The sequence below is a fragment of the Dysosmobacter sp. genome (genome assembly GCF_052306735.1).
Classification (GTDB): domain Bacteria; phylum Bacillota; class Clostridia; order Oscillospirales; family Oscillospiraceae; genus Oscillibacter.
The window spans coordinates 1-53775 of record NZ_DAWBAJ010000003.1; the positions used below are offsets into that span (position 1 = coordinate 1).

The window sequence follows — 53775 nt, forward strand, 5'->3', positions numbered from 1 at the left end:
GTCCACGCCGTGGACCATGCAGGCCTCCTCCACGGTCTCGCCCCGGGAAGAGGGGCAGCCCAGGCAGTGCATGCCGATGGACAAAAAGATGGGAGCGGTGTGGGGGGCGATATCCAGAATATCACCGATGATGGTGTCCTTGGTAATGGTAATCATAGGGGTCTTCTCCTTTGATTTGAAATTCAGCAGGGGTATTATACTCTATTCTTATCCCAAATTCAATAGAAAACTCACGATCCCAGGCGTAATTTCCCGGAAATTCCCGTGTTTTTTACCCCCTGCCCCCGGCTGCGGCAGAACGCAAAGCGGGAACGGCCCGGAAGAGGCCGCCCCCGCTTACGCTTGGGCGTTATTTCAAGGGGATGTCCACGGGCTGGGGCAGGGTGCTCTCATGGGAGTAGTTGGCCGTCAGCCACACCTCCCCGGCCTGATAGTCCGGCAGGGGCAGCATCACAGAGCCCGCCTGCTCATCGTCGGAGAAGGTCATGCCCATCTGGCGGGCGTCCCACGGGTTTCCTTCCGCGTCATAGAAGGTCATGGAGAAGGGGCTGCCTTTCAGGGCCCCGTCCAGCCGGAAAGTCAGCACCCAGCCGTCCTCTCGCCGCTGGGCGGAGGTGAGGCTCACCCCATCCGGAAGCCAGGGGGCGGTGCCGTGCTCCAGATCCACATACACCCGCTGATGCTCCTTGGCAAGCCACTTTGCGCCTGTGATGTGCACCGTCAGATGGTCGCTGTTGCTGAACCAGGGGCTCTCCAGCCGGTAGGACACCATGGCGGGAGAATCGGTGTCTCCGCTGGCGGTGACGCCCCCGGAGACGGCGTCAAAGCGCTCGCCGTCCTCGTTTTCCAGATAGAACTCCAGCCCCTTGAGCCAGGCGGTGTTGTCCTCCGCCCCCTCCACGTTGATGCGCAGGTGGGTGGGATAGACCTCCGCCTCCGTCAAGGTGAAGGTCTGGCCGTCCAGGATGAAGGTCTCATTCACCGCCAGTACCTCCCCCTGGGCGGTGAACTGGGGGTCGAAGGTGAGGTCGAAGGTGAACTCCGCCAGGATCTCCGCCTCCGGCTCCGTGGAAGGGGCAAGCATCTCATCCTCAATGGCCCGGTCCGGGGCTGCGGTAGTCTCCTGCTGTTCTCCCTCCCGCTGCCCGGTGACGGCAAAGGTCATGGTGAAGCCCTCCGGCACGTCCCGGTCCACGTAGTCCAGGGTGAAGTCCAGCAGCGTCCCGGGCTTTTGCTGGAAATCAGAGCCCAGAATGCTGCACTGCTGGGCCGGGGAGAACCTCGGCATTTCGGCGGAGAGGCTCTCGTACCCCTCCCCCTCCAAGGTGAAGAAGATATGCACCTGCTTCTGGTCCACGATGATGGATTCCACCGTGGCGGTGATGCCGTTTTTCGTCTGGCTCTGGCCCACGGGCTGGACATAGTCGTGCTCCACCGCGGCGGAGAGAGAGGGCGAAAAGCGCACCGCCTCCGCCAGGGCCCCCAAGACGGGCACGTCCTCGCAGGCGGCGGCAAAGGTGGGAAAGGCGTTCACCAGCCCCACGAAGAGCAAAAAGCAGGCGGCAAGGCTCCCCACGGGGATGCCCCACAGCCGCCGCTTCCGGGCGGCGCGGCGGCGCTCCATAGCCCGCTCCACGGCGGTGTCCAAAGCCGGGGGCGTCGTCTCCAGCTCCTGGAGCAAAGCCCGGTATTCCTCGTTTCGGTTCATGGGTTCCCCTCCTCTCCCAGTTCCAGCCGCAGTAGCTCCAGCGCCCGCCGCTGGCGGGTGGCCACGGTGCCCTGGGGGATGGCCAGGGCGGCGGCGGTCTCCGATTGGGTATAGCCGGTGAAGTAGCGCAAGATCACCACCGCCCGCAGCGTCTCCGGCAGGCGGGCCACGGCGTCTTTCAAGGGCAGGTGGTCGTAAGCGTCGGGGCCGGCGGTCTCCGGCAGGGCCTCCTCCCCGGCAAGACGCTTCCGGCGGCGCAGCTCCCGGTGGCACTCGTTGAGGAGGATCCGGGTGAGCCACGTCTCAAAGTATGCCTCCTGGCGCAGCTGCCCCAGGCTCCGCAGGGCCTGGTACACCGCCTCGTCCACCGCCTCCAGGGCGTCGGCCTCCCGGCCCAGGTACAGATACGCCGTGCGGTAGAGCCGCTGGCGCAGGGCCTGTGTCCGGGCGGCAAATTCCTGTCGGTCCATGCCATCCCTCCTTTCTTTTCGTCTATTAGAGTTCCCGGCGGGCCGGTTTGTTTGGGGAAAGCGGGGAAAATTTTTTCCCCCCGATGAAAAAAGCGCCCCGGCTGTGCCGGGGCGCGGAGAAAACGCAGGGGTTCAGGCCCGGGGATGGGCCTTCTGGTACACATCCTTGAGCTGCTGCTTGATGACGTGGGCGTAGATCTGGGTGGAGGAGATATCGGCGTGGCCCAGCATCTCCTGGATGGCCCGCAGGTCCGCGCCGTTTTCCAGCAGGTGCACGGCGAAGGAGTGGCGCAGGGTGTGGGGGGTGATGTCCTTTTCGATGCCCGCCGTCTCCTGGTAGTGCTTGATGATCTTCCAGAAGCCCTGACGGCTCATGCGCTCGCCGTTCATGTTGACGAAGAGGGCGGTTTCATCGCTGTTGGCAATGAGCCGGGGACGGACGTTCTTCACGTAGTCCTGGAGGGCCTTGACGGCAGTCTTGTAAAGGGGTATGATACGCTCCTTGCCCCGGCTGGCGCACCGGAGGATCCCCGCCGGGAGGTTCAGGTCCTGAAGATCCAGGGAGATGAGCTCGCTGACCCGGATGCCGGTGGCGTAGAGCAGCTCCAGCATGGCGTGGTCCCGGTAGCCCTTGTCGTCCACACACTGGGGCTGTTCCAAAAACAGCTCCACTTCCTTGTTGGTGAGGATCTCCGGGTACTTGCGCTCCGCCCGGCCCGCGGTGATGCCCCGCACGGGGCTCTCTCCGATGGCGCCGGTGGAGACCAGATAGTTATAAAAGCACTTGGACGACGCCAGAAACCGGGTGACGGAGGCGGCGGACTTTCCCTGGGCAAGCATGTGGTCCATGTAGCCCCGGATCATCTCCGGCTTCGCCTGGGCAAGCTCCGTCTCATAGCGCTCCGTGAGATACGAGGCAAACTGGCTCACGTCCCGCAGATAGGAGCTGATGGTGTTTTCGGAGGAACGGCGCTCCTCCGATAAATAGCGGCGAAAGCCGTCCAGATGTTCCGTTGCCAGGAAAATCCCCCCCTCTCTCTTTCTATGGTCAGGTCAGCACCCGCTCCAGCACGCTCTCCAGCAGCGCCGGAGAGAGAAACAATTCCACACACACACCCGCCAGCAGCACGCCGCACACCACGGCCAGCCGCTTCCAGCATCCCCGGCCGTACACCACCGGGGCCGCCCGCCTGCCGCTCCCAAACGACAAGCTGGCCAGTGCCGCCGACGTCCCCAGGGAGGGGACCGCCAGCAAGAAGTAGCACGGCAGGGTCAAAAGGCACCGCACCCCCAGCACCGCCAGGGCGATGAGGATGCCGGGCCGCCCGAAGGCCGCCGTGAAGCAGCACACGGACAGCGACAAAAAAAACCCATAGGCGGTGGTCACCGCCGGGATGGCCGCCACCCCCAGGGACGCAAATCCCAGGAAGAACGCCAGCAGCGGATAGCGAAAATAGATCACCAGCGCCGTCAGCAGCGTCCGCTTTCCCGGCACCGCCTCCCCGCTGAGGGTGACATAGTCCGTCAGGTACCGGGAGAGCTCCTCCCCCGCGGAGGCGGGGAACCGCTTTGCCAAGACCTGTCCCAAAAAGATGCCTGCCGCGAAACACAGGGCTAAAAATACCAGGCGCGGCAGCGCCGACGCCCTGTCCCCGGATGGCCGTTTCCTACCGCTCCAGTTCAATCCGCCTCACCTCCCTATGACCCTATGCGGGGTTGCCGGGAAATATGAGGCGGTTAACGTAACCCTTTTACTTCTCTCTAATATAGTGCAATTTTCCAGATTTCGCAAGGAATTTACGGGAAGTTCTCATTTTTTGTCAGTTATGTCAAATTTTTATGTAAACTGTATTATGTAAACTCCATAAACCAGAGGGCCGGGAAGCCCATCAAATCTGTACATCTTGTGGCAAAATACCGGACGGCGACCCCAAATCTGGCGCCGGACGGGGCGGCCTCCCCTGCCCCGCGCCGGACGGGACGGCGCGGGGCAAACCGGGGCGGCGGCGGCATTTTTGGTGAATTTCACAGTCCCATTCTCAGTGATGCCGCTTGCGCTTGGCCCGGCGGGCAGCCAGAAATCCCGCCAGCAGCCCCCCTCCCAGGGCGCAGAGCACCAGGGCTCCCCCCTGCCCTGCCCAGTCCGGGGGCTCCGGGGCGGAGAGCCCGCCCAGTACCAAAATCACCGCCATGACGGCGCCCACGCTGAAGCCGGCGGGCATGGGACGCCACGTGCTCCTCCCGGCGCTGACGGCGCCCCCCGCCAGAGCCGACAGGGCGCAGCAGACCATCACCGCACCCGTCAGGCTCCCCTCCGGCACCGTGCCCCGGGCCAGCAGGGCCGCCAGCAGTGCCAGCAGCGCCACATATCCTCCCAGGGCCGTGCCGCTGCCCAGGGCTGCCGCCGCCGGGCCGGAGAGGCGCTTGCGCTTCTTCCCGGCGATCCGCTTCCCCGCCTGCTTTCCTCCCAGGTTCAGCCCCCTCCGGGCCTGCGCGGTCTTTTCCATAGAAAAACCCTCCCTCATCTTCTGCTCCCCAAGAGCATATGACGAGAGAGGGTATTTTTATGATGGAGAAACGGTGATTACTCCTTGGGCTCCTCAGCAGCCTCGGCAGTCTCGGCAGCGGGCTCCTCAGCGGGGGCTTCCGCCTTGGGCTCCTTGGCTTCCTCAGCGGGAGCCTCCTCAGCCTTCTTTTCCTTCTTCTTGGTCTCAGGCTGCTCGCCGGTCTGGACGCCCACAGTGGACACGGCCCACTTGGTCAGCTCCATGCGGACCCGGTCCTCGCTGGTCTCGATGATGATGGTGCCGTCGTTCACCTGCACCACCTTGCCCACGATGCCGCCGATGGAGGTGATGGTGTCGCCCTTCTTCAGGCTGTTGCGCATGTCCTGGGCCTGCTTCTTCCGCTTGTTCTCGGGCCGGATCAGCAGGAAGTAGAACACGGCGATGAGGACCACCATCATAATAATGGATTCCATATTGTTGTGTCTCCTTTTTTTGTAAGATCAGAATGGTAACATTATACCAAATACAAACGCTTTTGCAAGTCCTTTCTTTCCGGGTCCCTCAGTCCTGGACCCGCTGCTCCAGCTTGCCGCTGTACCGGGCGCGGAATTCCTCGAAGGTCCCGGCGTCCAGGGCGGCGCGGATCTTCACCATCAGGTCGTTATAAAAATACAGGTTGTGGAGCACCGCCAGCCGCAGCGCCAGCACCTCGTCGGCCTTGAAGAGGTGGCGCAGGTACGCCCGGGAGTAGTAGCGGCACACGGGGCAGTTGCAGCTTTCGCTGATGGGACGGGGGTCCGTCTGGTACTTCTCGTTGAGGATGTTGACGGTGCCCTCCCAGGTGAAGAGCTTGCCGTGGCGGCCGTTGCGGGAGGGCATCACGCAGTCGAAGAAGTCCACCCCCAGGTGCACCGCCTCGATGATGTTGGTGGGGGTGCCCACGCCCATGAGGTAGCGGGGCTTGTCCTTGGGCATGTGGGGCTCCACGGCGTCGATGATCTCGTACATCACCTCCGCCGGCTCTCCCACTGCCAATCCGCCGATGGCGTAGCCGTCGCAGTCCAGCTTTGCGATCTCATCCATGTGCCAGACCCGGAGGTCTGCAAAGGTGGCGCCCTGGTTGATGCCGAAGAGCATCTGCCCGGGGTTCACCGTCTCCGGCAGGCTGTTCAAGCGGTCGTGCTCGATCTTGCAGCGCTCCAGCCACCGGGCCGTCCGCTCACAGCTGGCCTTGGCGTACTCGTAGGTGGCGGGGTTCTCCACGCACTCGTCAAAGGCCATGGCGATGTCGCTGCCCAGGTTGGACTGGATGCGCATGGACTCCTCGGGGCCCATGAAGATCTTGCGGCCGTCGATGTGGGAGGCGAAGGTGACGCCCTCCTCCTTGATCTTGCGCAAAGAGGCCAGGGAGAACACCTGGAACCCGCCGGAGTCCGTGAGGATGGGGCCGTCCCAGTGCATGAACTTGTGGAGCCCGCCCATCTGCCGGACGATGTGGTCGCCGGGCCGCAGGTGCAGGTGGTAGGTGTTGGAGAGCTCGATCTGGCAGCCCACCTCTTTTAAGTCCTGGGCGCTGACGCCGCCCTTGATGGCCGCCTGGGTGCCCACGTTCATGAATACCGGCGTCTGGACCACGCCGCCGTGAGCGCAGGAAAACTGACCGCGCCGGGCGCGGCCCTCTTGCTTGAGAACCTGAAACATACCGCTCCTCCTGTGGATGTCTTGGGTGGGCCCTCCCCCGCCCTGCCGGGCCGGGGCCCGTGGGCCCATAGCCTTTCTATTATAGTCCATCCCGTCCCGGTACGCAAGAGACAAAAAGCGCCGGAGCCTTTGGCTCCGGCGCGCTCAGCCGCGATTCAGCTCTCCACCCGGGCGGGGTTCACATGGACCATGCAGTGCTTGACCTGGGGGAAGCCCGCCTCCAGGGCGTCGTGGACGGCCTGGGCGGTGGCGTGGGTCTCGTTGAGGGTCAGCTCCCCGTTGGCCCGGATCTCCACGTCCACGTAGATCCGGTCCCCGAAGAGGCGGGTGTTCAGGGCGTCCACCCCCAGCACGCCGGGCTGGGACAGGACGGAGGATTCCATCTCCTCCGCCAGTTTCGGATCGCAGGCGTGATCCGTCATGCGCTCCAGGGCGTCGGTGAGGATATCCCAGGCGGCCTTGAGGATAAAGAGGCAGATCACCACCGAGGCGATGGGATCCAGCACCGGCCAGCCCAGCCGGGCCCCCAGGATGCCCGCAAAGCTGCCCACGGAGGACAGCGCGTCGGAGCGGTGGTGCCAGGCCTCCGCCATCAGGGCGCTGGAGTCGATGCGCCGGGCCGCCGCCCGGGTGTACCAGAACATGGCCTCCTTCACCACCATGGACACCACTGCCGCCGCCAGGGCCAGGGCGCCGGGAGAGACCAGGTCCTCCCCGCCCACGATCTTGCGGATGCCGGTGATGCCGATGCCCACGCCGGTGGCTCCCAGGATGAGGCCCAGGATCAGCGCCGCCACGCACTCCAGCCGCTCGTGGCCGTAGGGGTGGTCGTCGTCGGCGGCCCGGCCCGCCAGCTTCACCCCCAAAATCACGATGAGGGTGGCCAGCACGTCGGAGGCCGAATGTACCGCGTCGGACACCATGGCCCCGGACCGGGCCAGAATGCCCGCGGCAAATTTGAATAAGGACAGTGCGATATTGATGACGATGGTGACAGTGGACACGCCCACAGCCACCTGTTCATGCTCCCGTGGATTCATGCGTCGGTTCCTCCCTGCTCCGGCCCTCCGCCGTCCCGTCCGGTGTCCCGGACTGCCGCGTCCCGCGGCCCGACCCTCTCCGCCTCCAGGCGGCGGGTCTGCCTGGCTGCCCCCGCTGCGAATCGCAGCATCGGCCCGCCGGGAGATTTTCACTAAGATACCATATGCAAACCACACTGTCAAGGTGATTTGCAAACGTTTGTGTTAACAAACCTTCTATTTTTCCATACTTTTTTCAAAAAAACGCCCCTGGCGGAGAGCCAGGGGCGGAAACGGGGTTTTCAGTGGATGAACATGGCGTCGCCGAAGGAGAAGAAGCGGTAGCGCTCCTTCACCGCCTCGGCATAGGCATTCAGGATGTGCTCCCGCCCGGCGAAGGCGGAGACCAGCATCACCAGCGTGGACTCCGGCAGGTGGAAGTTGGTCACCAAGGCGTCCATCACCTTGAACTTGTAGCCGGGGTAGATGAAGATGTCCGTCCAGCCGGCGGAGGGCTCCATATGCCCGTCCTCAGCAGCGAAGCTCTCCAGGGTCCGGCAGGAGGTGGTGCCCACGCACACGCACCGGCCGCCGGAGGCCCGGGTGCGGTTGATGAGCTCCGCCGTCTCCGGCGGCACCACGCAGTATTCGCTGTGCATGGGGTGCTCTTCGATGTTGTCCTCCTTCACGGGCCGGAAGGTGCCAAGGCCCACGTGGAGGGTCACATAGCCGATGTTCACCCCCATATCGGCGATTTTCTTCAGCAGCTCCGGCGTGAAGTGGAGCCCCGCCGTGGGGGCCGCCGCGCTGCCCAGCACCTTGGAATAGACGGTCTGGTAGCGCTCGGAGTCCTGGAGCTCCTCCTTGATATAGGGGGGCAGGGGCATCTTCCCCAGCCGCTCCAGCACCTCCAGGAAGATGCCGTCGTAGTTGAAGTGCACCAGGCGGTTGCCGCCGGGGAGCTCCTCCGTCACTTCGGCGGTGAGTTCCCCGTTGCCGAAGGAGAGGCGGGCGCCGGGCTTCATCTTCCGGCCCGGGCGCACCAAGCACTCCCAGGTGCCCTCCCCCTTGTCGATGAGCAGCAGCACCTCGCAGGCGCCGCCGCCGGGGAGCCGCTGGCCCAGCAGACGGGCGGGCAGCACCCGGGAGTCGTTCAAAATCAGGCAGTCCCCGGGGTTCAGATACTCCGGCAGGTCGTAAAAGTGCCGGTGCTCCCACTCCCCCGTCACCTTGTCCAGCGTCAGCAGGCGGGATCCGTCCCGCCGCTCCAGAGGCGTCTGGGCGATGAGTTCCTGGGGAAGGTCGTAGTAAAAATCGCTGGTTTTCATGGTCTCAAATAGCTCCTCACTCAATGGTAACGTCGGTATAGTAGAATTCCAGAATGTCCAGATAGTCGTAACCCTGCTCCGCCATGGCCTTGGCGCCGTACTGGCTCATGCCCACATGATGCCCATATCCGGTGCCGGTGATGGTGATGCCGCTGCCGGAGGGGACGGAACCGGAGTTGGAGGCAGTGCCGGAGGAGGGCGCCAGAGTCTCCGTGCCGGAGGACGTGATGGCGCTGTACGTGCCGCCCTTCAGGGTCCCCAAGGTGCCGGAGCCGGAGATCACCGCCGCGCCGGAGAGGTCCGAGAGCACCGTGGTGCCGTTGACCACGTAGCCGCCGGCGGTGCCGCTCCCCTCCCCGGACCCGCCGGAGATGGTAAAGCGCAGGCTGCGGACGTTCTTGCCCAGGGTGGTGGAGTAGAAGGCGTTGGAGCAGGCCTGGCCCGTCACCGTCAGGCGCTTGCCGGAGGTGTCCGTAAAGACCACCTTGGTGACATTGCCCAGGGCGGAGCGCTCCGCCACGTAGACGTCGCACACGGTGCCGATGGAGTACCCGCTGTTTTGCAGCACCCACGTCAGCTGGTCATAGGTGTAGGTGACGGTATAGTTGTAGTTGGGGATGGAGGTCTGCGCCTCGTAGGGATCCTTCTTCCCCTGGAGGTAGGGCACGTCCCCGCCCCAGACGTTTTTGGCGTCCTCGGTAGCGCCGCCGTCGGAGGAGTGGTACACCGCCTCGATGAGGGCGCCGTCATAGTAGACGCACTCCCCCGCCGTCTCGGCCACCGCCCGGTCCGTGGCGGCGGTGGGGCTGTTTGTGCTGTTGCCCATGCCGGAGTACACCTGGCAGTCCACCGTGGCGCACACGTCGAAGCCGTAGCTTGCAAGGTGCTTGGTCTCCCGGCACACGAAGGTCCGGGCGCACACCGCCTGGGCCTTCAGGGCTTCCTCCGGCCAGGTGCCGGGCATCTCGTAGGGCACCACACCCCGGACATACTGCTCCAGGTCCAGCACGTTCACCACGCTGAGATTGCCGCCGGTGGTGCGGGGATACTCGAACCCCCCCAGGTACCGGCAGCCCTTGAACCAGGTGACGGACTCCTCCCCCTGGCCGTCGGGCAGAACGCCCAGGTTCCAGATGCCGGAGCCGTCAAACTCGAAGAGCACCTGCGTGGTGCCCGTCACCGTCACCAACACGCCGGAGGAGGAAGAGCGCACGGCGGAGCCCCGGGCCCCGGCGTCATCCAGAAGCTCCTCCGCCTCCTCCCGGGAGTCCACGCAGCCGATGCGCACCACAAATTCCCCGTTGACCCAGGCGGGATAGCCGTCGTAGTCCCGGGCGGCGTCGGCGGCCTCGTCAAAGTCCCGGAAGCCCGTCACTTCCCCGTGCCAGGCGCCCATGGTCCGGTAGGAACCGGAGGGCACGGAGGCGGAATAGGTGCCGGAGGAATTCATATAGATGGTACCGGCGGCGGTCATGGAGATGGTGGTCTCGTCCAGATACCCCAGGGACTGGAACTCCCGGCCCTCGTCGTAATAGCCCACCTCGTATCCGTAGCCCACGGCGTTTTCCAGGTTGGCGGAAAACAGGGCGCTGGATCCGTACCGGAGCCCCACTTTCACCATGTCGTTGCTTACCGCCCCCGCTGAAACGGCGGTGCAGGCGAAAAACAGCACAACTACCGACAGGCTCATCAACAGCTTTTTCATGCATCCTCCCCAAATTCCCGGCCTTGACCCCGGAGGAAAAGTGTGCTAACATAAACACAAATGTCCGTCCCGCATGTACACAGGCTGATTTTCCTTAATGGACATCATTATAGTACAAACCGGCGGCACATTCAACCAAAAATCGACGGCCCTCCCCGGGGGGCGGCCGTGACAAACGCAGCAGGAGGTAACGCGACAATGAGAACTTACAAAGTGGGCATCATCGGCGCCACCGGCATGGTGGGCCAGCGCTTCGTCACCCTGATGGAGAACCATCCCTGGTTCCGCCTGACGGCCCTGGCCGCCAGCGCTCGCAGCGCCGGAAAGACCTATGAAGAGGCTGTGGCAAACCGCTGGGCCCTGGACATCCCCATGCCGGAGGAGGCCAAGAAGATCGTGGTGCTGGACGCCGAGGCCGATGCCGAGAAGCTGGCGGGCATGGTGGATTTCTGCTTCTGCGCCGTGGATATGAAGAAGGAGGACATCCGGGCCCTGGAGGAGAAGTACGCCAAGCTGGAGTGCCCCATCGTCTCCAACAACTCCGCCCACCGCTGGACAGACGACGTGCCCATGGTGGTGCCGGAGATCAACGCCGACCACATCGCCGTCATTGACGCCCAGCGCAAGCGCCTGGGCACCAAGCGGGGCTTCATCGCCGTCAAGTCCAACTGCTCCCTCCAGAGCTATGTCCCCGCCCTGCACCCCCTGAAGAAGTACGGCCTGGACAAGGTGCTGGTGTGCACCTATCAGGCCATCTCCGGCGCCGGCAAGACCTTTGCGCGCTGGCCTGAGATGGTAGACAACTGCATCCCCTACATCGGCGGCGAGGAGGAGAAGAGCGAGCAGGAGCCCCTGAAGCTCTGGGGCCACATCGAGGACGGCAAGATCGTCAAAGCGGAGGGCCCCTCCATTACCGCCCAGTGCTTCCGGGTGGCCTGCCAGGACGGCCACATGGCCGCCGTGTTCATGAAATTCGCCGACGGCAAGGCCCCCTCCATGGACCAGATCAAAGCCGACTGGGCCGCCTTCCGGGGCCCCGCCCAGGAGCTGGACCTCCCCTCCGCTCCCAAGCAGTTCCTTCACTACTTTGAGGAGCCCGACCGTCCCCAGACCCGGCTGGACCGGAACCTGGAGCACGGCATGGCCGTCTCCATCGGCCGCCTGCGGCCCGACACCCAGTACGACTATAAGTTCGTCTGCCTCTCCCACAACACCCTCCGGGGTGCTGCCGGCGGCGCCGTGCTCCTGGCGGAGCTTCTGTGCGCCAAGGGCTACATGGACTAAGGCTATCCTGCACCCAAAAGACCGGACGCCCCAGGGGCGTCCGGTCTTTTTCGCCGGGTGGACAGGTTTTGCAAGGTTTTTCGCACATTTTCCGATTATCCTGCATAAAGTTATCCTGTACAATGGCGTCACAAGCAAACAAAGCGCCGCAAGGTATAGGAGGTACGACTTATGCGCTCTCCCCTTTTCACTGGCTCCGGTGTGGCCATCGTCACGCCCTTCACCGCCGACACCGTGGATCTGACGGCCCTGGGGCGGCTGCTGGACTTCCAGCTCTCTCACGGCACCGACGCCGTCATCGTCTGCGGCACCACCGGCGAGGCCGCCACCATGTCCTACCGGGAGCGGATGCGGACCATCGAATTCTGCGTGGAGCATGTGGACGGCCGGGTGCCGGTGATCGCGGGCAGCGGCTCCAACTCCACGGAGACCGCCCTGACCCTCTCCCGGGATGCCGAGCGGGCCGGGGCCGACGGACTGCTGGTGGTGACCCCGTACTACAACAAGGCTAGCCAGACGGGCCTCATCCGCCACTTCACCGCCGTGGCCGACGGCGTGGGCGTTCCCGTCATCCTCTACAACGTCCCCTCCCGCACCGGGGTATCTATCGCCCCGGAGACCTACGCGGCCCTTGCCAAGCACCCCAACATCAACGGCGTCAAAGAGGCCTCCGGCAACCTGGGGGCCATCCAGAAGACGGTGAAATTGTGCCCGGAGGACTTTTTCGTCTGGTCCGGCAACGACGACGAGACGGCTCCCATCTGCCTGCTGGGAGGCAAGGGCGTCATCTCCGTGGTGGCCAACATCCTCCCCGGCGAGATGCACCGCCTGACGCAGCTCTGCTTCCAAAACGACTTCGCCGCCGCCGGAAAGCTGCAGCTCCGGCTCAAGGACTTTTGCGACGCCATGTTCTGCGAGGTCAATCCCATCCCGGTGAAGACCGCGCTGAATCTTCTGGGGTGGAACGCGGGCCCCCTGCGGCTGCCGTTGTGCGAGCCCGGGGAGGAGAACCTCGCACGCATCCGCCGGACGCTGGTGCAGTATGGGCTTTTGGAAACCGACGAAGGATAAGCGGCAATGCAAAGGAACGCCGCCCGGGTGACCGGGCGGCGTTTCCATGCTGTGTTACGTTTTCACGCCCTCCCGGTACTGCTCCGAGGACAGGCGCACCTGAACTTCCTCTGCACCCACGGAGGTGATCTCCACCGCCAGCTTGTTGCGAAGATCCGCCCCCTGTCCGTCCTCGATGCGGAAGGCCCGGGTCAGGGTCTTGCCGGCGGGAACACGAACCTGGGAGAAGTTCTGGTCGTTGTCCCCCACGGTGTAGGGCCGCGCCACCCGCACCAGGATGTCCTCTTTCCCGGTGTTCTCGATGACCAGGGCGGCGTAGCGCAGCTGCGGAATGAAGGAGAAGGTATAGTCCACCTCATGGCCCTGGAAGGAAGCGCCGTCCACAAACCGGCCCAGATAGGAGGCCTTGTCCATCTCCGCCGGATCCACCTCCGTGAAGATGCCCTGGCTCACGCCGTACTCCGGCGCGGTGGGGGTCTCCATCAGCCGCTCCTTCCGGGCCTGGACCTCCTCATCCGTCAGCTCCGCGCCGGTGGTGATGGTGACGCTGCCCGTCTGGATCTCACTCTTCTGGTCCCCGATGGCGATGATCCGCTCCGTGCCGTCCTCACCCCGCATGGTGCGCTTCTCAAAGAATTCCTCCGCCGACCAGTAGACGGGGCTGCCATCCTCATCCGTCAGCACGGTCCCCGTTTCGTCCGCCGCCGCCATGGTGCCGAAGTCCACGCAGTTGAGATCCTCCCGGTACACCGCGCCGTAGGCGATATCCAGCACCTCCGCCGCCGTCTCCGCCTCCACATAGTAGTGCTTCTCGCCTTTTTCGTCGGTGTAGGTGAGCACGGTGGGCACCTGGGCCCCCTCCGCCGTGGTGCGGGTGGTGCCGGCAGGCAGCTGTTCCTTGCCCAAGAGGGCGATCCCCGCCTGGCCGTATGATACTTCCCCGCTGAGTGTCCCGCTCTGGGGCGGGTTGGTCTTGCCGGTCTCCCCCGCCAGGGAGGCTCCCACCAGGCCGATGAGCAGCAGCATCGTGGCCATACCGGCGGCAAAGGGAATGTAATTTCGTTTCATCATGTCCCGTTCCTTTCTTACCATGTGATCTCTTGGGCGATTGCAAGCACTTCCTTCTGGGAGAGGCCCGTGGTATGGAGGGTCAGAATATAGGGGCCGTCCGTCCACAGCAGCTCCATGATGGAACCGTCCGCGGACTGCGCCAGCATCCCCAGCCGGTCCCCTACCTCCGCCTCCCGGGCGGTGCAGGCGCCGGTGAACACGCCGTTATACTCCTGGTCGCACACCTGGCGCAGGGAAATGCTGCGGCCGTCCTCCGCCCGGTAGACGGTCTGCGCCGTCTCCCCCTCCTGAACCTGCCGGACCTGGGCAAAGCCATCCGGCACCGCCTCCAGCTCCGCCAGGGCAAAGGGCCGGGTACTCTCCTGCTCCATCCGCACGGCGTATTGCAGCACCCCGTCGGATTCCGACCAGTAGATCTGGCAGTCCGGCTGACTGCCGGCTCCCACGCTCAGCCCCACCGTCAGGGCCCCCAGCACTGCCGCCGCCAGCAGCAGTCCCCGCCAGGGCCTGCGCCGCCGCCTGTGCAGCAGACGGTCCATCTCCCCTTCAAAGGCCGCCGAGAAGGACACTTGGCACCCCTCCCGGTCCGGCAGAGTGTCCAGGAACCGCTCCGCCGCCTCCGGCGCCGCCGCGTAGAGCATCTCCTCCGTGATGATCATGGGCATCCGCCTCCTTTCTCCAGCATCTCCGCCAGCCGCGCCCTGGCCCGGTGGAGCACCTGGGCCACTGCCTCCGGCGTGGCGGAGAGGAACGCGGCGATCTCCCCATTGGAATAGCCGTTGTAGTATTTCAGCAGCAGCACCTCCCGGTACCGGGGCGGAAGGTTTGCCATGGCGTCCGCCAGGGTGCCGTCAGAGGGCAGGGGTTGGCTGTAGGAGAGCGGGACCTCGTCCAGATCCACCTGGGGATGGCGCTGACGGCGCCGCCACAGGTCAATGGCCTTGCGCTCCGCCACCGTCACCGCCAGGTTCCGCATCCGCTGGCCGGGGCCGTCGGGAAGGCGCTCCACCTGCTCCGCCAGCTTCACAAAGGACTGGTGCACCGCGTCCTCCGCGTCCTGGCGGTTTTTCAAAATGGCATAGGCCACATGATACATCAGCCCCCGGTAGGCAAGATGCATCTCCTGGAACCTGGCCCGGTCTCCGGGTTCCTCCATGGCCTGTAAATAGATCAGCACGCCCGCTTCCCTCCTGTCCCTCTGTTCTCATAGACGCTCCGGTACCGCCGGGTCTGACACCGGAAGCGAAATTTTTTCTTTTCCCGGCCCCGTCGAACAAGAGCGCCGCCTCCCCCGGATCTGCCCCGGTATGGAGGCGGCGCCGCCGCTGTCTTTGGAAACCCCCCGGCCGCCCTCAGCCCTGCCCCAGAGCCGCCTGGGCCGCCTGCACCCGCTCCAGCCAGGTGCCCGGCGTATCGTAGAGAGTGCCGGAGAAGTCGTCCCTCCGGAAGTCCGCCCCGGAGCCGCCGGAGGCGTATTCGCCTCCCTCCGTGGAGAGAAGGAGCGTACTTGCATCCAGATAGCCGTGGACCTCCTCCAAAAAGGCGGCGATGGCCTCCGGGTCAAAATCCAGAATTCCCGCGTCGATGTCGAACTCCACGCTGCCCTGCCGGAGGAGGGTCAGGACGCCGTTCTCCAGGGAAAGCAGCTCATAGGCATACGCGGCACTGCCCTGGTACACGGCGGGATCGTAGGTCAGCAGGCAATCCGCCCCGTCCACGGTGCAGGCAAAGAAGCTCCGCCAGCCCGCGTGGGGCAGGCCCGCCGTGGCCGACCACAGCGGGGTACCGTCCCCGTCATGGACCCACAGCTCGTACCAGGCGGAAGCCCCCACCGTCTCCGGATCCAGTACCGTCACTGCCTCCACCGTCTCCGGCGCGCCGTCGCGGTCGAAGTCGTAGCTGCCCGGCAGGATCTCCGTGGTCTGCTCCAGGACGGAGCCGGTGAGGGTGCCGTCCTCATCCGGCCGGAGAGAACAGCGGTAGGTATGCTGCGCTCCGGCGTCGCCGCCCTGCCCCACTGTCACCAGCAGCGTATCCATGTCCAGCCACCGGCCCCAGTCCTCCGGCAAAAAGGTGTACTCCGGGATGGGCGAGCCGTCCGGCAGCGTGAACTCCCAAGTGGTCCAATAGGCGGTGTTCACCACGCGGACCGTCCCCCACGTCCTTGCCCCGCAGGCGATGGCCACCAGGTTGTTCCCCGGGGACCACAGGGCGGACTGGCTGACGTACCCGGTGTCCTCCCAAACTACTTCCCCGGTTTCGGTATCCACAATCTGCAGCGCCTCCGGAATCCGGACACCGCTGATCCAGAGATCACTCTCTCCCACGGTCCGCACCTCAAACCGCCCGTTGGGAGATACGGTCTCCCCCTCCACCTGCGCCACGGGGGCAGTATCCAGTAAGGCCTCATATGCCGCCGCCTGCCGGGCCGCTTCCGCCGCCGCCTGCCGCGCGGAAATGCCGATGGCTCCCGCCGTCACCGCCAGCAGCATGATGGCCCCAATGATGCGCCCCTTGTCCATAAAAACACCGCCCCTGTACTGATATACGCTCAGTATAGGGACGGTTGATTTTTATGTCAACTACAATTCAGTTACAGGGTCATCCGTTCAGCCGGGCGAGCATCTCCTCCCGGATGCCGCCGATATATTCGTCGTAGGTGCCCATCTTGTCGATGAGCTTACCGTCCACGAACTCCATGATGCGGTTGGCCACCGTCTGAACGAACTCGTGGTCGTGGGAGGCGAAGAGCACCACGCCCTTGAAGTCGATGAGGCCGTTGTTGACGGCGGTGATGGACTCCAGGTCCAGGTGGTTGGTGGGCTGGTCCAGAATCAGCACGTTGGAGCCGAAGAGCATCATGCGGGAGAGCATGCACCGGACCTTCTCGCCGCCGGAGAGGACCTTCACAGGCTTGAACACGTCGTCCCCGGAGAAGAGCATCCGGCCCAGGAAGGAGCGCTTGAAGGACTCGGTATTTTCGTCGGCGGAGTCCCCGGTGTACTGGCCCAGCCAGTCCACCAGGTTCAAATCGCAGTCGTTGAAGAAGGCGGAGTTATCCAGGGGGAAATAGCTGGTGGTGATGGTAGTGCCCCACTTGAAGGTGCCCTCGTCGGGCTCCAGCTCCTCCATGAGGATCTTGAAGAGGGTGGTCTTGGCGATCTCGTCCTCCCCCACGAAGGCGATCTTGTCCCCCTTGTTCACCCGGAAGGAGACATTGTCCAGCACCTTGCGGCCGTCCACGGTCTTGGAGAGGCCCTCCACCGTGAGGATCTCCTTGCCGGGCTCCCGGTCCATGGTGAAGCCCACGAAGGGATAGCGCCGGGAGGAGGCGGGCATCTCCTCCACCGTCAGCTTATCCAGGAGTTTTCTCCGGGCGGTGGCCTGCTTGGACTTGGACTTGTTGGCGGAGAAGCGGGAGATGAAGTCCTGGAGCTCTTTGATCTTCTCCTCCTTCTTCTTGTTCTGGTCCTTGATCATCCGCTGCATCAGCTGGCTGGACTGGTACCAGAACTCGTAGTTGCCCACGTACATCTTGATCTGGCCGTAGTCCACGTCCACGATGCTGGTGCAGACGGTGTTGAGGAAGTGCCGGTCGTGGCTGACCACGATGATGAGGCTCTCGCAGTCCATGATGAAGTCCTCCAGCCACTCGATGGCCTGGATGTCCAGGTGGTTGGTGGGCTCGTCCAGGAGGATGATGTCCGGCTTTCCGAAGAGGGCCTGGGCCAGCAGCACCTTCACCTTCTCCTTGGCGGTGAGGGTGCTCATCTCGCTGTACAAAATGTCATTGGAGAGGCCAAGGCCCTGGATCAAGCGGGAGACGTCGCTCTCAGCCTCCCAGCCGCCCATCTCGGCGAATTCCGCCTCCAGCTCGCTGGCCCGGACGCCGTCGGCGTCGGAGAAGTCCTCCTTCTCGTACAGGGCGTCCTTCTCCTTCATGACGTCGTAGAGGTGCTGGTTGCCCAGGATGACGGTATCCAGCACGGTGTAGGCGTCGTACTGGAAGTGATCCTGCTTCAAAACGCTCATGCGGTCGTCCTTGGAAATCACCACCTCGCCGGTGGTGGGCTCCAGATCCCCGGAGAGGATGCGCAGAAAGGTGGTCTTGCCGGCGCCGTTGGCGCCGATGATGCCGTAGCAGTTGCCGGGGACGAACTTCAAATCCACGTGCTTGAAAAGCGTCTGGCCGGAGAAATTCAGGGAGACGTCGTTGACTGTGATCATAGCGGTTCCTTTCTTAAAAGCTTCGTTTTCACAAAACGCCAAGGCAGGCGCGGAGCGCATGCCCCGCGTCTGCCGTTTGTGTTATTCCTGCAGGAGGGCCTTGTGATAGACCTTCTTGCCCTTTTTGATGATGGCGCCCTCGCCGCAGCAGTCCTTGCAGGAGAACTTGGCCTCGATGTCCGCCACCTTCTGCCCGCAGACGGTGACGCCGCCCTGCTGCACCAGACGCCGGGCCTCGCCCCGGGAGGCACACAGTCCGCACTTGACGAGAAGGGTCAGGATGTCGATCTCGCCATCTTCGGTGAAGTCCGCCCGGCAGAGCATGGTGCAGGGCATGTGCTCGGAGTCGCCGCTGCCGCCGAAGAGGGCACGGGCGGCCTCCTGGGCCTTTTCGGCCTCCTCCTCGCCGTGGACCAGCTTGGTGAGCTCGTAGGCCAGGATCTCCTTGGCGGTGTTCAGCTGGCTGCCCTCCCAGCCGTCCATTTCATCGATCTGCTCCAGGGGCAGGAAGGTCAGCATCCGGATGCACTTCAAGACATCGGCGTCGCCCACGTTGCGCCAGTACTGGTAGAACTCAAAGGGAGAGGTCTTGTTGGGATCCAGCCACACGGCGCCGGAGGCGGTCTTGCCCATCTTCTTGCCCTCGGAGTTGAGCAGCAGCGTGATGGTCATGGCGTAGGCGTCCTTGCCCAGCTTCTTGCGGATGAGCTCCGTGCCGCCCAGCATGTTGGACCACTGGTCGTCACCGCCGAACTGCATGTTGCAGCCCACGGTCTGGAACATGTGGTAGAAGTCGTAGGACTGCATGATCATGTAGTTGAACTCCAGGAAGCTCAGGCCCCGCTCCATGCGCTGCTTGTAGCACTCCGCCCGCAGCATGTTGTTGACGGAGAAACAGGCGCCCACCTCCCGCAAAAGGTCCACGTAGTTAAGCTTTAAGAGCCAGTCGGCGTTGTTGAGCATCATGGCCTTGCCCTCGCCGAAGTCGATGAACTTCTCCATCTGCTTTTTGAAGCAGTCGCAGTTGTGCTGGATGGTCTCCGGGGTCATCATGGAGCGCATGTCCGTGCGGCCGGAGGGGTCGCCGATATAGCCGGTGCCGCCGCCGATGAGGGCGATGGGCCGGTTGCCGGCCATCTGCAGCCGCTTCATCAGGCACAGCGCCATGAAGTGGCCCACGTGCAGGGAATCGGCGGTGGGGTCAAAGCCGATGTAGAACACGGCCTTGCCGTTGTTCACCAGGTTGCGGATCTCCTCCTCGTCCGTCACCTGGGCAATGAGGCCCCGGGCCTTGAGTTCTTCGTAACAGGTCATGATCGTTTCCTCCGTATCTCAAATGGTTTTTGCATGTTCTAGTTTGGACGCTGCCTGGATTTTCAAAACATTGTAGGCGGCCACTGCTCCGATGACCACCGCCGCTCCCACCAGGGCCAGGGGTCCCACGCGCTCTCCGTAGAACACCGCCACCAGGATGGGGTTGAGCACCGGCTCGATGCCGGAGATGAGGCTGGCGGTGACCGGCGGCGTGGTCTTGAGGCCGATGCAGAGGGCCACGTAGGCAAGGCCCACCTGGAAGGCACCCAAAATCACCAGGGAGGTGATGGCCGTGGGAGTAAAGACCGTCTCCTGCAGCAAAAAGGGCAGCCCCGTCACCGCCGATAAAAGGTCTCCCCAGAACACCGAGGAAATGGGGTCCGTATCCGGCAGGTCATTCAGGAGAAACACCCCCGCGTAGCTGACGCCGGAGAGCAGAGCCAGCACATTTCCGGCTCCCCCTCCCATCTGGATGCTGTCCAGGAAGAAGAACGCCACCCCGCCGAAGACCGCCGCGCAGGCCATGAGGTCCAGCCGCTGGGGCTTCCTGCGGAAAAACAGGGCGGAGAAGAGCATCACGAAGATGGGGGCCGTGTACTGCAGGACAATGACGTTGGCGGCGGTGGTGAGCTTGTTGGCCACGGCGTAGAGGGCGTTGGTGCCGAACACCGCCAGGGCCCCCAGGGCGATCCAGCGGTTGAAGCGCAGGGGGTGATGGGAGAGCAGCAGATAGATCCCGATGACCACCATGGCAATGGCGGTGCGGCCGCCGTTGATGGCCATGCCGTTCCAGGGGATCACCTTGATGCAAAGGCCGCCGATGCTGTAAAGCACCGCCGCCGCAAATACCAGGGCCGTGCCCCGTCTTGTTTCCCGCAACGCACTCTCCTCCTCCGGACGAAACCCGCCGCATTTTTTACAGCAAAAACGCCCCCGTCCCATCCGGGACAGAGGGCGAACGAACTTCGCGGTACCACCTCTGGTTCGCCGGTTTCTCGCGAAACCCGGCCTCATGCCGTGCCATCACACGGCGGCGCGGTAACGGGCGCTCCCGGAGCACGCCTACTGGGCCCGTGGGCTGTTGGGGTGCCAGCTCCAAGGTGTATTCGCCGCCGTCCGCTCTCCCCTTTTCACCGTCCAGGGGTTCTCTTTGCAGCCTCGTGGCGGGTACTGCTCCTCTTCCTCGCTGTATACGGGTGGGATTATAGCCGATAAACGGTCGATTGTCAAGAGGGCTGCCAAAAGGTCCCTGTTCAAGCGAAGGGCTGATGAACAAAGGTCTGTCCTGCCACAGGGGCAAAAACAGAACCTGTGAGAAAATTTTCCGTCTATGTCAGTAAAGGCACATGGGAAAAGGAGGCTGAACGAGATGAACAAACTGATGGCGCTGATCGCCGCCCTGACCTGTATCTTAGGGCTGACAGGCTGTCAAAAGACGGTGGACGCTTCCACTGTGTACGAATTTCCAGAACCAACCATCCAGATCAGCGGCTCTTTCTGCTCCCAGGGGATCCAGCGGACCTTTGTCATCGGACCGGAAGAATATGATCCTGACTGCGTATGTACCGCCCCTGTGATGGAATGGTTCCATGGGTTGGAAGTGCGGGCATGCCAGGAACCCGAGGCTGTGGAGGGGGACGCGTGTTACGAGTTCTCCCCGGACGGACGGCCGGGATTTACTTACGTGGACAGAGGGAGCGAGGCCTTTCTGATCGTAGATGACACGTGGTACCAGGTGACAAATCCATCTGCTCCTCCGCTGGAGTGGAAAGAAGATGGCAAAACCGAAGAAACCGCAAGCCAGGTGCGGTTCGGAGACAACTGGATCAACGAGGCAAATCTCTCCCAAGAGACCTTGGAATGGCTGGACTGGTACAACAGCTTACCCGAAGAAGAACAGTTGGCCGTGAGCGCAATTCCGGCGGATCTGTTGGAGGAAAGCGGAATTTCCGGTACGGAAGATGCGGCAGCAGCAACGGATTAACGGCTTATCATCAAAAGACACAGCCTCATTTTCGTTTGGCGGCGCCCGAAAAAAGCGCTTCGACAAAACCTAGCCTCCGCACCTGTCAGTGCGGCAGGCTGGGGATTTTTCCGCAGGAATGCATTCTGCCGCGCCTAGCGAAGCGGAAGGCGCGGAGGCGGTGCGAATGCCCTGCGTCCACGTCCCCCTTTTCGGACGTACTTTCAGATGCGGGGGCTGGCTTCCCATTCTCCTGCGGCCACTGGCGCACTTGGCATTGACTTCCGGCATTGGACAGGCCGGTTCCGAGGGAAACCAACAGCCGGACGGTGAAAACCGTCCGGCTGCCCAATGTTTTCTCTTTTGGACCGGCCGCGGCCCGTGTTCTCTTTTCAAAAAGAGAACATGGGGGGCGGAATTGTTCACGCCCCCGCCCGGGCTCCCAGAGCCCGGCCCAGCCAGACCCCCATAAGGCACAGCCCCAGGCTCAAGGCAATGTAGGCACACCCGGCAGCGGTGCGGCCCTCCTCCAGCAGGCCCAGGGCCTCCAGGGAAAAGGTGGAGAAGGTGGTAAATCCCCCGCACACGCCGGTTTTCCAGAAAAGGGTGGCATTACGGCTCCTGCCCACCCCCACGATGAAGCCGATGAGCAGCGCCCCGGCAAAGTTGGTCAGGAGCGTCAGCACCGGGAAAGACCCGGTATAGGGCAGCAAACTCACGGCGTACCGTCCGGCGGCGCCCAGGGCGCCCCCTGCCGCCACAAAGAAAAATCCACTCATGCCTGGGCCTCCAGGTTCCTGCGGTAGCGCTCCGCCGCGTCCAGCAGCTCCCCGGCGCTCTGGAGCAGGGCCTGCGTCACATTGGCGCCGCCGGTGATCCGGGCCAGTTCCGCCTTCCGGGCCTCCCGGTCCAGCAGCACCACGCGGGTATAGGTACGGCCGTCCCGCTCCCCCTTCTCCACGGAGAAGTGGGTGTCCGCCATGGCCGCCAGCTGTGGAAGGTGGGTCACACACAGCACCTGCTTATGGCGGCTCACCTGGGCCAGCTTTTCCGCCACCTTCTGGGCCGCCCGGCCGGAGACGCCGGTGTCCACCTCGTCAAAGACCAGCGTGCCCACGGATTCCTGCTCTGCCAGAACGTTCTTGAGGGCCAGCATGATCCGGGCCAGCTCGCCGCCCGAGGCGATGCGGGCGATGGGGCGCAGGTCCTCCCCGGCGTTGGCGGACATCAGAAAGCGGATGGCGTCGCACCCGTCGGGGGACGGGTCTTTTGCGGCAAAGTCGATGGCAAAGCGCACCCGGGCCATGTCCAGCTCCCGCAGCTCCCGCTGGATGCGCTCCTCCAGCACCCGGGCTGCCGCCTGCCGCACCTTCGTCAGCTCTGCCCCCGCCGCGTCCACGGCGGCGCGGGCGGCTTTCATCTGCCCTTCCAGGCGGATGAGGGTGTCGTCCGCCGTCTCCATGGCGTCCAGCTCCGCGCGGCACTTGTCCAGGTAGGCAAGCATATCCTCCACCGTGGCGCCGTACTTCTTTTTCAGCCGGTACAGCTGGTCAGCCCGGGCCTCCACGTCATCCAGCTCCCCGGGAGAGAAGTCAAATTCCTCCCGCTTGTCCCGGACACTTTCGGCAAGGTCATATACTTCACAGCGGGCCGCTTTCAATCGCTCATAAAGATTCCCCAGATCCTCGCTCAGGGTACGCACGCCGTAGAGGGCCTCCTCGGCGTCCCGCAGGGCGGATACCGCGCCGCCTCCCTCGTCGCCGCCGCTTAAGGCACAGTCGGCCCCCGCCAGGGCGGCAAGGTACTTCTCCCCGTTGCGCAGGAGGCTCCGCCGCTCCAGGAGGGTCTCCTCCTCCCCGGGTACCAGCTGCGCCCGCTCCAGCTCGTCGATCTGGAAGCGCAGGGAGTCCATACGCCTGGCCTTCTCCGCCTCGTCCATCCGCAACGCTTCCATCTGCCGGCGCAGGGCCTCCATGGCGTCGTAGGCGGCGCGGTAGGCGGAAAGGGGCCCCTCCGTCCGGCCGAAGCGGTCCAGGTACTCCCCGTGACGCTCCTCGTCCAGCAGCTGCGTGCCGTCGTGCTGGCCGTGGATGTTCAAAAGCTCCGACCCGATGGCGCGCAGCTGGGCCACGCTCACCGGGCGGCCGTTGATGCGGCAGACGTTGCGCCCGTCGGCACTGATGTCCCGCTGCAAAAGGAGGCTCCCCTCCTCGTCCGGGGCGATGCCGTTTTCCTGAAGACCCGGCAGGTCCGCCGGAACGCCGGAAAACTGCGCGCTGACAAAGGCCCGGGCGGCCCCGGTGCGGATCAGGTCCCGGGAGGTGCGCCCTCCCAGCACGGCCCCCATGGCGTCGATGACGATGGACTTGCCCGCGCCGGTCTCGCCGGTGAGGGCGTTGAAGCCGGGGGCGAACTGAATGTCCGCCTCCTGGATCACCGCGATATTCTCAATGTGCAGCAGCTCCAGCATGGGCTCCCTCCCCGGGGCAGCGGCCCCTTGCGCGATTGTACATCCGATCTTCCCCGCCGGCCTTTACATCATCTCATGGATCTCCCGGCAAAAGCTCAGGGCGGACTCCGTGTCCTTCATCACCAAAAAGGCCGTATCATCTCCCGCCAGGGAGCCCACCATATAGCTCACGCCCATCTCGTCCAGGGCGGCGCAGGCGGCGCTGGCCAGGCCCGGCATGGTCTTGACCACCACGATGTTCTGGGCGCTTTCGATGCTGGTAACGCTCTCCCGGAAGATGGTGCGCAGCCGCTCGGCAAAGTTCAGCTTGGCCCGGTTGCCGGAGACGGCGTACTTGTACACCCCCTGGCCCACCGGCTCCTTGATGAGGTGCATCTGCTTGATGTCCCGGGAGATGGTGGCCTGGGTGGAGGTGATGCCCCGCTCCTGCAGGCGCTGGAGCAGCTGCTCCTGGGTCTCGATATTTTCCTGGGAAATGATCTCCAGGATCATGTTTTGGCGGTCATTTTTCATCGTCAAATCCTCCCGGCAGCATTTTTTGGGCAAAAATTTCGCAGAAACTCCGTTCCGTCAGCCGCACCAGGCGCACCGTGTGCTTGGAACGGCGGACCTGGATCCGGTCGTCGGCTTTCAGGGAAAAGGCGCGGCTCTCGTCCACGCACAGGTACACCGGCTTGCGGCCGTTGCGCTCCAGCTCGATGGTCAGAACGTGCTCCGGCGAGAGCACGTAGGACGAAAAGCGCATGTTGTGGGTGCAGATGGGACACACCACCATGGTCTGGGCCACCGGCTCCACCACCGGCCCTCCGGCAGAGAGGGAGTAGGCGGTGGATCCCGTGGGGGTGGCGATGATGACGCCGTCCCCGGCGATGTCCGCCAGGTGCCGCCCGTCGGAGGAGACCTTCAGGTGGATCACGTGGGAGATGGGACCCTCCCGGATCACCGCGTCGTTGAGGCCCAGATTCTGATAGATCTGGCGGCCTTCCCGCTGGACGGTGACGTCCAGCATCATCCGCTCCTCCGTCTCAAAGTCCCAGTCCCGGAGCTTTTTCAGAAGATCCAGCTCCCCGGCCTCCAGCTCCGCGATGAATCCCAGGCCCCCCATGTTGATGCCCAGCACCGGGGTCTTGTTGAGGGCCGCCAGTTTGGCAAGGTGCAAAATGGTGCCGTCCCCGCCGAAGGTGATGAGCAGATCCGCGCTGCGCAGCTCCGCCGTCAGGGGCCGCACGTCGTAGTCGGCGAAGGCCCCCTCCTTCTGGTCCTTGAAGGGGGAGCACACCACCGTCCGAAAGCCCATGGACCGCAGCAGTCCCTCGGCCCGGTGGGTGGCCTCCATGCCCCGGTCCCGGTTGGGATTGGGACAGAGAATGATTTTCCTGGGATTCATTGGCCGTGCTCCTCTCCGTGTTCCTTGAGCTCCTGGTGGGACGCTGCCACCAGCTCCTTGAGATCCGGGATGCTCTCCTGGGCTTCGCCCGCCTGGAGGTATCCCAGATACTCGATGTTGCCCTCAGGTCCCCGGATGGGAGAGAACGTCAGGCCAAGAACTGTAAAGTCAGATTCCTTTGCATGTTCCAGGAAGTGCTCCAGCACCTCCAGATGGACGGCGGGATCCCGGACCACGCCCTTTTTGCCCACCTTCTCTTTGCCCGCCTCGAACTGGGGCTTCACCAGGCACACCACGTGTCCCTCCGGCTTCAAAAGCCCCCGGAGGGCCGGCAGGATCAGCTTCAACGAGATGAAGCTCACGTCCACCGAGGCGAAGTCCAGCTCATCGGGCACCTGCTCATGGGTGAGGTAGCGGGCATTGGTGCGCTCCAGGCACACCACCCGTGGGTCGGAACGGAGCTTCCAGGCAAGCTGCCCGTAGCCCACGTCCACGGCGTAGACCTTCTGGGCCCCGTTTTGCAGCATGCAGTCGGTAAAGCCTCCGGTGGAGGCGCCGATGTCGCCGCAGACAGCGCCGGTGAGGGTGATGGGAAACTGGCGCATGGCCTTTTCCAGCTTCAGCCCTCCCCGGCTCACATAGGGCAGCACATTGCCCCGGATCTCGATCTGGGCGTCCTCCGCCACCGGGGATCCGGGCTTGTCCACCCGCTGGCCCCCTACGAACACCAGTCCGCTCATAATGGTGGCCTGGGCCTTTTGGCGGCTCTCCTGGAGCCCCCGCTCCACCAGCACCACATCCAGTCGTTTTTTTGCGCTCATGGTTCCCTCCGCGCGCCCTGGGGCGCTCTCTCTTCTCATTTGCGCTCCTCCCGGCCAAGGCCGCGAAGCACCGCCTTTGCGATGCCCGCCCCGTCCAGTCCGAAGCGCTGCTCCAGCTGTGCCACGCTCCCCTCCGGGGCGTAGGTCTTGCCGAGATTCTGCAAAATCAGTTTCTCCGGGGCCCTGCCGGCCTCCGCCAAAATGGCGGCCACCCGCTGGCCCACGCACCCGGCGCCGAAGGAATCCTCCGCCACCGCCAGGACTTTCGTCTCGTCCAGAAGGCCGCCCAGGGCCTCCATATCCAGGGGGGAGATGCAGTTCAATTTCACCACACCCGCGTGTACCCCCTGCTTTTCCAGAAGCTCCGCGGCCTCCAGGGCGTTGTTCACCAGCACGCCGTAGGCCAAAATGGTGACGTCCGCCCCGGTCCGCAGGGCCACGGCCGCCTGATCCGCGTGGTCAGCCCGGTAGGCCCCCTCCCCGCCCCGGGGATAGCGGACGGCCACAGGGCCCTCGATCTCGAAAAGCGCCTGGCGGAGCATATGCCGCAGCTCCGCGAAGCTGGCGGGACAGAGCACCGTGAAGCCCGGGATCTCCGAGAGGAACAGCGCGTCGAAGCAGCCGTGATGGGTCTCGCCGTCGGCGCCCACCAATCCCGCCCGGTCCACCCCCAGCACTACATGGAGGTGCATCAGCGACACGTCGTGGATCAGCTGGTCGTACCCCCGCTGCAAGAAGGTGGAGTACACGGCGAACACCGGGATCATCCCCTGGGCCGCCAGGCCCGCCGCCATGGACACCCCGTGTCCCTCGGCGATGGCCACGTCGAAAAACCGCTCCGGATGGGCCTTGGCAAAGGTATTGAGCCCCGTGCCGTCCGCCATGGCGGCGGTGATGGCGCACACCCGGGAATCCTCCCCGGCGCAGTCCGTCAGGGTCTTGCCGAAGACGGAGGAGAAGCTCTCTCCCCCGGGTTTTTTCAAAAGGCCCGTCTCGGGGTCGAAGGGGGCCACGCCGTGGAACTTGCCGGGATTGCGCTCGGCGTAGGCGTAGCCCTTGCCCTTGACGCTCTTCACATGGACCACCACGGGCCCCCGCAGCTCCCGGGCCCACTGGAGCACATTCACCAGGCGGTCCAGGTCGTGGCCGTCGATAGGTCCCAGGTAGGTAAAGCCCATGTCCTCGAAGAGGGTGCTGCCGGGGAAGATGGTCTTTTTCAGGGTGGATTTCACCCGGTGGTTGAAGCGGTAGATGGGATGCTCCGTGGGCTGGGCCCCGAAGAGCCCCCGGTACCACTTTTTAAAGTGGTAATAGGCGGGCTTGGAGCGGAGCCTCGCCAGATGGGTGGGCATGGCCCCCACATTGGGGTTGATGGACATGCCGTTGTCGTTGAGGATGACGATGAGAGGCTCCCCCGAGGCCCCGGCGTTGTTGAGGCCCTCGTAGGCAAGGCCGCCCGTCAGGGCACCGTCCCCGATGAGGGCCAGGACGCTGTAATCCGCGTGCTGTAAGGTTCTTGCCCTTGCCATGCCCAGCGCCACAGATACGGAGTTGGAGGCGTGTCCGGCGATGAAGGCGTCGTGGACGCTCTCATGGGGCTTGGGGAAGCCGGAGAGGCCGTCCAGCTGGCGCAGGGTATCGAAGAGGGCCTGCCGCCCGGTGAGGGCCTTGTGGACATAGCACTGGTGGCCCACGTCGAACACCAGCCGGTCCCGGGAGGTGTCGAACACCCGGTGGATGGCCACCGTCAGCTCCACGGCTCCCAGGTTGGAGGCCAGGTGCCCGCCGGTCTGGGAGACATGGTCCACCAAAAACTGCCGCAGCTCCGCGCACAGGGCCGGAAGCTCCTTCCGGTCCAGGCGCCGGACATCCTCCGGCGTGTGAATGTTCTCAAGTATCATGAAGCACTCCTCTCAGCGGTGAAACAGATGGAGGAACCGGCCCACCCAGTACACCACCTGGGTGGAGCTGCGGATGGCCACGGTCTTGCCCAGGGCCTTGCCGCCGATGGTGAGGCCGGAAATGAGGGCGGTGACGCCCACGCTCATCAGCACGGACTCCACGCCGAAGGCCGCCTGGAGCCGCACCACGATGACGGCGGCGGTGGTGCCGCTGACGATGCCGCAGATATCCCCCACCACGTCGTTGCAGACGCTGGAGACCCGTCCGGCGTTGCGCAGGAGCATCAGCGCCTCCGCCGCCCCCTTCTCCTTGTGGGAGGCCATGGAGTGGAAAGGCTTGGGGTCTGCGGCGGTGACCGCCACGCCGATGATGTCGAACAAAATGCCAAGGCCGATGAACACCGCCAGCACGGAAAGCGCCGCGGCGATGCCCGCCCCGGAGAGGGTGGTCTCAGACGCCATGGACAGCGCGGCGGAGAGGACAATGGCCAGCACGAACACCTCAGCCGCCCAGCGGTACTGGGAGCTGCGGCCCGGCTGTTTCCGGCCGCCGGCGCGCCCTTTGGAAGACAATGAAAAAACCTCCTGTCAGGAAGGATCACATACAAACTCGCTAAGCAGGCGGCGGCGGAAAAGGTAAATCTTACGGCTTAGGTACGGGTTGGCTTTCCCAGCGGCGCACCTCCCGTTGCCGGTGGAGGCGGTTCCCCTTTCAGAGCCGCTGCACAGCGTTGCCGGTCCATGCTACCCGATTGCCACTTAGTCCGCACTGCAATCCCTTTTCCGTCCCGTCAGGACAGCCTAGGTGTTTTCCACCCCAGTCCATCCGTCCCTTTAGCCTCTTTTGCAGAACGGGTTTCAGCAGGCGATCACGGCGGCATCCTGGCCGGGATGCCCGCCGCGTGGTTCCTCCATCCACCCGCCCCACGCAAGGCAGGCTACATCTGCACACAGCGTTACGGCCCCGCAGGGCCGATGCACCGCATTACAGGTTCATAGTCTGCTTCGTACACAGGCCGGAAATACCACGATGGGAGTACGTCTGTGCACAAGAGCAGGTCTCCACGGAAACAGGGTCGGGATAACCATGCCATTGGAAAGCGCCCTGAGTCCGCAAGCGCGAAGAAAAAAACACGCTTCCCCCCAGCACCCACCCGAAACTGGGCGTATCAAGCAGGCACCAGAGGTTTCACCGGTATGCCCTTCAGAGGATTTTTAGGCCCTCCTTAGGGGACGGCGGATCTGACTAGAATACTGCGCCGCCGCTTAGCGGTCTCTAGTATAGCATCTTTTTAATAAATATACAACATATTCCGTATATGCAAAAATGAATTTTTTATGTCCCGTAGCAAATTGTCCCGAAAACAGCGGAAAACAGCGCCGGGAGCCTGTCCCAGCGCCGTTTTTTATGCGTTTTTTATTTGTTCCGCTCCGCCAGGGAATCCGCCAGGGCGGTGAGGAAGCCCGCTTTGTCAAAGGGGGCCACCGCCTCCTTGGCCTGGCGGGTGTAGTCCAGCACCGCCTGCTGGCAGCCATCGATGCCCAGCAGGTTCACAAAGGTCACCTTTCCCTCCTGGGCGTCGGAGCCGATGGGCTTGCCGAACTCCCCGGCGTTGCCCACCACGTCCAGCATGTCGTCCCGGATCTGGAAGGCCATGCCCAGGCCCGCGGCGTACCGGGCGGCGGCGTCCATCAGGGCGCCGGATCCGCCGGCGGCGGCCACGCCCATGCGGCAGGCACCGTCGATCATGGCCCCGGTCTTCAGCCGGTGCACCAGCGTCAGCTCCTCCCGGCTCCCGGGGGCGTGGAGGGTGTCCAGCACCTGCCCGGCCACCATGCCCTGGGCACCGGCGGATTCCGCCAGGATCAGGGCGCACGCCGCACGGCGCTCCGCCGGGAGATTGGTGGCCGTGAGGATCAGCCGGAAGGCCTCCGGCTGCAGGGCGTCTCCCGCCAGCACCGCCAACGTCTCCCCGTAGACCTTGTGGTTGGTGGGCTTGCCCCGGCGCAGGTCGTCGTCGTCCATGCAGGGCAGGTCGTCGTGGATCAGGGAGTAGGTGTGCACCAGCTCCAGGGCGCAGGCGGGGCTCAGGGCGTTCCGCCAGTTCTCCATCCCGGAAAGGCGGGCAAATTCCAGCGTCAGCACCGGCCGGATGCGCTTGCCCCCCGCCAGCAAGCTGTAGCGCATGGACTCGTACAGGTCTTCCCAGGGGGTCTTGTCCGTGAAGAGGCCCTGCAGATACCCCTCTACCGCCTGGCGGTAGGTGTCGTAACGGCTCTTGAAAGACTCCATCCCTCAGCCCTCCTGATCCGCGAAGGGCTGCTCCACGGGAGCGCCGTCGGCGCCCTTCATCAGCTTTACCACCGTCTGCTCCGCCGTCTCCAGCTGACCGGCGCAGTCGGCGATGAGCTTGGTACCCTCCTCAAAGAGGGCCAGGGAGTCCGCCAGAGGGGCGTCTCCCTTCTCCAGTGCCGCCACGATCTCCTCCAGGCGGGCGATCTTCTCCTCAAACGTTGCCTTCTTGGCGCTCATTTCCCGTACCTCTCTTTCGTATCATATGCGTCCTCCACACGGCACTCCAGGGCGCCTTCTCCCAGCGTCACGGTGACGGCGTCTCCCGCCGACACGTCCCGCCAGCTCTTGAGGATCTGTCCCTGGGTATTCTGGGCCATGGCGTAGCCCCGGCCCAGGACTTTCAGGGGGCTCATGGCGTCCAACGACGCCGCCAGGGCGGCAAAGCGCTCCTTCTTCCGGGAGAGCAAGGTCCCGGACACGTCGCCCAGCCGCTGCTGGACGTGGGTGAGCTCCATGCGCTTATCCTGCAGATAGGCCATGGGGTCCGTCATCACCCGCTTGGCCTTCAGGGTATCCAGCCGGGCGCGCAGATCCTCCAGCCGGGCGGTCTCCTTCCGGGCCATCTGGCCCTCCGCCCCCCGGAGCCAGCGCAGCAGCTCCGCGGAGTCCGGCACCGCGATCTCTGCGGCGTTGGAGGGCGTGGAGGCCCGGGCGTCCGCCACAAAGTCCGCGATGGTGACGTCCGGCTCGTGGCCCACGGCGGAGATCACCGGCAGCTCCGAGTCATAGATGGCCCGGGCCACCCGCTCGTCGTTGAAGGCCCACAGATCCTCCATGGATCCGCCGCCCCGTCCGGTGATGATGACGTCCCCTACCCGCCACTTGTTGGCGTACCGGATGGCTCCGGCGATCTCCGGCGGCGCCTCCGCCCCCTGGACCCGGACACCCAGCAGCACCACCTTGGCGATGGGAAAACGGCGGCGGAGAATGCGGATCATGTCGTGGACGGCGGCCCCCGCCGGGGAGGTGACGATGGCGATGGTCTGGGGATACCGGGGCAGGGGCTTTTTGTGAGCGGGGTCAAAGAGGCCCTCGGCGTAGAGCCGGGCCTTGAGCTGCTCGAAGGCCACCGCCAGGTCTCCCACGCCCTCCGGCGTCAGGGAGTCGCAGTAGAGCTGGTAGGCCCCGTCCCGGGGAAAGACGGTGATGCGGCCGGAGGCGATGACCTTCATGCCGTTTTCCGGCCGGAACCGCAGCCGGGAGGCCTGCCCCCGGAACATGACGCACCGCAGCGCCCCGTCGGCGTCCTTGAGGGTAAAGTAGTGGTGGCCGGAGGGATAGATCTTGTAGTTGGAGAGCTCCCCCCGCACCAGGATCCCCTGGAGCATGGGCTCCCCGTCCAGCATGTGCTTGATGAGCTGGTTGACCTCCGCCACGCCGAAAATATGCTGTTCCATATAGTCTCCTTTTCTCCGGGACGAGCCCGGGGGACAGAAAAAACGGCAGACCGGCCGGCGGCACTCACCCGCCGCGTCCGCTCTGCCGTGCGTGTTACTGGGATACCTCCTGGCGCAGGAAGCTGCCCAGGATGCCGTTGATGAACTTCACCGTCTCCGGCGTCTCGTACTTCTTGGCGATCTCCACCGCCTCGTTGATGGACGCGGCGGCGGGGATGTCCGGCATATAGAGAATCTCGTACATGGCCACCCGCATGATGGCGGAGGCCACCAGAGGGATCCGCGCGAAGTTCCAGCCCTTGGCGTACCGGGCAATGTAGCCGTCCAGCTCGGCGCCGTGCTCGGCCACGCCCTTCACCAGGCGGCGGATATACTCCGCCTGTTTGGCGTTGGGGGGCTCCTGATACAGGGGCTCCTCCTCCGCCAGGGCGGCGAAGGCTTCCGGCGTCAGCCGGCGGCTGAGCAGCTCCTCCACAGGCAGGTCGCTGAAGCTCAGCTCATAGGAAAGGTGGATGGCGATCTCCCGCGCGGTATTCCGAATCATAAATCTTTACGTCCTCTTCTCTTTCTCTCTTGAATCTTACTCCAGCGTCACGCCGCCCACATGGACGTTCACCGCGCCCACGGAGCAGCCGGTCATGGCCTCCACGGCGGAGATGACAGCCTTCTGGGCGTTCTCGGCCACCTCGGGGATGGGGGTGCCGAACTTCACCGTCAGGTACACGTCCAGCACCAGGGCGGTGCCGGTCATATCGATCTTGACACCCTTGGTGCCCTTCTGCGCGTTCTTCTTGGTGACCAGGTCCGTGACGCTGCCGCCCAGATTGGTCATCATGCCGGAGACGCCCTCCACATCCCGGACGGCCCCCACCGCGATGGCGGCGATGACCTCCTCAGAGATGTTGATGCTGCCGTTCTCCTCCGGCAGCGTCATATATTCCTTGCTCTCGCCCATGGCTCGACACTCCTTATCCGATATCCTTGGTATGAGGATTTCTTACATAAAGTCGCGGCGCGCCTGCGGCGTGATCCGGGCGCATGGCCGCTTTGCGCTATTTTACCATGCTCCGGTGAAAAATACAACAGCTAATTTGCCGGGACGATCTTGATGCCGGAGGCGTCGTAGCCCGTCTCCGTGATGGCGATGTCCGTGATCTTGGCCACGTCCTCCGCCGTCAGGTCCGACCCGTCATCCTTGGACACCACGATGCTGATGCTCTCCTCCCCCATGAAGGCCACGCAGTCGGCGTAGCCCTTGGCGGTGACCAGGTTTTCGATCTGTGCCTCCGCCAGGGTGTAGGAGGCCAGGGTCTGGATGCCCAGGGACGCCTCATCCGCCACGCTCTGATCCGCTCCCTCCTGGGCCGCCGCCTCCTGCAGCAGGGAGATGGCGCTGTCCCGGGCCTGCTGGCGGGTGAGCCGCGCGGAGGCAAAGTAGTCGTCCCCGCCGTACACGTCCGCCTCCTCCAGGGTCTCCTGGGCCTCGTCCGTCTCCTGGCCGGACACCAGCGTGGCCTCCCCCAGGATCTTGGTTCCGGTCTCCTCCACCGCCTGCTCCCCGGAATACTTCCAGTTGAGGGCCACCGCCGCGCACACCAGCACCGCCATGGTGGCCACCACTGCATTGCGTCTCCATCTTGTCGCCATACCCGTTTTCCTCCTCCAGATAATCACTGCCATTTTGCCACGGACACGCGGTCTGCGGGAAGTCCCGTCAGCGCCGTCACCGCCTCCGTCACCGCCAGGCGCACCGACGCCTGATCGCCCCCCTGGCACACCACCAGGGCCCCCCGGTACGTGGGATACCGGGTGGTGGTCACCACCGGCGTCTGCCCGCCGTCCTGGGCCATCACCGCCTCCCAGCTGCGTGAGAAATCCTCCGGCGCGGAGGCAGAGCCGCTGTATGAGGTTTCCGTGTTCCCCGCCAGCTGCCGCTCCCCGTCCGTCTCCACCGTCAGCAGAAGCCGAACCTCCCCCACGCCGCTGATGTGGGAGAGGATCTCCTCCATCTCCTCCTGCAGCGCCTCCGGGTCCCCCAGGGCCGCCACCGCCGTACTCTGCGCCGTGGAGGTCTCCTTCGTCCCACCACTCGGCCATAGCAGCGCCACGACGCCCGCCAAGATCACCAAAACCGCCCATTTGTACCGTTCCCATATCCTTTGCACTCCTTCAGTTTTCCTGTTCATTCCAAACCTGCCTCTCCGGGGGGATGTTCAGCTCATGGGTGATGTAGTCCGCCAGCTCTTTGGAATAGGGCCCCTCCAGCTCTACGCGCTCGGGCACCGGAAGCCCCGCCTCCCCCGTCCGGGTCTCCACGTTGGCCTTGACCTCCAGCCCCAGGGCGGCCCCTTTGTCCCATATATATGACGCTGTCCGCTCCGCTATGAGTGCTGCCAGGGCGTCTTCTCCCTGCCGGGAGAGGGATGCCTGCTGATCTTCAATGGCCGCCGTCCACTTCTCCGTCTCCAGCGTCAGATCCGGCAATCCTCCCGCCAGCACCGGCCGCACCAGCGCCAGCAGCAGCACCAGCCCTCCCGTAAATCCTGCCACCCGCCGCATGGTCCCCTCCGGCACCAAGGACTCCGCCATGGCAATGAGCAGCGTCACCGCCACGATGGAAGAAAGCCATGTCCGCAGCGATTCCATCATGGCACCACCGCCCCCACGGAGGAGAGCACCGCCACCAGCAGCAGCAGCGCGCAGGCACCGGTCATCCCCAGCACCAGCCCGAAGGCGCCTCCCAATCCGCCGATGAGGCGGCACAGCTCCGGCGGCCCCATGGTGCAGGAGAGGAACGCCGTGAGCTTGTAGAGGAGGTACTGCACCCCCAACTGCAAGAAGGGATAGGCGCAGGCCGCCAGAATGGCCAGCGTCCCGGCAAGGCCGATGGTGTTTTTCAGTACCCCCGCCCCGGCCAGCACCGTCTCCGCCGCCTCGGAGATGATGCCTCCCACCACCGGCACCACGCCGGAGATGGCGGCCTTGGTCATCTTCACCGTCACGGCGTCGGCGGCGCCGGAAATCACCTTGGCCACTGAGAGGTAGGAGGTGAAGGCCAGAAGCGCCGTGGTGAGGATCCAGGTGACGGCCTTTTTGATGCCGTCCGCCAGAGGGGCCAGCCGCCCCTGGGGCAGCATGGCGGAGGCCGTCAGCACCCCCACGTAGAGATACGTCAGGGGCAGCAGCAGCTCCTGGATGAGACGCAGCAGGGCGTCCACCAGCACCACCGCCCCCACCTGCTGGGCCGTGGCGGTGGTGAGAGCCCCCGCCGCCGCCGTGGCCGCCGCCAGCACCGGCATCAGCACGTGGGAGAAGTCCGCCAGGGAGTCGATGGTCTCCGCCCCCAATCCCATGAGGCTTGTGAGGCTCCCGGCGGTGAGGAGGGTGATGGTCACCGCCCCCGCCATAGCGGTGAGATTCAGCTTTCCGCCGCCCCCGGGGAGGGCCCCCTCCACCGCGCCGCACAGCACCACCGCCAGCAGCACCGCCGCCGCCCCCCGCACTCTGGAGCGCACCACGTCCCCCACCTGCTGCCCCAGCTCTTCCAGGATGTTCCCCACCCCCTGGGCAAGGCCCCCGGAGGCGGTGAGGTCGGTCTGCGCAATGATCTCCTCCGTGCCCTTCGGCAGGGCGTCCGTCAGCTCCCCCGGCAGCTCCGCCGCCCGGGAGAAGACCGTCAGGGCCGCCAGGGCCGCCGCCAAACAGATGATCCACCGTTTCATTCCATCAGCTCCCACAGTAAAGACGATGCCGTCTGGATCAATGGCAGCGCCGCCAGCAGGGCGCACACCGCCCCCGCCGTCTCCACCACCGCCCCCAGGGCGGACTCCCCGGCGTCCCGGCAGAGGCTCCCCCCCACCCGCACCACCAGGGCGATGGCCACGGTCTTGTAGAGGGGGGCAAGCAGCTCTTCCGAGATACCGCTGCGCCGTCCCAGCTCCTCCGCAAAGGCCAGCACCTGGGCCAGAGGGTCCGCCAGGGCCGCCAGCACCACCGCCGCCGCGCCCAGGGCCAGCAGCAGCGCCGTCTCCGGGCTGCCCCGGCGCACCACCATGGCCAAAAGCGACGCCGTGACGCACAGCGCCGCCGCCTGCAGCACCTGCTCCATACCTAAAATCCGAACAGCACGCGGATCAGCTCAAAGAGATCGCTGATCTCCCGCACCATCATCATCATCACCACCACCAGTCCCGCCAGGGTGGTCATCATGGCCTGCTCCTCCCGCCCGGAACGCACCAGCAGCTGGTTGAGCACCGCCACCAGGATCCCGATGGCCGCGATCCGAAAGATCAAATCCACATCCATGGTCTCTCTCCTCAAATCAGTAAAATCACCAGCAGCGCCGCGCCGGAAAAGCTCAGGGCCGTGGCCTGCCGCTCCCGCTCCCGCTCCCGCCGCCGGGCGTCCTCCAAGCTCCGCTCCAGCTGGGACGATGCCGCCTCCAGGCTCCGGCACACCTGCTCCTCGCTTCCCCGCAAGCCCTCTCCGGCCCCGGCCAGGGACCGGCGGTCCTCCGGGGAGAGGGGCAGCGCCAGGGCCGCCTGCCGCCACGCTCCGGGAAGGGGCTCCTCCCGCCGCAGCCCAGTCAGCACCGCCCGGAAAAAATCACCGGCGGCTCCGGGCCCCGCCGCTTCGGACAAAAGCCGGGGCAATGGCAGCGCCGTGGCCCGCACCTCCTCCGCAAGGCGTTCCAGGGCTCCCGTCAGGGAGGCCAGGGCCTCCTGCTCCTGCCGCCAGGCCCGCACACACCGCTGCCGCACCAGCACCCCGCCGGCAAGGATCAGAAAACTCCCCATGAGCTTCAGCATGGCAGGGCCTCCATCCGGTAGCGGCGGCCCGCCGGGCCCTTCTCGATGCGCACGCACCGGCAGAACACCCCCTGGGCCAGAAGCTCCCGGTACAAGGGTTTTTCCGTCAGCTCCTGGGCGGTGGCGGCGTGGATGGTAGCCAGCAGCCCCACCCCGCACCCGGCGGCGTGGGCGGCGGCGGTGAGGTCTTCCCGGACGGTGATCTCGTCCACGGCGATGACCTGGGGGTTCATGGCCCGCAGCACCATGGGAATGCCCGCTGCCTTGGGACAACCGTCCAGCACGTCCGTCCGGGGGCCCACGTCCATTTGGGGCACCCCCCGCCAGGTGACCGCCACCTCCCCCCGCTCGTCCACCAGCGCCACCCGCCGGGGCGGACAGCCCTCTCCGGCGGAGAGGCAGCGCACCAGGTCCCGCAAAAGCGTGGTCTTGCCGCCCCCCGGGGGCGAGAGCAGCAGCGTGCTCTGGAAGGTGTCCCGTTCAAAGAGACTGGACACCAAGGCCGCCGCGATGCCCCGGCACTCCCGGCCGATGCGCACCGACACGGCGCTCAGGTCCCGCAGGCCCGTTACCACGCCCTCCCGCATGATGGCGGTGCCGCACAGGCCCACCCGAAACCCGCCCCGCACCGATAAGTACCCCGCCCGGGCGGCCTCCGCCGCCGCGTAGCGGGAGTGGTCCGTGGCCAGATCCCACAGCGTCTCCAGCATCTCCTGCTCCACCCGGATCCCCAGGGAATACTCCCCTGTGGGCAGCAGCACCGTCATCACCTGTCCCGCCCGGAGCCGGAACTCCTCTGCCTGGGATTGCTCCCGGGGCGGCAGGGTCATGGCCGCCTGCCGCAAAACCGGCGGCAGCACCGCCGCCGCCGCGCTGTAACGCGCTCTCGCCTCGTCCAAGGCGCTCCCCCCTTCCGGTTTTGTACACTCTATGACGGCTCGTCCCCGGTTATGCCTGCCTGTCCCTCATTTTCCCGGCAGGAAAAATGGAAAGCGTACTTGACATTTTGCCAACACCGTGCTATGTTGCAGGTATGGAAAGCAAACTTTCCATTTTGGAGGGAGGTGCCGGATTGAAAAACCGGTTGGAAGAGCTGCGTAAGGCCCGGGGCATCCGGCAGGAGGAGCTGGCCGCGGCGCTGGAGGTTTCCCGGCAGACCATCGGGTCGCTGGAGAACGGGCGCTACAATCCCTCCATTCTGCTGGCCTTCAAGATTGCCCGGTACTTTGGGCTCACCATTGAGGATATTTTCATCTATGAGGAGGATGGGATATGAAAAAGTCGGTTCTCTACGGGATCTTCCTGCTCTGCGGCATTGCCCTGATGGCCCTCTCCCTGGTACTGGAGGGGCGCGTCAGCGACTCCGTGGGCGGAACGATGATGGGCATTGGCGCCGGTGCCCTGGGCTATTGCGGCTCTAATCTGATGGTACTCCGCCGGGCCCAGAAAGATCCCGCCGCCATGCGCCGGGCGGAGATCGAGGCCAAGGACGAGCGCAACGTGGCCATCCGCCGCCGGGCCCAGGCGGTATCCGGCGAGGTGCTCCAGTGGGCCGTCATGGGGGCGGCGTTTGTGTCCATTGGACTGGATGCTCCCCTGTGGGTGACGCTGACGACGGTGGGCGTGTTCCTGGCCAAATGCGTTCTGGAGCTGTGGCTCATGGTCCGCTACCAGCGGGAGATGTAACAAAAAAGAGGCCGCCCGGCGGGCGGCCTCTCAGCGTGTCGAAAACGTTTTTTCGACACGCTGAGCAAGTTTTTTAAACCTTTAAAAGGTTCAAAAAACTTATGATTGAAAACGAAAGACACCCCTCCTGGGTTTCTTTCGTAACTATCTTCCCTCCCGTCGCGCAAGTCCCCCCCTTTTTTTAGACAGCCTAAGAGGCCACCCATCCGGGCGGCCTCTTTTTGTAGTCTGACGCGGTGTGCTTACTTGCAGCAGCAGCACTTGGCGTCCTCGTAATTTTCCGGGGTCTTGACGGTGTTGGGCGGGAAGAACTCGCCCACAGGGAAGGCGATGTTGCGGAAGACGCAGCAGGGATCCTCGTTGCCGCCGCCGCAGGAGCACTCCTTGTCGGGCATGCAGTAGTCGTACACCGGCACCAGCAGCTGGGAGTCCCGCTCCAGGCGCACGATGGAGAACTGGCCCAAGGTGACATAGATCCGGCGGCTGTCGTCCCCACCGGAGAGGTCGCCCTCGAAGCAGTCGTTGATGAAGGAGGGCACTTCGCACAGGTCGCAGTCGCACTCCCGCTTGCCGCAGCAATCCATGATCCGGGCGTCCAGCACGATGGGATCCACGGCCTCCACCACGGCGATGGGGAGGTTGGTGCGCTTGAGCTGCTGGATGTCCGGCTCTCCGGTGCGCATCTGAGAGGAGAAGATCTTGGCGTTGCCCTCACTGCCGAAGAGAATGACCCGCTTGTCAAAGACGCACAGGCCCTCCACGGTGACGGGGGCGGGGCAGCTGAGATAGGCCTGGAGAGTCACATGATAGAAAAAGCGCATATCCACGGTGAAGAAGCCCCGGTTGAAGCTGACGGGCTCCACATCCACATAGACATACAGCAGCCGGGCGGTGCCTCCCTTGACGGACAGGGCGCGGTTGATGATGTCCACGCACTGGAGCTTGGGATAGAACCGCAGATCCTCAATGCAGTCCTTGTCACGGCAGGAATCGTAGATCTTGCGGGTATGGATACAGACTGCCTCCCGGATGCCGCGCAGATCCTCCACAGGACCGGGCATGATTTTGTCGGGCATGGTAATACCTCCTAATGATGTAACTGGGTGAAAGATGCTCTCTTTCAATCCAGTCTATGCGTCCGGGGCGGGAGGGTGAAAAAATCGCCTCCGGGACAGCAAGAGGCCGCGCACGCTACGTGCGCGGCCTCGCCGTTTCCCTATTCATAGCTGAGGGTGCTGGAGCGCGGGGAGATGATGCACACATACCGCTTCCCCTGTCCCAGCACCAGGGGCGTCCCGTCCTGGAGGGTATAGACAAAGGGGCTGCTGCGGTCCGCCTTGCTCCACCGGATGGGCACCGCCCGGCCGCCGCAGAAGTAGGTCCCATCCCCGCTGCCGGTGAGCTTCACGCTCAGCCGCCCCGCCGTGTCCCCGGAGATCACGGAGATGGATGTCTCCAGCACCAGCACGTCCGTCACCGCCACCTGCTCCCCGGTCTCCCCGTCGGTGTAATCTCCCCCGTACTGGCCCGCAAGATAGGTGCCCGTCTGGGGATCATAGTCAAAGGTACCGGTCTTGTAGTTGGAGAATTTCACCGTCACGTGCTCCGCGGGCGCTCCCCCTGCCGGGGTGCCGTCGGCGGTAAAGGTCTGGCTGTCGGTGTACCCGGCGGCGTGGGTGGTTTCAAAGTGACCCTGGGCCAGATAGTCCAGGATGGATTCCCCGGAGGTCACCAGGCAGTGCTCATAGCTCATGGTCTTGCGCCGCTCCGGGTCCCGCCAGAAGATCTTGGCGTCGGACCCGCCGTTGACGCCGTCCATATTGTCCACGCCCCAGGCGCTGATCTTGCTGTATGCGTCGGGACTGCCTCCCGCGTGGACCAGCAGGGCATCGTGGCCCAGGGCCAGTTCCAGATAGTAGGTGCGGGCGGAGCGGATGCTGCCCAGGGTCCCCACGCCCTCCAGCGTCTGGAACACCCCCAGCATCCGGGTGATGCCCCCCTCTGCCGGGACCTCGTAGATGATGTCCGCCCGGGAGATGCCCAGCTGGGGCTGAGCGGCCTTGAGATTGTTGAACATCACCGCCACCGGGCGGTCATCCTCAAACTCCGGCTCCATGGGCTCCCCCGTCAGGGGATTGGTTCCCGCCGGGACATAGGGCTCCGGCTCCGGCTCCTCCACCACAGGCGGTGCGGGCTCCTCCTCCGGCTCCGGGGGCGGCGTCTCGCCGCCGCAGCCGCAAAGGGACAGTGCCAAACCCAGTGTCAGACCCAACGCCAAGAGCCGCTTTTTCATAGTCCCGCCGCCTTTTCTTTGCAATTTTCTCCATGATACCAAAGGGCCGCTCCCCCCGTCAAGACAGCCTTCGACGCTTTCCGCCATCCCGCCGGAAAGAAACTTTTCCGTTCAGGCTGTACAAATTGACCGGATGTGCGTTATAATACAAGTGAAAAGAAATCGTTTTTCCAAGGAGGTGACCGCTGTGCCGGGATTCATCCACAGCAAGCTGGAGATCAAATTTCTCATTCTCTATATCGCCGCCCGGGTCATCGAACCCATCCCCTTTGACGTGATGCTGGATCTGACACTGTGCGACGACGCCATCGACTACTTCGACTTCTCCGAGTGCCTGGCGGATCTGGTGCGCACGGAGCATCTGACCCTCTCCGAGGACGGGCTCTACGCCATCACGGAAAAGGGCATGCGCAACAGCCAGATCTGTGAGTCCAGCCTCCCCTACTCCGTGCGGCTGCGGTGTGACAAGAACATCGCCTCCTGCAACCGCTCTCTCCGGCGCAAGAGCCAGGTGCGCTCCGGTGTGGAGAAACGGGACAACGGCACCTACACCCTGCGGCTCTCCCTCTCCGACGATATGGGCAGCGTCATGGATTTGCAGCTGGCTATTCCCCGGGAGGATATGGCCAAGGCCCTGGGCCAGCGGTTTGAAAAGAGCCCGGAGCGGATCTACAGCGAGATCATGCGGGTGCTGATGTCCTCGGATCCCGAGGAGGAGGAAAAGGCGGAATAATCCCCCTTTCCCATCTGCGAAAAACCATACGGCACCCGGAAACCGACAAAGAAAGCCAGCGGATCAGCTGGAAGCAGAAGGAGGGCGCACCATGTTCTTCACCGTTGTGATTTTGCTGTTGGGTGTCCTGGCGGGGGCCTGGTTCCGGTACCTGGCCCGGGATGCCCGCCTGCCCTGGCTGGTGACGGCACTGCTGGCGGCAGCGGCCCTGATCCTCTTTGCCCTGATGCCCCCGGGACAGGAGCTCTTCGCCACCTGGGGCACCGTCCTCACCGCCGCCGCGGTGGGCGCCGCCATCTGCGCCGTTGCCGTCCGCTTCCGGAAATAACATACGCAATACGCAAACCACCCCGTGTCCATTGGACACGGGGTGGTTTTATGTTCCATCCAGGGAACCGGAAAGAAATGGACGCCCCACTCAACAGGCATTGCCCACATAGGGGGCGTCAGACGCCAGGGAAAATGCCATCTCCACAGATTTGCTCCAGCCCATCTCCAAACTCCAGGCACCCGTCCACTCCGTCCGGCTCAGGCACCGGGCGTTCTCCTCCAACGCGGAATTCTTTGTGGCGGCGCTGAGCATGATAAAATGGGACAGTTCCTCTTCTCCCGCCTCCTTCCAGGTCAGGGACGGCAGCTCCTGTTCCAAAAGATTGGACTGCTGCGCAAAAAAGAGGGTGTTCTCATCCGCCTCCGCCCGCAGGAGAGAGGTCTCCAGCGTGGCCCTGTCCGGCTCCGCAGGCTGCCCGCAGCAGCGTCTGCTTTCGGATGGTTCTCATGGGGCGCTCCTCTCCGGCAGTCACTTCACCGCCACGTTCTCCTCCCCCAGGGTCTCCTGGGCCTCCCGGATCAGGGCCTGGTGGAGCAGGCAGCTGGTGCCGAAGAGCTTGCGGGTGTCCGCCATCACCATTTTCACCGGGGTGGTGCCGGGGAACATCTCAAAGACCAGCTGCATATGCCGCACGGAGGGGTGGTCCGCCGAGGGGAATTTCAGGTACAGGACACTTCCCTCCACCGCATTAGGGCCGCTGGGCCGCCGGGGAGCCGGCGCCGCTGCGCCGGCCTCCGACAGGGGCCGGACGCTGTCCGCCAGGATCTGGGGGGCCTTCTCATCCCGGACGGAGAGCTTTCCCTGCACCACCACCGCCTGATTCTCCTTCAGGTAGGCGCCGCAGGTGTCCAGCACCCGGGAAAAGCAAAGAAGCTCCATGGCGGCGGTGTCGTCCTCCACAGTGACATAGGCCATCAGGGAGTTATTCTTGGTGGTCTTGGTCTTGCTGGCCGTCACCACGCCGCAGATGGTGATGCGCTGGTTATCCGCAAAGCGCTGGGGGCCTCCCTCCTGGGAAAAGTCCTCCAGAATGGAAGCGATGGTGGGAGCCCGCAGGGCCCGCACGGCGTCCCGGTACTGGTCCATGGGGTGGCCGGAGAGATAGAGCCCCGTGGTCTCCTTCTCCATGTTCATGAGCTCCTGGGGGGTAAACTCCGGAATATCCGGCAAGGGGACTTCCTTCACAGCAACTGCTTCACTTTGTGTTCCCGCCGCCATGGAGAAGAAGTCCATCTGCCCCTCCAGGTTCTCCCGGTGGCTCTCCGCCACAGCGTCCATCACCGTCTCATAGACCTTCAGCAGCTGGGAACGCCGGGCTCCCAGAGAGTCGAAGGCGCCGGAGCGGATCAGGTTCTCCACTGCCCGCTTGTTGATGTCCGTCCCCACCATGCGCTCGCAGAAGTCCCGCAGGGACGTGAAGGGCCCGTTTTTCTCCCGCTGATCCATCATCGAGAGGATGAACCCCCGGCCGATGTTCTTGATGGCCACCAGGCCGAAGCGGATCCCCCCCTCCTCCACGGTGAAGCGGTCGGCGGAGCGGTTGATATCCGGCGGCAGCAGGGCGATGCCGCAGTCCCGGCACTCACTGATATAGCCCGCCACCTTGTCGGAGTTATCCAGCACGCTGGTCAGCAGGGCCGCCATATACTCCCGGGTGTAGTGGTACTTGAACCAGGCGGTCTGATAGGCCACCACTGCGTAGGACACGGCGTGGGCCTTGTTGAAGGCGTAGTTGGCAAAGTCGTAGATCTCATTGTAGATCTCCTCTGCCGTTTCCGCCGGAATCCCATTGGCCACACAGCCTGTAATGTTTCTTTCCTTGTCACCATGAATGAAGGCGTCCCGCTCCCGTTCAATGTCCTTGGCCTTCTTTTTGCTCATGGCGCGGCGCACCATATCCGCCTGGCCCAGAGAGTATCCCGCCAGCTGCTGGAAAATCTGCATCACCTGCTCCTGGTAGACGATGCACCCGTACGTGATGGAGAGGATGGGCTCCAGGGCCGGGTGCTTGTAGGTGACCAGCTTGGGGTTGTGCTTGCAGGCGATGAACCGGGGGATGGACTCCATGGGGCCGGGGCGGTAGAGGGCCACAATGGCGGTGAGATCCTCGATGGACTGGGGCTTGAGGCCCACGCACACGCCGGTCATACCCGCCGACTCCATCTGGAACACGCCGCTGGTCTTGCCCTGGGTCAGCATATCGAAAACCGCCTGGTCGTTCCCCGGGATGTCCTCCAGCCGGAAGTCCGGGCGGTCCTTTTGCACCATCTTCACCGCGTCGTCCAGCACCGTCAGGTTCCGCAATCCCAGGAAATCCATTTTCAGGAGGCCCAGCTCCTCCAACGTGGTCATGACATACTGGCAGACCACGGCGTCGTCGTTTTTGGCCAGGGGCACATACTCATACACCGGCCGCTTGGTGATGACCACGCCGGCGGCGTGGGTGGAGGCGTGGCGGGGCATGCCCTCCAGGGCCTTGGCGGTGTCGATGAGGCGCTTGACCTGCTGGTCCCGGTCGTAGAGCTCGCTGAGGGGCTTACTCAGGCGCAGGGCGTCGTCCAGGGTGATGTGGGGGCCATTGGGCACCTGCTTTGCGATCTGGTCCACCTCGGCGTAGGGGATGTTCATCACCCGGCCCACGTCCCGGATGACGCCCCGGGCGGCCAGGGTACCGAAGGTGACGATCTGGGCCACGCGGTCGTCGCCGTACTTGCCTCGGACGTAGTCCACCACCTCCCCCCGTCGGGTGTCGCCGAAGTCCATATCGATATCCGGCATGCTCACCCGCTCCGGGTTCAAAAACCGCTCGAAGTACAGGCTGTACTTCACCGGGTCGATGTCCGTGATGTGGAGGCAGTAGCTGACCATGCTGCCCGCCGCGCTGCCGCGGCCGGGGCCCACGGGGATCCCCACGCTCTTGGCGTAGCGGACGAAGTCCGAGACGATGAGGAAGTAGTCGGTAAAGCCCATCTTCTCGATCATGTTCTGCTCGTACTGCAGCTGGTCGCGGTGGCTCTCGTCCTCCCCGTAGCGCTCCCGGTAGCCCTCATCACAGAGCTTTTTCAGGTAGGAGAAGCTGTCATACCCCTCCGGCAGCTGGAATTCCGGCAGGTGGTACTTGCCGAAGGTGAACTCCAGATTGCACATGTCGGCGATCTTCTCTGTGTTGGACACGGCCCCCTCGTAGGCGGAAAAGAGGGTCTCCATCTCCTCCGTGCTGCGCAGGTAGAAGTTCTGGGGCTCATAGCGCATACGGTTTTCGTCGTCCAGGGTCTTTCCCGTCTGGATGCAAAGAAGCACATCGTGGGCAGCGGCGTCCTCTTTGCGCAGGTAGTGGGCGTCGTTGGTGCACACCATGGGGATGCCCGTCTCCTGGTGGATGCGCAGAATCCCCCGGTTCACCTCCCGCTGGGCAGGGATGCCGTGATCCTGAAGTTCCAGATAGAAGTGATCCGGGCCGAAGAGCTCCGCCATCTCCAGGGCGTAGGCCTTGGCGTTTTCATATTCACCGTTGCGCAGCCTCCGGGGGATCTCCCCCGCCAGACACGCGGAGAGAGCCACAAGGCCCCCGTGGTACTGCCGCAGCAGCCCCTGGTCGATGCGGGGCTTGATGTAAAAGCCCTCCGTCCAGGCGGCGGAGACCAGGTAGGAGAGGTTCCGGTACCCCTCCTCGTTCTCACACAGCAGCACCAGGTGGCGGCTCTCGGCGTCGAACTCATGAACTTTATCAAAGCGGGTGCGGCCCTGGGGCGTCACGTAAACCTCGCAGCCGATGATGGGTTTGACGCCCTCGGCCTTGCAGGCCCGGTAAAAATCGATGACGCCGTACATGACGCCGTGGTCCGTAATGGCGCAGGCGGTCTGCCCCATGGACTTCACCACACCAGGCAGATCCTTGATGCGGCAGGCACCGTCCAAGAGGCTGAATTCCGTATGGACATGGAGATGAGCGAAGGGCATAGGTGTTTCCTTTCTGAAGTAATGGGATCAGAGTTTTTCCCCGCAGTGGGGACAGTGACTGGGGATGGCGGAGGGCAGCCGTGGAAACTCATAGAGGGGTTTGCCGCAGTGGGGACAAATCAGGCACTGCATCCCCAGTACCCAGCCCGCTGCCAGCACGATGAAGCCGGCCATCACCAGGATATCCGCCATCGCCTCGGGAAACCCCAGGCAGCCCAGGCCGCAGCCGGTGAATCCGCAGGTCAGTCCTCCGAAAAACAGCTGATTGCTCACGCGCACGATACGAAAACAGTCCATCTCCTTGAAAACATGCTTCATGGGGTTTCCTCCTTTTCGGATCACAACACCATTGAACACCAATTTCCTATCCAAGTTATGAGATGCCAGTCCTGTCCGCCTGAATATATGTTTTGAATGGATTTTTAGGGTTTCGCCTGCTGCTCCCCAATGATCTGCTCCAGGATCTCCACGGCAGTGACGATGAGGATATCGCAGTGCTTGGACGCCCCCACCCGCACGGCAGCGGGGGTCATCTCCTCCGTAGGCTGGATCCGGGAACGCAGCAGATCCCCGCAGCGGGTCAGGCCCCCGAAGCGGGACTGGAAGCGGGTGTAGAACTCCTTGGTGAGGCCGTAGACCCTTCGCCTGGCCTCGCCGTCCGACCCTTCCGTAAAGGGATACAGCAGACCCAGCACCAGGGCGGCGCCGTTGGCCGCGCCGCACAGCTCGCAGTGGCTGCCGCCCACGCCGCCGCCCAACCCTCCGGCAATGGAGGTAGCCATTTGGGGTGTCAGCCCCGTCAGGTCGGAAAAGGCCAGCATCACGCATTGGGCGCAGTTGTAGCCGGTTTGATGATATTGAAATGCCAGTTCGCAGCGGTCCATGTTATTGTCCTCTCTATCCGCCCGGGCCTAAGCTAAAATTCTTCTGTGCCGCAGGCTTTGTAATGTCTTTATGCTTTACAGTTCACTTGCCAGCTGCACCAGTTTGCGCAGCCGGTGGTTCAGGCCGGATTTGGTCACCGGCGGGTCAAATTCCGCCGCCAGCTCCGAAAGGGTCAGTTCCGGATGGGCGGAGCGCAGGGCCGCCGTCTGGCGGAGCTTTTCCGGCAGCAGCTCCATCTGCCCCGCCTCCTCCAGCCGCCGGATGGCCTCCAGCTGCTCCTGGGCAGCCTCCACGGCCTTGTCCAGGTTGGCGCTGTCGCAGTTGAGGCGGCGGTTGACGCTGTTGCGCAGGTCCTTTTCCAGCTTGGCCGACATGACGTTCATGGCCGCCACCGGGGCGCCGATGAGGGTGAGAAAATCCTCGATCTGGTGGCTCTGCTTGAAATAGGTGACGTATCCTCCGCTGCGGGCCACGCTCTTGGGCGGGTACCCGCACTCCCGCAGCAGCACCTCCAGCTCCCGGCTCACCTGCATGTGGGAGGTGGCCAGCTCCAGATGGTAGCGCTTGAGGGGATCGGTGATGCTGCCGCCGGCGAAGAACACGCCCCGCAGGAAGGACGCCCGGCAGCACTCCTCCTCCAGGATGCCGAAGTTGATGTGGAGCACCGGGTTCTGGGCCGGGTCGTAGCCCAGCTGGTTGATGATGTGGGCAATCTTCTCCCGGTCCGTGATCTGAAAGACCAGCTTGCCGGGCTGCTGCTCCTCCGGCGTGCGGTCAAAGCCCACCCGGAAGGCCCGGTGGAACAGCCGGGGCAGCCGGGCGGCCAGATTGGGGTTGCCGGTGATGATGCGCACCTGGGAGGAGGTGAAGGTGTTGCAGTAGAGCAGCACCCCGTAGGCCTCCGCCCGGGCACAGCAAAGCTTCTGCACCGGCAGGCGGCACAGCTCGTTTTTCGTCTCAAAGGAAAAGGACATGGTGCTCTCCTTGTCTCGTTGGTCTCATCGGGCGCCTCAGCGCTTTTCCTCCACCTGGTAGGTATCCTCCCGGAAATTGAAGCGGTTCCCGGCGATGCGGACACTGCGCTCAGCGTGAAGCAAAATCAGCTCCCGGGCCAGGTGGCCGGGATTGTGGCGGACGTAGCCGTTTTCCACCGTGGACACCGGGCGCCGGAGGATCTCCACCCCCTGGATGGAGCGGCACTCCGCCGGGCACAACAGAGGCTCGGCCCCCTCCTGGGCATACCGGGCGGCCACCGCCTTGGGAATGGGGGAGGAATTGGTCAGGCAGATGTCAAAGAGGCCCGGGGCACCGTGCTGGAACAGGGCGGAGATGTGGTCTCCCACGCTGTACCCCTCCGTCTCCCCCTCCTGGGTCATGACATTGCATACGTACACCTTCAGGGCATCGGAGTCCACAATGGCCTCCACGATCCCCTCCACCAGCAGATTGGGGATGATGCTGGTATAGAGGCTGCCGGGGCCCAGGACGATCATATCCGCCTCCCGCAGGGCCGTCATGGCCTCCGGCAGGGCCCGGGGATGCTCCGGGATCAATTGCACCTGGCGGATGCGGCAGTCCTCCTTCTTCTTGCAGTAGAAGATCTTGGACTCCCCCACCACGCTGGCGCCGTTTTCAAACTCCGCCTCCAGCTGCACGTCCGCCGTGGTCACCGGCAGCACCCGGCCGGTGATGGCCAGCACCTCACTCATGCGGCTCACCGCCTGGTCGAAGGAGTCGGAGATGCCGTTCATGGCAGCCAGGAACAGGTTGCCGAAGCTCTGCCCCGCCAGGGAGCCCTCCGTAAAGCGGTAGTGCAGCAGCTCCCGCATCACCGGCTCCGTGTTGGCCAGGGCCTCCATGCAGTTGCGGATGTCCCCCGGCGGGAGCATCCCCAGATCCTGGCGCAGCATGCCGGAGCCGCCGCCGTCATCCGTCACCGTGACGATGGCGGTGATGTTTTCCGTATATTGCTTCAATCCCCGCAGCATGGTGGAGAGGCCGTGCCCGCCGCCGATGACCGCCACACGGGGGCCGTGGGCCCTGGGGACACGGTAAGATGCCCGTTGCGTTTCCATAGAGCCTCCCTCCTCTCAGCTGCCCCGGGTCATGTCCCGGTGGTTTTCCGTCACCTGATAGCCCTGGCCCCGGATGAACTCCGTCAGGGCATGGGTCACCGCCACGGAGCGGTGGTGGCCTCCGGTGCAGCCCACGGCGATGACCAGCTGGGTCTTCCCCTCCTCCGCGTACAGCGGCAGGGAGAAAGCCAGAAGATCCTCCAGCTTGGCAAGAAAGTCCTTCGTCTGCTGGAAGCCGAACACATAATCCGCCACGGGCTTGTCAAGGCCCGTGAGACTGCGCAGTTCCTGGATGTAGAAGGGGTTTGGCATAAAGCGCACATCGAACACCAGATCCGCCTCCATGGGCAGGCCGTGCTTGAAGCCGAAGGAGATGACGCTCACCGCCATGCCGCCCTTTTCCAGCGGGTCGCCGAAGATCTTCAGCAGCTCCCCCCGCAGCTGGGCGGTGGAGAGATAGGAGGTGTCGATGACAAAGTCCGCCCGCTCCTTCACCGGCTCCATCAGCTCCGCCTCCCGGTGGACGGCCTCCTCCAGGGAGTCCACCCCCTCCCGGAGGGGATGGCGCCGCCGGGTCTCCTTATAGCGCTTGATGATGGTCTCCGGCGAGGCCTCCAAAAACAGCATCCGGCACACGCCCTCCATGGCCTTGAGCTGATCCAGCACGCCGAAGAGCTCCGTAAAGGAGTCCGCCGTGCGCACGTCGTACACCAGGGCCACCCGCTGGTAGCGGCTGCTGGCCCCGGCGCAGAACTCCGCGAATTTCAAAATCATGGCCGCGGGCATATTGTCCACGATATAAAAGCCCATATCCTCCAGGAAAGAAGCCGCCTTGCTCTTTCCCGCACCGGACAGGCCGGAAATAATCAGGATCTCCAACGCTGACACCCTCCTCTTACGCTTCCACGATGCGGACTTCCGGCTCCAGCCGGACGCCCGTCTGCTCCAGCACCGCCGTTTGCACCTTTTGGATCAGGGCCAGAATATCGGCGGAAGTGGCGCCGCCCCGGTTGATGACGAAGCCCGCGTGCTTCTCGCTGACCTGGGCGCCGCCCACCGTGAGGCCCTTGAGGCCGCACTGGTCGATGAGGGTCCCGGCGAAATGGCCCGCCGGACGCTTGAAGGTGCTGCCGGCGCTGGGCCACTCCAGAGGCTGGCTGGCCTTCCGGCGGCCCATGAGCTCCCGCATCTGCTCCCGGATGGCCTCCGGATCACCGGGAGTAAGGGAAAAGACAGCGGAGAGGGCCACGGCCTCCGGGTGGTCGGTGAGAAGGCTGCGGCGGTAACCGAAGGCCATCTCCTCCCCGGTGAGGGTACGGATGCCCTCCTCCGGGAAGAACACCTGGACGCTTTGCACCACCTGGCGCAGCTCTCCGCCGTAGGCGCCAGCGTTCATGGCAAGGCCCCCGCCCACGGTGCCGGGGATGCCGTGGGCAAACTCCAGCCCCGTAAGGCCCTGCTCACAGGCGCACAGCGCAAGGCGCGCCAAAGGCGCGCCGCACTCCGCCGTGAGGGTATTGGGCTGCGTCCCCGGCTCCACCCGGGTGAGGCCGGCGGAGGTGTCGATCACCAGCCGGTCAAGGCCCGCGTCGGGGCACAGAAGGTTGGTGCCGTTGCCCACCACCAGAGGCCGGGCGCCGCACTCCCGGGCAAAGCTCTCCAGCAGCACCAGCTGCTCCGCCCGCTCCGGAAATGCCATGCGCCGGGCGGGGCCGCCCACCCGGAAGGAGGTGTGACGGCTCATGGGCTCCTCCCGGACCATGCGCAGGTCCGGCAGGTAGTCCGCCACCCATTTGTCCAGCTCTTCAAACCATTCCATGGGAACCTCCCGATTCTTTCAAAGACTTCACAGGGCCCGGCCCAGCAGGGCCGCGCCGATGATACCGGCGTCGTTGCCCAGCTCCGCCGGAACGATGCGGGGCTGGCGGCCGGTGTGGCGGGCGTAGCACTCCCGTGCCACGGTCTCCCGCAGAGGATGGAGCAGCAGCGCCTCCGGCGCGGCGGCCACACCGCCGCCGATGGCAACCACCTCCGGCGAGAGGATGTTCACCAGGTTGGTGACGCCCTCCGCCAGGTAAGAAACATAGCTGCGGCACACGGCCAGGGCTGTCTCGTCCCCATCCCCGGCCGCCTGGAAGGCCGTCCGGCCCTCCACACCGCCCTCCGCCGCCAGGGCGTGGAGGGCGCTCTCCGGATGGGCAGCCATGGCCTCCTTCGTCATGCGGATGAGGCCTGTGGCGGAGGCATAGGCCTCCCAGCAGCCCCGGCGCCCGCAGTTGCAGGGGGCGCCGTCCTTCTCCACCACCATGTGGCCCACTTCGCCGCCGGCGCCCTGTCCGGCGTAGAGACGGCCTCCCAGAATGAGACCGCCGCCGATGCCGGTGCCCAACGTCAGCACCAGGAAATCCCGGGTGCCCCGTCCGGCGCCGCAGACCCACTCGCCCACGGCGGCGCAGTCGGCGTCGTTGCCCAGCAGCACCGGAAGATCCAGATGCTGCCGGAACAGCGCCTCAATGGGCACGTGCTCCATGGGGATGTTGGCGGTGTAGAGGATCACCCCATCCGCCACCGCGCCGGGGATTCCGATCCCCACATAGGAGACCTCCTCCCGGGCTGCACCGCCCTTTTTCATGACAGCGGCAGCCAGCTCCGCCAGCTTTTGTGCAAAGCCCTCCGCACCGGGGAACGTCCCCAGGGGCGTTTTCTCCGTTACCAGAATATGACCCGCTTCGTCCACCAGCCCGGCTTTCAGGTTGGTGCCGCCCACATCGATTCCAATGTACATGTGATCCCTCCACGCGCCCTTGGGCGCAGTATGATAAGTCTTTTCCGCGCCTCAGCTCTTGCCCTCGGCCCGCAGATCCACCCGCCGGGCCAGCTCCTGGGCGGCGTTGTAGCCGAACTTGCGGTGGCGGTTGTTCATGGCCGCCACCTCCACGATGCTGGCCAGGTTCCGTCCGGGCCGGACGGGAATGGTAACGCAGGGCACCTGGACTCCCAGGATCTCGGTAAAGTGGTCCTCGATGCCCAGGCGATCGTAGAACTTGGTGTTGTCCCACTGCTCAAACTCCACCACCAGGTCCAGCTGGGATTCCGTCTTCACCGCCTGCATGCCGAAGAGCTGGCGCACATCGATGACGCCGATGCCCCGCAGCTCGATGTAGTGGCGGATCACCTCGGGAGCGGTGCCCATGAGCTGGTTGGAGATCCGCCGCAGCTCAACGGCGTCGTCCGCCACCAGGCGGTGGCCCCGCATAATGAGCTCAATGGCGGACTCGCTCTTGCCGATGCCGGAGTCGCCGGTGATCATGACGCCCTCACCGGCGATGTCCAGCAGCACGCCGTGGCGGGTGACGCAGGGGGCCAAAACCCGGTTGAGGGCCTCGATGGTACGGCTGGTGAAGTCCACGGTGGTCTCCTCCGTGCGCAGCAGGGTCTTCTCATGCTGCACGGCGCTCTCCAGGCACTCCGGGAAGCAGTCCAGGCCCCGGGCGATCACCAGGGCCGGGATATCGTAGAGGAACAGGTCGTCAAAGCACTTGCGCCGCTCCTCATCCGTCAGGCCCTTCAAATAGGTGACCTCCGCCTTGCCGATGACCTGCAGGCGGCGGGGATCGAAATAGTCATAAAAGCTGTGGAACTGCAGTCCCGGGCGGTTGACGTCCGTGATGCTCAGGATGGCAGTATCGTAGTCACTGCCCCGGTTGAGCACCTCCAGATTGAAAAGCGCCACCAGCTCTGTGATCTTCATGCCTGTCTCGCTCATAGGGTTCCTTTCCTTTCCGCCCGACAGCCACCGGCCGCCGGGCACTTCCTGATGCACCGAAGGGGCGCACACCCGGCTGGGCGGTCAAAAAATCCCCCTCGGAAAACTTGGTTTCAGCTTGGTTTCATTATATATGATTTCCCATGCTTTCGCAACACTTTCACCCTCCGGGGGGCCGGCGCAAATTCCTGCAAATTTTTTGAAAATTCTTCTTGCATTTTCATTTCATTTCTGTTATTATATCAGCTGTGCCTATGAAAACGGCGCGAAAGTACGCAACAGCAAGGAGGTGCAACGGATGGCAAAGTGCGAGTTCTGCGACAAGGGCGTGACCTTTGGAATCAAAGTCTCCCACTCTCACCGGCGTTCCAATCGTTCCTGGAAGCCCAATGTGAAGCGTGTGAAGGCGATCGTTGACGGGTCCCCCCGCCATGTGTATGTTTGTACCCGGTGTATGCGTTCCGGTAAGGTCACCAGAGCGGTCTGACTTGGACAAACAAGATCCCGGACTTTGGTCCGGGATCTTTTCTTTTACTCTCCCCCACCATACTCTGCCCTTGATTGGAGGTCAATGCCATGGATCATTTCTGCCCCTGCCGCAACACCGCCTGCCGGTGCCACCCCGCCAACCACGACCAGGGTTGCTCCTTGTGCATTGAAAAGGAACTGCGCAAGCACGAGATCCCCAGCTGCTTTTTCGACCTGGTGATTGGGCCCGGCGAGACGGTGGAGGACTGCTCCATGGAGGCCTTCGCCCGCCGGGTGCTGGAGCGGGAAACGGCGAAAGACAACTGAACACGGCGCGAAAAAAGAGCGGGGGCACTCCCCCGCTCTTTTGCTGTATCTGATGGCCGCTTACAGCCAGCAGCGCTCCAGCAGCTCGTCCTTCTTGGCCCGGCCCATGAGCTCGGAGACCACGTCCCGCACGGCTTTGCCCTGATAGAGGACCTCGTAGACGCTCTGGCTGATGGGCATTTCCACGCCCTCCCGGGCGCTGAGCTGATGGATGCTCTCAGCGGCGTAGTACCCCTCCACCACGGCGCCCACTTCCTCCATGGCCTTCTGGACAGTCTTGCCCTGGCCGATGAGGATGCCTGCCCGGTTGTTGCGGGAGTGCATGGAAGTGCAGGTGACGATGAGGTCGCCCATCCCTGCCAGGCCCCCGAAGGTCAGCCGGGTACCCCCCAGCTTCTCCCCCAGGCGGGTGATCTCCGCCATGGCCCGGGTCATCAGCAGCGCCTTGGTGTTGTCCTGGTACCCCAGGCCCGTAATGACGCCGCAGGCCAGGGCCACCACATTTTTCAGCGCCGCCGCCAGCTCCACGCCGATGATGTCATAGCTGGTGTAGATGCGGAAGTACTGGTTCATAAAGGCGTCCTGGACAAAGCGGGCCGCGTCCCGGTCCGCGCAGGCGGAGACGCACCCGGTAGGCATCCGAATGCCTACTTCCTCTGCGTGAGAAGGGCCGGAAAGGGCAACCACTTGACAGATATTACGGGTTTCCTGGCGCAGCACCTGGCTCAAGCGCAGGTTGGTGT

60 protein-coding genes (1 of these 60 only partly in view) are annotated in these 53775 nt (G+C 64.2%); 9 read left to right on the forward strand and 51 right to left on the reverse strand.

Annotated elements, in window-relative coordinates:
- From ACT67G_RS01280 to ACT67G_RS01330, 11 genes are all read right to left on the reverse strand, one after another.
- A partial coding sequence (locus ACT67G_RS01280) for a DUF1858 domain-containing protein (protein ID WP_443662783.1) occupies nucleotides 1-156 on the reverse strand: 156 nt, incomplete at its 3' end.
- A gap of 193 nt (nucleotides 157-349) precedes the next feature.
- Entirely contained in the window at nucleotides 350-1708 is a 1359-nt protein-coding gene (locus tag ACT67G_RS01285; RefSeq protein ID WP_443662729.1) for a DUF4179 domain-containing protein, read from the reverse strand.
- Entirely contained in the window at nucleotides 1705-2178 is a 474-nt protein-coding gene (locus ACT67G_RS01290; RefSeq protein ID WP_443662730.1) for a sigma-70 family RNA polymerase sigma factor, read from the reverse strand. The genes ACT67G_RS01285 and ACT67G_RS01290 overlap by 4 nt, the downstream gene beginning before the upstream one ends.
- A 132-nt stretch (nucleotides 2179-2310) precedes the next feature.
- Nucleotides 2311-3198 (reverse strand): site-specific tyrosine recombinase XerD, encoded by an 888-nt coding sequence (xerD, locus tag ACT67G_RS01295; RefSeq protein ID WP_443662784.1) that lies wholly within the window; start codon nucleotides 3196-3198, stop codon nucleotides 2311-2313.
- 28 nt (nucleotides 3199-3226) lie between these two features.
- The gene (locus tag ACT67G_RS01300) at nucleotides 3227-3766 is read right to left on the reverse strand and encodes a hypothetical protein (protein ID WP_443662731.1); all 540 of its coding nucleotides are present in this window, start codon (nucleotides 3764-3766) and stop codon (nucleotides 3227-3229) included.
- 451 nt (nucleotides 3767-4217) lie between these two features.
- Nucleotides 4218-4685 carry a TIGR04086 family membrane protein gene (locus ACT67G_RS01305; RefSeq protein WP_443662732.1) on the reverse strand — a complete coding sequence of 156 codons (468 nt, stop codon included), beginning with the start codon at nucleotides 4683-4685 and terminating at the stop codon, nucleotides 4218-4220.
- A 77-nt stretch (nucleotides 4686-4762) separates the two neighbouring features.
- Nucleotides 4763-5158, reverse strand: a complete 396-nt coding sequence (gene yajC / locus ACT67G_RS01310) for a preprotein translocase subunit YajC (RefSeq protein WP_326216369.1) — start codon at nucleotides 5156-5158, stop codon at nucleotides 4763-4765.
- Nucleotides 5159-5246: 88 nt separating this feature from the next.
- Entirely contained in the window at nucleotides 5247-6386 is a 1140-nt protein-coding gene (gene tgt, locus ACT67G_RS01315; RefSeq protein ID WP_443662733.1) for a tRNA guanosine(34) transglycosylase Tgt, read from the reverse strand.
- 155 nt (nucleotides 6387-6541) lie between these two features.
- Nucleotides 6542-7426, reverse strand: coding sequence for a cation diffusion facilitator family transporter (locus tag ACT67G_RS01320; RefSeq protein ID WP_443662734.1), 885 nt, complete (start codon nucleotides 7424-7426; stop codon nucleotides 6542-6544).
- A gap of 281 nt (nucleotides 7427-7707) precedes the next feature.
- Entirely contained in the window at nucleotides 7708-8733 is a 1026-nt protein-coding gene (gene queA / locus ACT67G_RS01325) for a tRNA preQ1(34) S-adenosylmethionine ribosyltransferase-isomerase QueA (RefSeq protein WP_443662735.1), read from the reverse strand.
- A 16-nt stretch (nucleotides 8734-8749) separates the two neighbouring features.
- Entirely contained in the window at nucleotides 8750-10438 is a 1689-nt protein-coding gene (locus ACT67G_RS01330) for a SpoIID/LytB domain-containing protein (RefSeq protein WP_443662736.1), read from the reverse strand.
- A 198-nt stretch (nucleotides 10439-10636) separates the two neighbouring features.
- Between ACT67G_RS01330 and asd the strand changes: the two genes are divergently transcribed.
- Both asd and dapA read left to right on the forward strand, forming a co-directional pair.
- Entirely contained in the window at nucleotides 10637-11722 is a 1086-nt protein-coding gene (gene asd, locus ACT67G_RS01335; protein ID WP_326216374.1) for an aspartate-semialdehyde dehydrogenase, read from the forward strand.
- 171 nt (nucleotides 11723-11893) lie between these two features.
- Complete coding sequence (dapA, locus tag ACT67G_RS01340; protein WP_443662737.1) at nucleotides 11894-12793, forward strand: 4-hydroxy-tetrahydrodipicolinate synthase; 900 nt, start codon at nucleotides 11894-11896, stop codon at nucleotides 12791-12793.
- A gap of 54 nt (nucleotides 12794-12847) precedes the next feature.
- Here dapA and ACT67G_RS01345 read toward each other — a convergent pair whose 3' ends face one another.
- The 7 genes from ACT67G_RS01345 to ACT67G_RS01375 all read right to left on the reverse strand — a co-directional run bounded on the left by ACT67G_RS01345 (nucleotide 12848) and on the right by ACT67G_RS01375 (nucleotide 20284).
- The gene (locus ACT67G_RS01345) at nucleotides 12848-13885 is read right to left on the reverse strand and encodes a hypothetical protein (RefSeq protein WP_443662738.1); all 1038 of its coding nucleotides are present in this window, start codon (nucleotides 13883-13885) and stop codon (nucleotides 12848-12850) included.
- A complete protein-coding gene (locus ACT67G_RS01350) occupies nucleotides 13879-14523 on the reverse strand; it encodes a DUF4367 domain-containing protein (RefSeq protein WP_443662739.1) in 645 nt (214 codons plus the stop codon). Before ACT67G_RS01350 ends, ACT67G_RS01345 begins: the two co-directional genes overlap by 7 nt.
- Nucleotides 14520-15041: an RNA polymerase sigma factor gene (locus ACT67G_RS01355; protein ID WP_443662740.1), complete on the reverse strand. Its 522-nt coding sequence runs from the start codon at nucleotides 15039-15041 to the stop codon at nucleotides 14520-14522. Before ACT67G_RS01355 ends, ACT67G_RS01350 begins: the two co-directional genes overlap by 4 nt.
- Before the next feature lie 175 nt (nucleotides 15042-15216).
- The gene (locus ACT67G_RS01360) at nucleotides 15217-16386 is read right to left on the reverse strand and encodes a hypothetical protein (protein WP_443662741.1); all 1170 of its coding nucleotides are present in this window, start codon (nucleotides 16384-16386) and stop codon (nucleotides 15217-15219) included.
- 79 nt (nucleotides 16387-16465) lie between these two features.
- Nucleotides 16466-18091, reverse strand: coding sequence for an ABC-F family ATP-binding cassette domain-containing protein (locus tag ACT67G_RS01365; protein ID WP_326216379.1), 1626 nt, complete (start codon nucleotides 18089-18091; stop codon nucleotides 16466-16468).
- An 81-nt stretch (nucleotides 18092-18172) separates the two neighbouring features.
- Nucleotides 18173-19405: a tyrosine--tRNA ligase gene (tyrS, locus tag ACT67G_RS01370; protein ID WP_443662742.1), complete on the reverse strand. Its 1233-nt coding sequence runs from the start codon at nucleotides 19403-19405 to the stop codon at nucleotides 18173-18175.
- Between the two features lie 18 nt (nucleotides 19406-19423).
- Nucleotides 19424-20284, reverse strand: a complete 861-nt coding sequence (locus ACT67G_RS01375) for a DMT family transporter (RefSeq protein WP_443662743.1) — start codon at nucleotides 20282-20284, stop codon at nucleotides 19424-19426.
- A gap of 490 nt (nucleotides 20285-20774) precedes the next feature.
- Here ACT67G_RS01375 and ACT67G_RS01380 point away from each other — a divergent pair, with 490 nt between their 5' ends.
- Nucleotides 20775-21389 carry a hypothetical protein gene (locus ACT67G_RS01380; RefSeq protein WP_443662744.1) on the forward strand — a complete coding sequence of 205 codons (615 nt, stop codon included), beginning with the start codon at nucleotides 20775-20777 and terminating at the stop codon, nucleotides 21387-21389.
- A gap of 401 nt (nucleotides 21390-21790) precedes the next feature.
- On the opposite strand, the gene ACT67G_RS01385 is transcribed toward ACT67G_RS01380, so the two are convergent.
- The 20 genes from ACT67G_RS01385 to ACT67G_RS01480 form a co-directional block, all read right to left on the reverse strand.
- Nucleotides 21791-22147 (reverse strand): fluoride efflux transporter FluC, encoded by a 357-nt coding sequence (locus ACT67G_RS01385; protein WP_443662745.1) that lies wholly within the window; start codon nucleotides 22145-22147, stop codon nucleotides 21791-21793.
- A complete protein-coding gene (gene recN, locus ACT67G_RS01390; RefSeq protein WP_443662746.1) occupies nucleotides 22144-23838 on the reverse strand; it encodes a DNA repair protein RecN in 1695 nt (564 codons plus the stop codon). The genes ACT67G_RS01385 and recN overlap by 4 nt, the downstream gene beginning before the upstream one ends.
- Nucleotides 23839-23901: 63 nt before the next feature.
- Nucleotides 23902-24351, reverse strand: coding sequence for an arginine repressor (locus ACT67G_RS01395; protein ID WP_325247550.1), 450 nt, complete (start codon nucleotides 24349-24351; stop codon nucleotides 23902-23904).
- Nucleotides 24341-25225 carry an NAD(+)/NADH kinase gene (locus tag ACT67G_RS01400; protein WP_443662747.1) on the reverse strand — a complete coding sequence of 295 codons (885 nt, stop codon included), beginning with the start codon at nucleotides 25223-25225 and terminating at the stop codon, nucleotides 24341-24343. The genes ACT67G_RS01395 and ACT67G_RS01400 overlap by 11 nt, the downstream gene beginning before the upstream one ends.
- Complete coding sequence (locus ACT67G_RS01405; protein WP_443662748.1) at nucleotides 25222-26046, reverse strand: TlyA family RNA methyltransferase; 825 nt, start codon at nucleotides 26044-26046, stop codon at nucleotides 25222-25224. The genes ACT67G_RS01400 and ACT67G_RS01405 overlap by 4 nt, the downstream gene beginning before the upstream one ends.
- A gap of 35 nt (nucleotides 26047-26081) precedes the next feature.
- On the reverse strand, nucleotides 26082-27947 hold the full coding sequence (gene dxs, locus ACT67G_RS01410) for a 1-deoxy-D-xylulose-5-phosphate synthase (RefSeq protein ID WP_443662749.1): 1866 nt from the start codon (nucleotides 27945-27947) through the stop codon (nucleotides 26082-26084).
- A gap of 12 nt (nucleotides 27948-27959) precedes the next feature.
- A complete protein-coding gene (locus ACT67G_RS01415) occupies nucleotides 27960-28520 on the reverse strand; it encodes a DUF21 domain-containing protein (RefSeq protein WP_325247546.1) in 561 nt (186 codons plus the stop codon).
- A gap of 844 nt (nucleotides 28521-29364) precedes the next feature.
- Nucleotides 29365-30240 carry a polyprenyl synthetase family protein gene (locus tag ACT67G_RS01420; protein ID WP_325247545.1) on the reverse strand — a complete coding sequence of 292 codons (876 nt, stop codon included), beginning with the start codon at nucleotides 30238-30240 and terminating at the stop codon, nucleotides 29365-29367.
- 3 nt (nucleotides 30241-30243) lie between these two features.
- Nucleotides 30244-30480, reverse strand: coding sequence for an exodeoxyribonuclease VII small subunit (gene xseB, locus ACT67G_RS01425; RefSeq protein WP_325247544.1), 237 nt, complete (start codon nucleotides 30478-30480; stop codon nucleotides 30244-30246).
- Nucleotides 30477-31700 carry an exodeoxyribonuclease VII large subunit gene (gene xseA / locus ACT67G_RS01430; RefSeq protein WP_325247543.1) on the reverse strand — a complete coding sequence of 408 codons (1224 nt, stop codon included), beginning with the start codon at nucleotides 31698-31700 and terminating at the stop codon, nucleotides 30477-30479. The genes xseB and xseA overlap by 4 nt, the downstream gene beginning before the upstream one ends.
- 94 nt (nucleotides 31701-31794) lie before the next feature.
- Nucleotides 31795-32244, reverse strand: a complete 450-nt coding sequence (nusB, locus tag ACT67G_RS01435; protein ID WP_443662750.1) for a transcription antitermination factor NusB — start codon at nucleotides 32242-32244, stop codon at nucleotides 31795-31797.
- 36 nt (nucleotides 32245-32280) lie between these two features.
- On the reverse strand, nucleotides 32281-32655 hold the full coding sequence (locus ACT67G_RS01440; RefSeq protein ID WP_325244712.1) for an Asp23/Gls24 family envelope stress response protein: 375 nt from the start codon (nucleotides 32653-32655) through the stop codon (nucleotides 32281-32283).
- 131 nt (nucleotides 32656-32786) lie between these two features.
- Nucleotides 32787-33347 carry a SpoIIIAH-like family protein gene (locus ACT67G_RS01445; RefSeq protein WP_325244710.1) on the reverse strand — a complete coding sequence of 187 codons (561 nt, stop codon included), beginning with the start codon at nucleotides 33345-33347 and terminating at the stop codon, nucleotides 32787-32789.
- A 23-nt stretch (nucleotides 33348-33370) separates the two neighbouring features.
- On the reverse strand, nucleotides 33371-33826 hold the full coding sequence (locus ACT67G_RS01450) for a hypothetical protein (protein WP_443662751.1): 456 nt from the start codon (nucleotides 33824-33826) through the stop codon (nucleotides 33371-33373).
- Between the two features lie 43 nt (nucleotides 33827-33869).
- Complete coding sequence (locus ACT67G_RS01455) at nucleotides 33870-34349, reverse strand: stage III sporulation protein AF (protein ID WP_443662752.1); 480 nt, start codon at nucleotides 34347-34349, stop codon at nucleotides 33870-33872.
- Nucleotides 34346-35422: a stage III sporulation protein AE gene (locus ACT67G_RS01460; protein WP_443662753.1), complete on the reverse strand. Its 1077-nt coding sequence runs from the start codon at nucleotides 35420-35422 to the stop codon at nucleotides 34346-34348. The genes ACT67G_RS01455 and ACT67G_RS01460 overlap by 4 nt, the downstream gene beginning before the upstream one ends.
- On the reverse strand, nucleotides 35419-35808 hold the full coding sequence (locus ACT67G_RS01465) for a SpoIIIAC/SpoIIIAD family protein (RefSeq protein WP_325246411.1): 390 nt from the start codon (nucleotides 35806-35808) through the stop codon (nucleotides 35419-35421). Before ACT67G_RS01465 ends, ACT67G_RS01460 begins: the two co-directional genes overlap by 4 nt.
- A gap of 2 nt (nucleotides 35809-35810) precedes the next feature.
- Nucleotides 35811-36005 (reverse strand): stage III sporulation protein AC, encoded by a 195-nt coding sequence (gene spoIIIAC / locus ACT67G_RS01470; protein WP_325246409.1) that lies wholly within the window; start codon nucleotides 36003-36005, stop codon nucleotides 35811-35813.
- A gap of 11 nt (nucleotides 36006-36016) precedes the next feature.
- Nucleotides 36017-36508: a stage III sporulation protein AB gene (locus ACT67G_RS01475; protein ID WP_443662754.1), complete on the reverse strand. Its 492-nt coding sequence runs from the start codon at nucleotides 36506-36508 to the stop codon at nucleotides 36017-36019.
- Nucleotides 36502-37407 (reverse strand): ATPase, T2SS/T4P/T4SS family, encoded by a 906-nt coding sequence (locus ACT67G_RS01480; protein WP_325246405.1) that lies wholly within the window; start codon nucleotides 37405-37407, stop codon nucleotides 36502-36504. The genes ACT67G_RS01475 and ACT67G_RS01480 overlap by 7 nt, the downstream gene beginning before the upstream one ends.
- A gap of 173 nt (nucleotides 37408-37580) precedes the next feature.
- On the opposite strand from ACT67G_RS01480, the gene ACT67G_RS01485 reads away from it, so the two are divergent.
- Both ACT67G_RS01485 and ACT67G_RS01490 read left to right on the forward strand, forming a co-directional pair.
- Nucleotides 37581-37784, forward strand: a complete 204-nt coding sequence (locus ACT67G_RS01485; protein ID WP_325246403.1) for a helix-turn-helix transcriptional regulator — start codon at nucleotides 37581-37583, stop codon at nucleotides 37782-37784.
- The gene (locus ACT67G_RS01490; RefSeq protein WP_443662755.1) at nucleotides 37781-38194 is read left to right on the forward strand and encodes a hypothetical protein; all 414 of its coding nucleotides are present in this window, start codon (nucleotides 37781-37783) and stop codon (nucleotides 38192-38194) included. Before ACT67G_RS01485 ends, ACT67G_RS01490 begins: the two co-directional genes overlap by 4 nt.
- A gap of 242 nt (nucleotides 38195-38436) precedes the next feature.
- Here ACT67G_RS01490 and ACT67G_RS01495 read toward each other — a convergent pair whose 3' ends face one another.
- Nucleotides 38437-39270 carry a hypothetical protein gene (locus tag ACT67G_RS01495; protein WP_326216020.1) on the reverse strand — a complete coding sequence of 278 codons (834 nt, stop codon included), beginning with the start codon at nucleotides 39268-39270 and terminating at the stop codon, nucleotides 38437-38439.
- Nucleotides 39271-39410: 140 nt separating this feature from the next.
- On the reverse strand, nucleotides 39411-40487 hold the full coding sequence (locus ACT67G_RS01500) for a DUF3048 domain-containing protein (RefSeq protein WP_443662756.1): 1077 nt from the start codon (nucleotides 40485-40487) through the stop codon (nucleotides 39411-39413).
- Between the two features lie 187 nt (nucleotides 40488-40674).
- Here ACT67G_RS01500 and ACT67G_RS01505 point away from each other — a divergent pair, with 187 nt between their 5' ends.
- Both ACT67G_RS01505 and ACT67G_RS01510 read left to right on the forward strand, forming a co-directional pair.
- Nucleotides 40675-41220: a DUF4364 family protein gene (locus tag ACT67G_RS01505; protein WP_325246394.1), complete on the forward strand. Its 546-nt coding sequence runs from the start codon at nucleotides 40675-40677 to the stop codon at nucleotides 41218-41220.
- A gap of 91 nt (nucleotides 41221-41311) precedes the next feature.
- On the forward strand, nucleotides 41312-41548 hold the full coding sequence (locus ACT67G_RS01510; protein WP_326216022.1) for a hypothetical protein: 237 nt from the start codon (nucleotides 41312-41314) through the stop codon (nucleotides 41546-41548).
- Between the two features lie 90 nt (nucleotides 41549-41638).
- On the opposite strand, the gene ACT67G_RS01515 is transcribed toward ACT67G_RS01510, so the two are convergent.
- The 10 genes from ACT67G_RS01515 to hprK form a co-directional block, all read right to left on the reverse strand.
- Nucleotides 41639-41869 carry a hypothetical protein gene (locus tag ACT67G_RS01515; protein WP_443662757.1) on the reverse strand — a complete coding sequence of 77 codons (231 nt, stop codon included), beginning with the start codon at nucleotides 41867-41869 and terminating at the stop codon, nucleotides 41639-41641.
- Nucleotides 41870-42019: 150 nt separating this feature from the next.
- Complete coding sequence (locus tag ACT67G_RS01520) at nucleotides 42020-45511, reverse strand: DNA polymerase III subunit alpha (RefSeq protein WP_443662758.1); 3492 nt, start codon at nucleotides 45509-45511, stop codon at nucleotides 42020-42022.
- 27 nt (nucleotides 45512-45538) lie between these two features.
- Nucleotides 45539-45829, reverse strand: a complete 291-nt coding sequence (locus ACT67G_RS01525) for a hypothetical protein (protein WP_325244946.1) — start codon at nucleotides 45827-45829, stop codon at nucleotides 45539-45541.
- Between the two features lie 104 nt (nucleotides 45830-45933).
- Entirely contained in the window at nucleotides 45934-46395 is a 462-nt protein-coding gene (locus ACT67G_RS01530) for a C-GCAxxG-C-C family protein (RefSeq protein ID WP_325244948.1), read from the reverse strand.
- Between the two features lie 75 nt (nucleotides 46396-46470).
- A complete protein-coding gene (whiA, locus tag ACT67G_RS01535) occupies nucleotides 46471-47370 on the reverse strand; it encodes a DNA-binding protein WhiA (protein WP_325244949.1) in 900 nt (299 codons plus the stop codon).
- 36 nt (nucleotides 47371-47406) lie between these two features.
- Nucleotides 47407-48471 (reverse strand): gluconeogenesis factor YvcK family protein, encoded by a 1065-nt coding sequence (locus ACT67G_RS01540; RefSeq protein ID WP_443662759.1) that lies wholly within the window; start codon nucleotides 48469-48471, stop codon nucleotides 47407-47409.
- A 15-nt stretch (nucleotides 48472-48486) separates the two neighbouring features.
- Complete coding sequence (rapZ, locus tag ACT67G_RS01545) at nucleotides 48487-49350, reverse strand: RNase adapter RapZ (protein ID WP_326216028.1); 864 nt, start codon at nucleotides 49348-49350, stop codon at nucleotides 48487-48489.
- A 16-nt stretch (nucleotides 49351-49366) separates the two neighbouring features.
- The gene (gene murB / locus ACT67G_RS01550) at nucleotides 49367-50290 is read right to left on the reverse strand and encodes a UDP-N-acetylmuramate dehydrogenase (RefSeq protein ID WP_443662760.1); all 924 of its coding nucleotides are present in this window, start codon (nucleotides 50288-50290) and stop codon (nucleotides 49367-49369) included.
- A 27-nt stretch (nucleotides 50291-50317) separates the two neighbouring features.
- Nucleotides 50318-51256 (reverse strand): ROK family protein, encoded by a 939-nt coding sequence (locus tag ACT67G_RS01555; RefSeq protein WP_325244957.1) that lies wholly within the window; start codon nucleotides 51254-51256, stop codon nucleotides 50318-50320.
- A 51-nt stretch (nucleotides 51257-51307) separates the two neighbouring features.
- Nucleotides 51308-52237, reverse strand: coding sequence for an HPr(Ser) kinase/phosphatase (gene hprK, locus ACT67G_RS01560; protein ID WP_326216031.1), 930 nt, complete (start codon nucleotides 52235-52237; stop codon nucleotides 51308-51310).
- A 298-nt stretch (nucleotides 52238-52535) separates the two neighbouring features.
- Here hprK and rpmB point away from each other — a divergent pair, with 298 nt between their 5' ends.
- Complete coding sequence (gene rpmB, locus ACT67G_RS01565) at nucleotides 52536-52724, forward strand: 50S ribosomal protein L28 (RefSeq protein ID WP_325244961.1); 189 nt, start codon at nucleotides 52536-52538, stop codon at nucleotides 52722-52724.
- An 89-nt stretch (nucleotides 52725-52813) separates the two neighbouring features.
- Nucleotides 52814-53032 carry a DUF6485 family protein gene (locus ACT67G_RS01570; protein ID WP_443662761.1) on the forward strand — a complete coding sequence of 73 codons (219 nt, stop codon included), beginning with the start codon at nucleotides 52814-52816 and terminating at the stop codon, nucleotides 53030-53032.
- 60 nt (nucleotides 53033-53092) lie between these two features.
- On the opposite strand, the gene ACT67G_RS01575 is transcribed toward ACT67G_RS01570, so the two are convergent.
- Nucleotides 53093-53775: the 3' portion of an NAD(P)H-dependent glycerol-3-phosphate dehydrogenase gene (locus ACT67G_RS01575; RefSeq protein WP_443662762.1), read on the reverse strand. Its footprint extends 322 nt past the window's final position; 683 of the gene's 1005 nt are visible here — the last part of the coding sequence; the start codon falls outside the window, past its right edge; its stop codon occupies nucleotides 53093-53095.

What these genes read in the sequence shown, in the direction of transcription:
- recN (WP_443662746.1), bottom strand. Translation starts at nt 23,838, where the DNA reads ATGCTGGAGCTGCTGCACATTGAGAATATCGCGGTGATCCAGGAGGCG.
- ACT67G_RS01500 (WP_443662756.1), bottom strand. Translation starts at nt 40,487, where the DNA reads ATGAAAAAGCGGCTCTTGGCGTTGGGTCTGACACTGGGTTTGGCACTG.
- yajC (WP_326216369.1), bottom strand. Translation starts at nt 5,158, where the DNA reads ATGGAATCCATTATTATGATGGTGGTCCTCATCGCCGTGTTCTACTTC.
- ACT67G_RS01475 (WP_443662754.1), bottom strand. Translation starts at nt 36,508, where the DNA reads ATGCTGAAGCTCATGGGGAGTTTTCTGATCCTTGCCGGCGGGGTGCTG.
- ACT67G_RS01570 (WP_443662761.1), top strand. Translation starts at nt 52,814, where the DNA reads ATGGATCATTTCTGCCCCTGCCGCAACACCGCCTGCCGGTGCCACCCC.
- queA (WP_443662735.1), bottom strand. Translation starts at nt 8,733, where the DNA reads ATGAAAACCAGCGATTTTTACTACGACCTTCCCCAGGAACTCATCGCC.
- ACT67G_RS01400 (WP_443662747.1), bottom strand. Translation starts at nt 25,225, where the DNA reads ATGAATCCCAGGAAAATCATTCTCTGTCCCAATCCCAACCGGGACCGG.
- xseB (WP_325247544.1), bottom strand. Translation starts at nt 30,480, where the DNA reads ATGAGCGCCAAGAAGGCAACGTTTGAGGAGAAGATCGCCCGCCTGGAG.
- nusB (WP_443662750.1), bottom strand. Translation starts at nt 32,244, where the DNA reads ATGATTCGGAATACCGCGCGGGAGATCGCCATCCACCTTTCCTATGAG.
- ACT67G_RS01490 (WP_443662755.1), top strand. Translation starts at nt 37,781, where the DNA reads ATGAAAAAGTCGGTTCTCTACGGGATCTTCCTGCTCTGCGGCATTGCC.
- ACT67G_RS01510 (WP_326216022.1), top strand. Translation starts at nt 41,312, where the DNA reads ATGTTCTTCACCGTTGTGATTTTGCTGTTGGGTGTCCTGGCGGGGGCC.
- ACT67G_RS01540 (WP_443662759.1), bottom strand. Translation starts at nt 48,471, where the DNA reads ATGGAAACGCAACGGGCATCTTACCGTGTCCCCAGGGCCCACGGCCCC.
- ACT67G_RS01380 (WP_443662744.1), top strand. Translation starts at nt 20,775, where the DNA reads ATGAACAAACTGATGGCGCTGATCGCCGCCCTGACCTGTATCTTAGGG.
- tgt (WP_443662733.1), bottom strand. Translation starts at nt 6,386, where the DNA reads ATGTTTCAGGTTCTCAAGCAAGAGGGCCGCGCCCGGCGCGGTCAGTTT.
- ACT67G_RS01405 (WP_443662748.1), bottom strand. Translation starts at nt 26,046, where the DNA reads ATGAGCGCAAAAAAACGACTGGATGTGGTGCTGGTGGAGCGGGGGCTC.
- ACT67G_RS01455 (WP_443662752.1), bottom strand. Translation starts at nt 34,349, where the DNA reads ATGATGGAATCGCTGCGGACATGGCTTTCTTCCATCGTGGCGGTGACG.
- ACT67G_RS01345 (WP_443662738.1), bottom strand. Translation starts at nt 13,885, where the DNA reads ATGGTAAGAAAGGAACGGGACATGATGAAACGAAATTACATTCCCTTT.
- murB (WP_443662760.1), bottom strand. Translation starts at nt 50,290, where the DNA reads ATGGAATGGTTTGAAGAGCTGGACAAATGGGTGGCGGACTACCTGCCG.
- ACT67G_RS01385 (WP_443662745.1), bottom strand. Translation starts at nt 22,147, where the DNA reads ATGAGTGGATTTTTCTTTGTGGCGGCAGGGGGCGCCCTGGGCGCCGCC.
- ACT67G_RS01290 (WP_443662730.1), bottom strand. Translation starts at nt 2,178, where the DNA reads ATGGACCGACAGGAATTTGCCGCCCGGACACAGGCCCTGCGCCAGCGG.
- asd (WP_326216374.1), top strand. Translation starts at nt 10,637, where the DNA reads ATGAGAACTTACAAAGTGGGCATCATCGGCGCCACCGGCATGGTGGGC.
- tyrS (WP_443662742.1), bottom strand. Translation starts at nt 19,405, where the DNA reads ATGACCTGTTACGAAGAACTCAAGGCCCGGGGCCTCATTGCCCAGGTG.
- whiA (WP_325244949.1), bottom strand. Translation starts at nt 47,370, where the DNA reads ATGTCCTTTTCCTTTGAGACGAAAAACGAGCTGTGCCGCCTGCCGGTG.
- dxs (WP_443662749.1), bottom strand. Translation starts at nt 27,947, where the DNA reads ATGATACTTGAGAACATTCACACGCCGGAGGATGTCCGGCGCCTGGAC.
- ACT67G_RS01395 (WP_325247550.1), bottom strand. Translation starts at nt 24,351, where the DNA reads ATGAAAAATGACCGCCAAAACATGATCCTGGAGATCATTTCCCAGGAA.
- dapA (WP_443662737.1), top strand. Translation starts at nt 11,894, where the DNA reads ATGCGCTCTCCCCTTTTCACTGGCTCCGGTGTGGCCATCGTCACGCCC.
- ACT67G_RS01460 (WP_443662753.1), bottom strand. Translation starts at nt 35,422, where the DNA reads ATGAAACGGTGGATCATCTGTTTGGCGGCGGCCCTGGCGGCCCTGACG.
- ACT67G_RS01420 (WP_325247545.1), bottom strand. Translation starts at nt 30,240, where the DNA reads ATGGAGTCTTTCAAGAGCCGTTACGACACCTACCGCCAGGCGGTAGAG.
- xseA (WP_325247543.1), bottom strand. Translation starts at nt 31,700, where the DNA reads ATGGAACAGCATATTTTCGGCGTGGCGGAGGTCAACCAGCTCATCAAG.
- ACT67G_RS01555 (WP_325244957.1), bottom strand. Translation starts at nt 51,256, where the DNA reads ATGTACATTGGAATCGATGTGGGCGGCACCAACCTGAAAGCCGGGCTG.
- ACT67G_RS01330 (WP_443662736.1), bottom strand. Translation starts at nt 10,438, where the DNA reads ATGAAAAAGCTGTTGATGAGCCTGTCGGTAGTTGTGCTGTTTTTCGCC.
- ACT67G_RS01465 (WP_325246411.1), bottom strand. Translation starts at nt 35,808, where the DNA reads ATGGAGCAGGTGCTGCAGGCGGCGGCGCTGTGCGTCACGGCGTCGCTT.
- hprK (WP_326216031.1), bottom strand. Translation starts at nt 52,237, where the DNA reads ATGAGCGAGACAGGCATGAAGATCACAGAGCTGGTGGCGCTTTTCAAT.
- ACT67G_RS01365 (WP_326216379.1), bottom strand. Translation starts at nt 18,091, where the DNA reads ATGATCACAGTCAACGACGTCTCCCTGAATTTCTCCGGCCAGACGCTT.
- ACT67G_RS01305 (WP_443662732.1), bottom strand. Translation starts at nt 4,685, where the DNA reads ATGGAAAAGACCGCGCAGGCCCGGAGGGGGCTGAACCTGGGAGGAAAG.
- ACT67G_RS01495 (WP_326216020.1), bottom strand. Translation starts at nt 39,270, where the DNA reads ATGCCCGACAAAATCATGCCCGGTCCTGTGGAGGATCTGCGCGGCATC.
- ACT67G_RS01320 (WP_443662734.1), bottom strand. Translation starts at nt 7,426, where the DNA reads ATGAATCCACGGGAGCATGAACAGGTGGCTGTGGGCGTGTCCACTGTC.
- ACT67G_RS01440 (WP_325244712.1), bottom strand. Translation starts at nt 32,655, where the DNA reads ATGGGCGAGAGCAAGGAATATATGACGCTGCCGGAGGAGAACGGCAGC.
- ACT67G_RS01520 (WP_443662758.1), bottom strand. Translation starts at nt 45,511, where the DNA reads ATGCCCTTCGCTCATCTCCATGTCCATACGGAATTCAGCCTCTTGGAC.
- ACT67G_RS01360 (WP_443662741.1), bottom strand. Translation starts at nt 16,386, where the DNA reads ATGGACAAGGGGCGCATCATTGGGGCCATCATGCTGCTGGCGGTGACG.
- ACT67G_RS01445 (WP_325244710.1), bottom strand. Translation starts at nt 33,347, where the DNA reads ATGGCGACAAGATGGAGACGCAATGCAGTGGTGGCCACCATGGCGGTG.
- ACT67G_RS01350 (WP_443662739.1), bottom strand. Translation starts at nt 14,523, where the DNA reads ATGATCATCACGGAGGAGATGCTCTACGCGGCGGCGCCGGAGGCGGCG.
- rpmB (WP_325244961.1), top strand. Translation starts at nt 52,536, where the DNA reads ATGGCAAAGTGCGAGTTCTGCGACAAGGGCGTGACCTTTGGAATCAAA.
- ACT67G_RS01285 (WP_443662729.1), bottom strand. Translation starts at nt 1,708, where the DNA reads ATGAACCGAAACGAGGAATACCGGGCTTTGCTCCAGGAGCTGGAGACG.
- ACT67G_RS01525 (WP_325244946.1), bottom strand. Translation starts at nt 45,829, where the DNA reads ATGAAGCATGTTTTCAAGGAGATGGACTGTTTTCGTATCGTGCGCGTG.
- ACT67G_RS01530 (WP_325244948.1), bottom strand. Translation starts at nt 46,395, where the DNA reads ATGGACCGCTGCGAACTGGCATTTCAATATCATCAAACCGGCTACAAC.
- spoIIIAC (WP_325246409.1), bottom strand. Translation starts at nt 36,005, where the DNA reads ATGGATGTGGATTTGATCTTTCGGATCGCGGCCATCGGGATCCTGGTG.